Origin of the sequence: Dorea sp. AF24-7LB, assembly GCF_003478575.1 — a bacterium.
Taxonomy (GTDB): Bacteria; Bacillota; Clostridia; order Lachnospirales; family Lachnospiraceae; genus Dorea_D; species Dorea_D hominis.
In genome coordinates, this window is record NZ_QUFR01000002.1 from 68,664 (window position 1) to 126,334 (window position 57,671).

The 57,671-nt window shown below is 42.5% G+C and carries 61 protein-coding genes, 1 tRNA gene and 1 other RNA gene (1 of these 63 only partly in view); 11 read left to right on the forward strand and 52 right to left on the reverse strand.

All coding sequences use genetic code 11. The features are described from left to right. Positions 1-37: 37 nt before the first annotated feature. From DWY31_RS02745 to DWY31_RS02765, 5 genes are all read right to left on the reverse strand, one after another. Positions 38-718: a TIGR00266 family protein gene (locus tag DWY31_RS02745; RefSeq protein WP_021860858.1), complete on the reverse strand. Its 681-nt coding sequence runs from the start codon at positions 716-718 to the stop codon at positions 38-40. 50 nt (positions 719-768) lie between these two features. Continuing rightward, on the reverse strand, positions 769-2,238 hold the full coding sequence (locus tag DWY31_RS02750) for a sodium-dependent transporter (protein WP_117536781.1): 1,470 nt from the start codon (positions 2,236-2,238) through the stop codon (positions 769-771). Between the two features lie 119 nt (positions 2,239-2,357). Further along, complete coding sequence (greA, locus tag DWY31_RS02755; protein ID WP_117536782.1) at positions 2,358-2,861, reverse strand: transcription elongation factor GreA; 504 nt, start codon at positions 2,859-2,861, stop codon at positions 2,358-2,360. Positions 2,862-2,900: 39 nt separating this feature from the next. Further along, a complete protein-coding gene (locus DWY31_RS02760) occupies positions 2,901-3,695 on the reverse strand; it encodes an HAD family hydrolase (protein WP_117536783.1) in 795 nt (264 codons plus the stop codon). 112 nt (positions 3,696-3,807) lie between these two features. Next, positions 3,808-4,686, reverse strand: a complete 879-nt coding sequence (locus tag DWY31_RS02765) for an N-acetylmuramoyl-L-alanine amidase family protein (RefSeq protein WP_330411760.1) — start codon at positions 4,684-4,686, stop codon at positions 3,808-3,810. Positions 4,687-4,978: 292 nt separating this feature from the next. Between DWY31_RS02765 and DWY31_RS02770 the strand changes: the two genes are divergently transcribed. Beyond that, positions 4,979-6,319, forward strand: a complete 1,341-nt coding sequence (locus DWY31_RS02770; RefSeq protein ID WP_117536784.1) for an MATE family efflux transporter — start codon at positions 4,979-4,981, stop codon at positions 6,317-6,319. Here DWY31_RS02770 and crcB read toward each other — a convergent pair. The 6 genes from crcB to glnA form a co-directional block, all read right to left on the reverse strand. Further along, positions 6,275-6,640, reverse strand: coding sequence for a fluoride efflux transporter CrcB (gene crcB / locus DWY31_RS02775; protein ID WP_117536785.1), 366 nt, complete (start codon positions 6,638-6,640; stop codon positions 6,275-6,277). The two genes, DWY31_RS02770 and crcB, sit on opposite strands and share 45 nt — an antisense overlap. A gap of 30 nt (positions 6,641-6,670) precedes the next feature. Continuing rightward, complete coding sequence (gene fliB, locus DWY31_RS02780) at positions 6,671-7,834, reverse strand: flagellin lysine-N-methylase (RefSeq protein WP_117536786.1); 1,164 nt, start codon at positions 7,832-7,834, stop codon at positions 6,671-6,673. Positions 7,835-7,840: 6 nt separating this feature from the next. Then, positions 7,841-9,058, reverse strand: a complete 1,218-nt coding sequence (locus tag DWY31_RS02785; protein ID WP_117536787.1) for an LL-diaminopimelate aminotransferase — start codon at positions 9,056-9,058, stop codon at positions 7,841-7,843. 66 nt (positions 9,059-9,124) lie between these two features. Beyond that, positions 9,125-9,982 (reverse strand): diaminopimelate epimerase, encoded by an 858-nt coding sequence (dapF, locus tag DWY31_RS02790; RefSeq protein WP_117536788.1) that lies wholly within the window; start codon positions 9,980-9,982, stop codon positions 9,125-9,127. Between the two features lie 14 nt (positions 9,983-9,996). Further along, positions 9,997-10,545 carry an ANTAR domain-containing response regulator gene (locus tag DWY31_RS02795; RefSeq protein WP_021860868.1) on the reverse strand — a complete coding sequence of 183 codons (549 nt, stop codon included), beginning with the start codon at positions 10,543-10,545 and terminating at the stop codon, positions 9,997-9,999. A 47-nt stretch (positions 10,546-10,592) separates the two neighbouring features. Beyond that, entirely contained in the window at positions 10,593-11,924 is a 1,332-nt protein-coding gene (gene glnA, locus DWY31_RS02800) for a type I glutamate--ammonia ligase (protein ID WP_117536789.1), read from the reverse strand. Positions 11,925-12,171: 247 nt separating this feature from the next. On the opposite strand from glnA, the gene DWY31_RS02805 reads away from it, so the two are divergent. Beyond that, on the forward strand, positions 12,172-12,816 hold the full coding sequence (locus DWY31_RS02805) for a PduL/EutD family phosphate acyltransferase (RefSeq protein ID WP_021860870.1): 645 nt from the start codon (positions 12,172-12,174) through the stop codon (positions 12,814-12,816). A gap of 70 nt (positions 12,817-12,886) precedes the next feature. Here the strand turns inward: DWY31_RS02805 and DWY31_RS02810 are convergent, their stop codons facing one another. The 7 genes from DWY31_RS02810 to arcC form a co-directional block, all read right to left on the reverse strand. Next, positions 12,887-13,132 (reverse strand): TM1266 family iron-only hydrogenase system putative regulator, encoded by a 246-nt coding sequence (locus tag DWY31_RS02810; protein ID WP_021860871.1) that lies wholly within the window; start codon positions 13,130-13,132, stop codon positions 12,887-12,889. Between the two features lie 19 nt (positions 13,133-13,151). Beyond that, positions 13,152-13,907 carry an exodeoxyribonuclease III gene (locus DWY31_RS02815; RefSeq protein WP_117536790.1) on the reverse strand — a complete coding sequence of 252 codons (756 nt, stop codon included), beginning with the start codon at positions 13,905-13,907 and terminating at the stop codon, positions 13,152-13,154. Between the two features lie 15 nt (positions 13,908-13,922). Further along, a complete protein-coding gene (gene truA / locus DWY31_RS02820) occupies positions 13,923-14,657 on the reverse strand; it encodes a tRNA pseudouridine(38-40) synthase TruA (protein WP_021860873.1) in 735 nt (244 codons plus the stop codon). Between the two features lie 68 nt (positions 14,658-14,725). Beyond that, entirely contained in the window at positions 14,726-15,187 is a 462-nt protein-coding gene (gene nrdR, locus DWY31_RS02825) for a transcriptional regulator NrdR (protein ID WP_021860874.1), read from the reverse strand. A 79-nt stretch (positions 15,188-15,266) separates the two neighbouring features. Continuing rightward, a complete protein-coding gene (locus DWY31_RS02830) occupies positions 15,267-15,506 on the reverse strand; it encodes a PRC-barrel domain-containing protein (protein ID WP_117537098.1) in 240 nt (79 codons plus the stop codon). Between the two features lie 169 nt (positions 15,507-15,675). Then, positions 15,676-15,861, reverse strand: coding sequence for a ferredoxin (locus tag DWY31_RS02835; RefSeq protein ID WP_021860876.1), 186 nt, complete (start codon positions 15,859-15,861; stop codon positions 15,676-15,678). A gap of 61 nt (positions 15,862-15,922) precedes the next feature. Continuing rightward, entirely contained in the window at positions 15,923-16,852 is a 930-nt protein-coding gene (gene arcC, locus DWY31_RS02840; RefSeq protein WP_118519471.1) for a carbamate kinase, read from the reverse strand. Between the two features lie 167 nt (positions 16,853-17,019). Here arcC and dapB point away from each other — a divergent pair, with 167 nt between their 5' ends. Together dapB and DWY31_RS02850 are read left to right on the forward strand one after the other, a co-directional pair. After that, positions 17,020-17,820, forward strand: a complete 801-nt coding sequence (gene dapB, locus DWY31_RS02845) for a 4-hydroxy-tetrahydrodipicolinate reductase (RefSeq protein ID WP_117536791.1) — start codon at positions 17,020-17,022, stop codon at positions 17,818-17,820. Positions 17,821-17,957: 137 nt separating this feature from the next. Next, positions 17,958-18,275, forward strand: a complete 318-nt coding sequence (locus tag DWY31_RS02850; protein ID WP_021860879.1) for a YbjQ family protein — start codon at positions 17,958-17,960, stop codon at positions 18,273-18,275. A gap of 165 nt (positions 18,276-18,440) precedes the next feature. On the opposite strand, the gene DWY31_RS02855 is transcribed toward DWY31_RS02850, so the two are convergent. The 11 genes from DWY31_RS02855 to DWY31_RS02895 form a co-directional block, all read right to left on the reverse strand. Further along, complete coding sequence (locus tag DWY31_RS02855) at positions 18,441-19,022, reverse strand: hypothetical protein (protein ID WP_021860880.1); 582 nt, start codon at positions 19,020-19,022, stop codon at positions 18,441-18,443. 48 nt (positions 19,023-19,070) lie between these two features. Continuing rightward, positions 19,071-20,624 (reverse strand): PH domain-containing protein, encoded by a 1,554-nt coding sequence (locus tag DWY31_RS02860; RefSeq protein ID WP_158549870.1) that lies wholly within the window; start codon positions 20,622-20,624, stop codon positions 19,071-19,073. Next, complete coding sequence (locus DWY31_RS02865) at positions 20,599-21,108, reverse strand: PH domain-containing protein (RefSeq protein WP_021860882.1); 510 nt, start codon at positions 21,106-21,108, stop codon at positions 20,599-20,601. The genes DWY31_RS02860 and DWY31_RS02865 overlap by 26 nt, the downstream gene beginning before the upstream one ends. A 127-nt stretch (positions 21,109-21,235) precedes the next feature. Further along, entirely contained in the window at positions 21,236-21,391 is a 156-nt protein-coding gene (locus DWY31_RS13875; protein WP_021860883.1) for a hypothetical protein, read from the reverse strand. 14 nt (positions 21,392-21,405) lie between these two features. Next, a complete protein-coding gene (locus DWY31_RS14100; RefSeq protein WP_021860884.1) occupies positions 21,406-21,561 on the reverse strand; it encodes a hypothetical protein in 156 nt (51 codons plus the stop codon). Between the two features lie 8 nt (positions 21,562-21,569). Further along, complete coding sequence (locus DWY31_RS02870) at positions 21,570-22,058, reverse strand: oxidoreductase (RefSeq protein WP_226976594.1); 489 nt, start codon at positions 22,056-22,058, stop codon at positions 21,570-21,572. Positions 22,059-22,287: 229 nt separating this feature from the next. Then, the gene (trxA, locus tag DWY31_RS02875) at positions 22,288-22,593 is read right to left on the reverse strand and encodes a thioredoxin (protein WP_117536793.1); all 306 of its coding nucleotides are present in this window, start codon (positions 22,591-22,593) and stop codon (positions 22,288-22,290) included. Positions 22,594-22,737: 144 nt separating this feature from the next. Further along, positions 22,738-23,748 carry an aldo/keto reductase gene (locus tag DWY31_RS02880; RefSeq protein WP_186855820.1) on the reverse strand — a complete coding sequence of 337 codons (1,011 nt, stop codon included), beginning with the start codon at positions 23,746-23,748 and terminating at the stop codon, positions 22,738-22,740. A gap of 69 nt (positions 23,749-23,817) precedes the next feature. Continuing rightward, positions 23,818-24,345 carry a nitroreductase gene (locus DWY31_RS02885; protein WP_117536794.1) on the reverse strand — a complete coding sequence of 176 codons (528 nt, stop codon included), beginning with the start codon at positions 24,343-24,345 and terminating at the stop codon, positions 23,818-23,820. A gap of 157 nt (positions 24,346-24,502) precedes the next feature. Then, positions 24,503-24,850: a transfer-messenger RNA gene (gene ssrA / locus DWY31_RS02890) on the reverse strand. A gap of 150 nt (positions 24,851-25,000) precedes the next feature. Continuing rightward, positions 25,001-26,032 carry an NUDIX domain-containing protein gene (locus DWY31_RS02895; protein ID WP_118519472.1) on the reverse strand — a complete coding sequence of 344 codons (1,032 nt, stop codon included), beginning with the start codon at positions 26,030-26,032 and terminating at the stop codon, positions 25,001-25,003. 90 nt (positions 26,033-26,122) lie between these two features. Here DWY31_RS02895 and DWY31_RS02900 point away from each other — a divergent pair, with 90 nt between their 5' ends. Continuing rightward, positions 26,123-27,010, forward strand: a complete 888-nt coding sequence (locus DWY31_RS02900; RefSeq protein WP_118519473.1) for an RluA family pseudouridine synthase — start codon at positions 26,123-26,125, stop codon at positions 27,008-27,010. Between the two features lie 21 nt (positions 27,011-27,031). On the opposite strand, the gene DWY31_RS02905 is transcribed toward DWY31_RS02900, so the two are convergent. The 5 genes from DWY31_RS02905 to DWY31_RS02925 all read right to left on the reverse strand — a co-directional run bounded on the left by DWY31_RS02905 (position 27,032) and on the right by DWY31_RS02925 (position 34,801). After that, a complete protein-coding gene (locus DWY31_RS02905) occupies positions 27,032-27,730 on the reverse strand; it encodes a GTP pyrophosphokinase (protein WP_021860891.1) in 699 nt (232 codons plus the stop codon). 91 nt (positions 27,731-27,821) lie between these two features. Beyond that, a complete protein-coding gene (locus DWY31_RS02910) occupies positions 27,822-30,977 on the reverse strand; it encodes a response regulator (RefSeq protein ID WP_243060371.1) in 3,156 nt (1,051 codons plus the stop codon). A 187-nt stretch (positions 30,978-31,164) separates the two neighbouring features. Then, on the reverse strand, positions 31,165-32,913 hold the full coding sequence (locus DWY31_RS02915) for a S8 family peptidase (RefSeq protein ID WP_118519475.1): 1,749 nt from the start codon (positions 32,911-32,913) through the stop codon (positions 31,165-31,167). Positions 32,914-33,133: 220 nt separating this feature from the next. Beyond that, the gene (locus DWY31_RS02920) at positions 33,134-33,715 is read right to left on the reverse strand and encodes a manganese efflux pump MntP (RefSeq protein WP_118519476.1); all 582 of its coding nucleotides are present in this window, start codon (positions 33,713-33,715) and stop codon (positions 33,134-33,136) included. Positions 33,716-33,784: 69 nt separating this feature from the next. Next, positions 33,785-34,801 (reverse strand): glycosyltransferase family 2 protein, encoded by a 1,017-nt coding sequence (locus tag DWY31_RS02925; protein WP_117536801.1) that lies wholly within the window; start codon positions 34,799-34,801, stop codon positions 33,785-33,787. Positions 34,802-35,008: 207 nt separating this feature from the next. Here DWY31_RS02925 and DWY31_RS02930 point away from each other — a divergent pair, with 207 nt between their 5' ends. Further along, positions 35,009-36,229, forward strand: a complete 1,221-nt coding sequence (locus DWY31_RS02930) for a 6-phosphofructokinase (protein WP_117536802.1) — start codon at positions 35,009-35,011, stop codon at positions 36,227-36,229. A gap of 341 nt (positions 36,230-36,570) precedes the next feature. On the opposite strand, the gene DWY31_RS02935 is transcribed toward DWY31_RS02930, so the two are convergent. The 13 genes from DWY31_RS02935 to DWY31_RS02995 form a co-directional block, all read right to left on the reverse strand. Next, a tRNA-Gly gene (locus tag DWY31_RS02935) sits at positions 36,571-36,641 on the reverse strand. An 81-nt stretch (positions 36,642-36,722) separates the two neighbouring features. Beyond that, a complete protein-coding gene (locus DWY31_RS02940; protein ID WP_118519477.1) occupies positions 36,723-38,072 on the reverse strand; it encodes a D-serine ammonia-lyase in 1,350 nt (449 codons plus the stop codon). Positions 38,073-38,179: 107 nt separating this feature from the next. Further along, positions 38,180-39,340: a hypothetical protein gene (locus tag DWY31_RS02945; RefSeq protein WP_118519478.1), complete on the reverse strand. Its 1,161-nt coding sequence runs from the start codon at positions 39,338-39,340 to the stop codon at positions 38,180-38,182. Next, positions 39,337-40,458, reverse strand: coding sequence for a hypothetical protein (locus DWY31_RS02950; protein WP_118519479.1), 1,122 nt, complete (start codon positions 40,456-40,458; stop codon positions 39,337-39,339). The genes DWY31_RS02945 and DWY31_RS02950 overlap by 4 nt, the downstream gene beginning before the upstream one ends. Then, a complete protein-coding gene (locus DWY31_RS02955) occupies positions 40,455-41,360 on the reverse strand; it encodes an ABC transporter ATP-binding protein (RefSeq protein ID WP_118519480.1) in 906 nt (301 codons plus the stop codon). Before DWY31_RS02955 ends, DWY31_RS02950 begins: the two co-directional genes overlap by 4 nt. After that, positions 41,335-42,132: a hypothetical protein gene (locus DWY31_RS02960; RefSeq protein WP_118519481.1), complete on the reverse strand. Its 798-nt coding sequence runs from the start codon at positions 42,130-42,132 to the stop codon at positions 41,335-41,337. The genes DWY31_RS02955 and DWY31_RS02960 overlap by 26 nt, the downstream gene beginning before the upstream one ends. Next, positions 42,125-42,679 (reverse strand): RNA polymerase sigma factor, encoded by a 555-nt coding sequence (locus DWY31_RS02965; RefSeq protein WP_118519482.1) that lies wholly within the window; start codon positions 42,677-42,679, stop codon positions 42,125-42,127. Before DWY31_RS02965 ends, DWY31_RS02960 begins: the two co-directional genes overlap by 8 nt. A 174-nt stretch (positions 42,680-42,853) precedes the next feature. After that, positions 42,854-44,215: a selenium-dependent molybdenum cofactor biosynthesis protein YqeB gene (gene yqeB, locus DWY31_RS02970; protein WP_118519483.1), complete on the reverse strand. Its 1,362-nt coding sequence runs from the start codon at positions 44,213-44,215 to the stop codon at positions 42,854-42,856. A gap of 105 nt (positions 44,216-44,320) precedes the next feature. Further along, positions 44,321-45,163: a selenium cofactor biosynthesis protein YqeC gene (gene yqeC / locus DWY31_RS02975; RefSeq protein ID WP_118519484.1), complete on the reverse strand. Its 843-nt coding sequence runs from the start codon at positions 45,161-45,163 to the stop codon at positions 44,321-44,323. 3 nt (positions 45,164-45,166) lie between these two features. Continuing rightward, positions 45,167-47,449 (reverse strand): xanthine dehydrogenase family protein molybdopterin-binding subunit, encoded by a 2,283-nt coding sequence (locus DWY31_RS02980; protein ID WP_118519485.1) that lies wholly within the window; start codon positions 47,447-47,449, stop codon positions 45,167-45,169. Next, positions 47,437-47,913 (reverse strand): (2Fe-2S)-binding protein, encoded by a 477-nt coding sequence (locus DWY31_RS02985; RefSeq protein WP_021860128.1) that lies wholly within the window; start codon positions 47,911-47,913, stop codon positions 47,437-47,439. The genes DWY31_RS02980 and DWY31_RS02985 overlap by 13 nt, the downstream gene beginning before the upstream one ends. 1 nt (position 47,914) lies before the next feature. Further along, complete coding sequence (locus DWY31_RS02990) at positions 47,915-48,688, reverse strand: FAD binding domain-containing protein (protein WP_118519486.1); 774 nt, start codon at positions 48,686-48,688, stop codon at positions 47,915-47,917. Between the two features lie 180 nt (positions 48,689-48,868). Next, positions 48,869-50,266 (reverse strand): uracil-xanthine permease family protein, encoded by a 1,398-nt coding sequence (locus tag DWY31_RS02995; protein WP_118519487.1) that lies wholly within the window; start codon positions 50,264-50,266, stop codon positions 48,869-48,871. A 304-nt stretch (positions 50,267-50,570) separates the two neighbouring features. Between DWY31_RS02995 and DWY31_RS03000 the strand changes: the two genes are divergently transcribed. The 3 genes from DWY31_RS03000 to DWY31_RS03010 are packed head-to-tail and all read left to right on the forward strand — an operon-like array spanning position 50,571 to position 52,471. Beyond that, complete coding sequence (locus DWY31_RS03000; protein ID WP_118519488.1) at positions 50,571-50,891, forward strand: PadR family transcriptional regulator; 321 nt, start codon at positions 50,571-50,573, stop codon at positions 50,889-50,891. Beyond that, the gene (locus DWY31_RS03005; protein WP_243060373.1) at positions 50,888-51,571 is read left to right on the forward strand and encodes a DUF1700 domain-containing protein; all 684 of its coding nucleotides are present in this window, start codon (positions 50,888-50,890) and stop codon (positions 51,569-51,571) included. Before DWY31_RS03000 ends, DWY31_RS03005 begins: the two co-directional genes overlap by 4 nt. Before the next feature lie 3 nt (positions 51,572-51,574). Then, positions 51,575-52,471: a DUF4097 family beta strand repeat-containing protein gene (locus tag DWY31_RS03010; protein WP_118519489.1), complete on the forward strand. Its 897-nt coding sequence runs from the start codon at positions 51,575-51,577 to the stop codon at positions 52,469-52,471. An 87-nt stretch (positions 52,472-52,558) separates the two neighbouring features. On the opposite strand, the gene DWY31_RS03015 is transcribed toward DWY31_RS03010, so the two are convergent. The 5 genes from DWY31_RS03015 to rplM form a co-directional block, all read right to left on the reverse strand. Beyond that, positions 52,559-53,938 carry an FtsW/RodA/SpoVE family cell cycle protein gene (locus DWY31_RS03015; RefSeq protein ID WP_021860122.1) on the reverse strand — a complete coding sequence of 460 codons (1,380 nt, stop codon included), beginning with the start codon at positions 53,936-53,938 and terminating at the stop codon, positions 52,559-52,561. A gap of 3 nt (positions 53,939-53,941) precedes the next feature. Beyond that, positions 53,942-54,271 (reverse strand): PadR family transcriptional regulator, encoded by a 330-nt coding sequence (locus tag DWY31_RS03020; RefSeq protein ID WP_021860121.1) that lies wholly within the window; start codon positions 54,269-54,271, stop codon positions 53,942-53,944. Between the two features lie 190 nt (positions 54,272-54,461). Then, positions 54,462-54,710 carry a transporter associated domain-containing protein gene (locus tag DWY31_RS14425; protein ID WP_243060375.1) on the reverse strand — a complete coding sequence of 83 codons (249 nt, stop codon included), beginning with the start codon at positions 54,708-54,710 and terminating at the stop codon, positions 54,462-54,464. A gap of 163 nt (positions 54,711-54,873) precedes the next feature. Then, a complete protein-coding gene (rpsI, locus tag DWY31_RS03030; protein WP_021860120.1) occupies positions 54,874-55,266 on the reverse strand; it encodes a 30S ribosomal protein S9 in 393 nt (130 codons plus the stop codon). Between the two features lie 26 nt (positions 55,267-55,292). After that, on the reverse strand, positions 55,293-55,721 hold the full coding sequence (rplM, locus tag DWY31_RS03035) for a 50S ribosomal protein L13 (protein ID WP_021860119.1): 429 nt from the start codon (positions 55,719-55,721) through the stop codon (positions 55,293-55,295). Between the two features lie 378 nt (positions 55,722-56,099). Between rplM and DWY31_RS03040 the strand changes: the two genes are divergently transcribed. Next, positions 56,100-57,455 carry an MATE family efflux transporter gene (locus DWY31_RS03040; RefSeq protein WP_118519490.1) on the forward strand — a complete coding sequence of 452 codons (1,356 nt, stop codon included), beginning with the start codon at positions 56,100-56,102 and terminating at the stop codon, positions 57,453-57,455. 110 nt (positions 57,456-57,565) lie between these two features. Beyond that, a protein-coding gene (locus DWY31_RS03045) for an alpha-amylase family glycosyl hydrolase (protein ID WP_118519491.1) crosses the window boundary here: on the forward strand, positions 57,566-57,671 show its beginning. The gene runs 1,253 nt beyond the window's last position; 106 of the gene's 1,359 nt are visible here — the first part of the coding sequence; the start codon lies at positions 57,566-57,568; its stop codon lies beyond the right edge, outside the window.

Sequence of the window (57,671 nt, forward strand, 5' to 3'; positions counted from 1 at the left end):
CCCCGTCCCCCGTAACAGAAAAGTTTCTTCATTCACTTTAATCTCCGCTCGGCATATACGGTCTCAATACACCTGCCACATTACTAATCGGCATAGTCTGTAACCATACACGTCCCGGTCCGGTAATAATTGTATTAAATATGCCCTCGCCTCCAAACAGCATATTCTTAACGCCCGGCACACTTCGAATGTCCATCTGGCAGCTTGCTGTCATTGCAGCCAGATGGCCGGTATCTACAACAATCTGCTGTCCCGGTGCAAGTTCATACTCCACGACATGTCCGTCAAATTCTGCAAATACGGTTCCCTGTCCGCTGATCCTCTGCATGATAAAGCCTTCACCACCGAAAAAGCCGGTTCCCAGTTTTTTGTTGAAGAATACCGACATTTCAATACCGACTTCGCCTGCCAAAAATGCACTTTTCTGTAAAATCATTTCCTGTCCCGGTGCGATTTCAAATGCACGAATCGATCCCGGGAAGCAGGATGCAAATGCGATCATTCCTTCTCCTCCCTGTGCGGTATAAACATTCTGAAATGCCTTCTCGCCGGAAAACATTCTTCCTATCATACTCCCAATACCGCCATTCGACGTTGTCTCCATAAGCATATTCGGAGACATCCAGGACATTCCGCCGCCTTCCGTGATCATCTTCTCGCCAGGTTCTAACTGACAGATAACTGCCGGCAAGGTATCGCCTACAATCTGGTATTTCATATGTTGCCCTCCTTTTATGTAAAATTATTTCATTAGAAACCTTTTAATTTCTATTTATTCTTTTCTTTCTTTTTCCCACCTGCACAGTAAAGCACGAATCCAAGAAGCAGAACAGCTACTGCCATCCAGATTACAAGTGTTGTTGTACCAAGCGGGCTGAATTTATCATAATATCCTTTCAGATAAATAATGATGATAAGAAGTGGAATCACGTAGCCTACATAGCCTTTTAATCCCTTCGGGAAGCCGATTCCTTCTCCGGTATTCGCTTCTTCCAGGAATTTCTCCCAGCCCCATCCATTCTCTCTCGTACAGAAGAGAAGATAGCCAAGACTTCCAAGTGGCAGGAAGTTATTGGAAACAATAAAATCTTCCAGATCCATAATTGTACTTCCTTCGCCTAGCGGCTGGATACCAGAAAGAATATTGAAGCCAAGAACACATGGCATACTCAGTATAATAATCAAAATTGCACTGACAATTACGCTTTTCTTTCTGGACCAGTGGAACAGATCCATATCAAAAGAAATAATATTTTCAAATACTGCTACCAGCGTTGTAAATGCTGCAAACGTCAAAAACAGGAAGAATAACGCTCCCCATACCTGTCCACCCAGCATCTGCGAAAAAATATTCGGAATGGTAATAAATATCAGACTCGGACCTGCACCCGGTTCAATGCCAAATGCAAAACATGCAGGGATAATAATGAATCCTGCCATCAGTGCAACGAATGTATCCAGTCCTGTAATGCTGAGTGCTTCTCCTGCAAGGCTCCGGTTACGTTCCAGATAACTTCCGAAAATCATCATAGCACCAATACCAATTGATAATGTAAAGAACGCCTGACTCATCGCCCCGAAAATAACATTTCCAATTCCAATTTCTGCCATTTTCCGGAAATCCGGAATCAGATAAAAACGGATTCCGGCTCCGGCTCCTTTTAAGAAAACAGAATGTACTGCAAGAATGATCATCAGTACCATCAATACCGACATCATAACTTTTGATACTTTTTCAATTCCATTCTGAATACCAAACCAGCAGATTGCAAATCCGATCACACAGATCAGTATCGTCCAGAATGCCATATTGGGCGCATCAGCAAGCATCTTTGTGAATTTTGCACCGACTTCCTCTGCACTGTTTCCGACAAAATCACCACGTATGCTGCGGAAGCAGTAATACATCATCCATCCGCCTACACTCGTATAAAACATCATCAACAGATAGCTTCCCAGAATGCCGATCCATTTGGAAATATGCCATCTTGTTCCTTCCGGCTCCAGTTTTTCAAATGCTGCGGCGACACTGAAATGACTGCCGCGGCCGATGGCGAACTCGCAGATCATAACCGGCACTCCCATGATCAACAGGAATACCAGATAAATCAGAATAAATGCTGCTCCTCCCATCTGTCCACACAAGTATGGAAACTTCCATACATTGCCAATACCGATCGCACATCCTGCAGATACAAGAATGAATCCCAGACGCGATCCGAATTTTTCTCGTTTCATATTTTGCCCTCTCTTTTCCTTTATATGTTAAGGTGCCAGGATCAAAAGCCTAAAACTACGAAGTACGGAACAATTCGTATAGCATCTTTTAACCCCAACATCATGTTAAATGGCTTATATTAATATTTTCTCAGCGAATCCTGCGAATCATCTGTTGTATTCTCAATCTTCTGGATCTTGACATAATAACCGGCATTACCGTTCGTATTTACAAACACACGGTCACCAACTTTATGTCCCTGAATCGCTTTTCCAAGTGGTGATTCAATACTGATCAGTCCCTGCAGCGAATTGCCACGCACACTTGTCACAAGCCGGTAAGTCTCTGTCTCATCATCCTCTTCAAAATATACTTCTACTGTATTATTAATGCCAACTTCATCCGCTTTCGACTCATCAGAAACAATCTGCGCATGTTTGAGCATACGTTCCAGATAACGGATACGACTTTCATTCCGGTTCTTGTCCTGCTTTGCTGCCTTGTATTCAAAATTCTCACTCAGATCGCCCTGTGCTCTTGCCTCTTTTACCGCTTCCAGTTCTTTCTTACGCACAACCAGTTTGCGGTATTCAATCTCTTCTTTGATCTTGGATACATCACTTTCTGTCAAACGCTCACCCACGTTTTCAACCTTCTTTCTACTATCTGCTTCTTTATTTCTTTAGATCAGACCATAATGCTGCATTGCTTTGTATACACCATCATTTTCAACGGTATCTGTCACATACTCTGTATATGGATCTAACACCGGATCGTGCTTCTTCATTGCAATGGAATGTTTTGCATATTCAAACATAGACTGATCGTTGCTGCTGTCGCCGAACACATACACCTCGTCCTTCGTAAGTCCCAGATGCTGTCTCATAAATTCAATCGCTGTTGCTTTGGAATATCCTTTCTGCACCAGTTCATACATCCCATTTAATCGATCAATGATATCTATGCCATCTTCAATCGATGCAAAAAATTCCTGATATCTGCAGTTCGGATCTTTCTTATTAATATGGATCAATAATTTATCGTATTCAAAATTCTTCTTCTCCATGCTTGTCTCTCTGCCAAGCCCCATGGACGCCATATATCTCCGTGTACTTTCCACGGGTTCACACTGACTTACCCGTTCTGAGAAATACATGTCATCCGTTCCTTCCAGAAATCCTTCAATGTGATACTTTTTCATCAGATCTATATAACGATTTCCTTCTTCAATAGATATATGGCTCTCAAAAAGCACCTCATTCCTATAAATCAGATAGGTTCCGCATCCACATAAAAATCCATCTACATCAAGCTTTTTAATAATCGGCGGAACGCTGCATATCGTCCGCCCTGTATTAATCAGTACTTTATGCCCATTCTCTTTGACTTTCCGGATTCCCTCCAGTGCACTCTCCGGAACTTTCTTCGTAACACCACTTAAGAGCGTATCATCTATATCGAAAAATAATGCTCCCATTTTTCCGCTTCCTCCTGCCTGTTCTTCCCTTATTTTTACTCAGTAATGACTGTATTCACAATCTTTCCCATTATACCCATCTTACAGAGATTTTGCAAATTTATCTCTGCAGTTATTTTCCGAAATAATGATCCACCCCATCTGCAATCCCGGATGCAATCTTCTTCTGATAGTCTGCCTGAGACATCTTCTGATCTTCCGCCGGATTCGTCATATATCCAATCTCAACAATCGTCACAGGCACTTTTGCCCAGTTCACACCGCTCATGGAATCTGTCTCCCATACTCGTTCTCTCTTTGCTCCGGTTGTTTTCACTGCACCGTCCAGAATTGCCTCTGACAATGCCTTGCTCTGCTTATACAGGCTGCCATTATATTGATTAGATGCCGTCTGACAGATCGTCATCATTCCATTCGCACTGCTGTTCTCTGCTCCGTTTGCATGAACACGGATAAATGCATCTGCATTCGCATTGTTCGCCACCTCTGCACGCTCCGCATTGGAAATATTTACATCATTCGTTGTGCGCACCATCTTCACATTATACCCACGCACTTCCAGTATATTTTTTAGTTTCTTTGAAACTTCTAAAGTTAACTGATACTCTGGTTTTCCTGTGGAAACACCACTTGTTCCCGATGCAACTTTAGCTTTTGTCTGAGATGCTCCCGGTCCCACCGGCTCCTGTTCATTGTTGCCACGCGCCTGATGCCCTGCATCGATCACTACAAGTTTACCATTCATCTGGCGCTTTTTTTCCTGCTTTTTCTTTGCACGTTCCTTCTTCGCCTGTTCCTCTTTTGCTTTCTTTGCAGCTTCTGCGGCTTTTGCTTCTTTGTCACTGTAATCTTTTTTCTTATCTTTTGTATTGATCACCAGTGGTTCTGGCGCTTTTTTTGGTTTCGCTTTTTCTTCTTTTATCGCGCATCCTGCCAGCGCAATTACGAGAAGCACTGCCAGTACAGATATTATCCATTTTCTCATTTTCATAAGCTGACTCCTCACTTTCCGGGAGATCCTGTCCCGCTTATATATAAGCTCACATGGGTTCAGATCTTTTAACTCTGATATCATTATAATTTACTGTTGTTTCATTTACAAGTTCTTCTCCGTGTAATCTTCTGGACAACAGATTTTTGTTCTGTTATACTCTTGTGGATTGTAAACGTATAGAATACGAGCAATCCGCAGGAACATATACACATATAATATAAGCATTATAAACATTCACAAAAATGAACGATATACATACTTCCGTAATTTAACCAGAAAGGACATTACTATGCAGGTAACTAAAACTTCACCTACTATCTTCGGACAGTTTATCCGCTATGCCAGTCTGAATGTGCTTGGCATGTTCGGAATTTCACTCTATATACTGGCTGACACTTTCTTTATCGCAAATGGTGTCGGCGCTGATGGTCTGACTGCTTTGAACCTTGCAGTTCCTGCCTATAATTTTCTCCACGGCTGCGCACTCATGCTCGGTCTTGGCGGAGCAACACGCTATACGGTAAGCAAAAGTCAGGGAAAGACAGCCCATGCAAATAAATTTTTTACACATACAATTCTTCTTGCCACTTTATTTTCCACATTTTTCTTCTGTGTGGGACTTGTTTTTGCTGCTCCCCTGGCAAGAATCCTTGGAGCCAATGCAGAAGTCTTTGATATGACGTATACCTACCTGCGTATCATTCTTCTCTTTGCTCCGGCATTTATATTTAATGAAGTATTTCTGGCATTCGTCCGCAATGACGGTGCTCCACATCTCGCCATGTATGCAATGGTCGGTGGCAGCCTTGCCAACATCCTGTTTGATTATATTTTTATTTTTCTGCTTCATATGGGAATCTTCGGAGCGGTACTTGCAACCGGATGTTCTCCACTCTTCGGTATGCTCATCCAGTCCATTTACCGTATCCGCAGGAAAAATCAATTTCATTTTGTCCGTACCGGACTGTCCGCTTCACTTACAGGTTCGACACTTGCACTTGGTTTTTCTTCCCTCGTAACCGAAGTTTCATCCGGTGTTGTTATGATCGTATTTAATATGTTAATGCTGCGCCTTGAAGGAAATACGGCTGTTGCAGCCTATGGTGTGATTGCGAATCTCATTCTCGTTGTCATCGCCATTTTCACTGGTATCGGACAGGGAACCCAGCCACTTATCAGTCATGCCTATGGACGCGGCGAACGGCAGCATGCATTACAATACAGACGCTACGGACTCTTTCTGATGGCGGCACTTTCTGTTACTATTTATGCAGGAATTTTATTTGGCGCAGATGGTATCACCACTGCATTTAACAGTGAACAGAACCCGCTTCTGCAGCAGATCGCCGTAAAAGGACTTCGCATTTATTTTGCCGGCATCCTGTTTGCCGGATTCAATATCGTGCTTTCCTTTTACTTTACATCCATTGAAAAAGCAGTCCCGGCGCAGGTCATTTCCCTGGCTCGCGGACTGCTCATTATCGTTCCGTTATCTATATTACTTGCAAATATTCTCGGTATGACCGGTGTCTGGATGTCATTTCCGATCTCCGAACTGCTTGTATCTTTCCTCGGTCTCTTCTTCCTAGTGAAGCAGAAGCTGGGAGGCAAACACAGCCAGAACGCCTGATACTACACTCAGCACGGCATATACAAGTGCTGTCACTGTGTGTCCGCTCTGAAACAGATCCGTTGTTTCAAAAGCAAACGTAGAAAATGTCGTAAATCCTCCGCAGATTCCAACTTTCAGAAATAACACAAGCTGAGGATTCACTGACGGATGCTTTCCTGCACAAGTTGCAATGCAGCCGATCAGGAAAGCTCCTGCCACATTAATCAAAAACGTCTTATATGGAAATCCGCTCTCACTTTGAACCGGAAGCAGACCGATCAGATAACGGCAGACTGCTCCGATAAATCCACCTAAACCTACAAATAAACAATTTATCAATTTACTTATCTTCCTAACTTTATTTATACTCTATTCTTCTGCAGCTTTCTTTGCAAACCACGGCACCGGTCTTTCACTCATCAAACGCTCCATCAGGTTGAGATTCGGATCGGAATGTTCCAGTTCTCTTGAAAAGCGGTATACCGTATCAACAAGATCTTCAAAATACAACTCTTTTTCATTCTTTATCCACTGCGCCATCAGAATTTCCTGCATAAGCAGTACACTTACAACCGCCATCTGCGCCTTGGAATATGCATGTCCATCATAAACCGCACCACACAGATAAGTACTTAAGAAATACACAAGAAGCTGTTCTTTCTGTATCTCAAATTCCGGCATCTTCTCTGCCATCCATCCTTCAAACGCATTCCTAAGCTCATAGTAGTGAGCCTCACCTTTTCCATACAGCCACTGTTCTGCTTCCAAAAGATGTGGTTCCCAGTTATCTCGAAGTCTCTCTAACCGGTACTGATCCCGGAAAGTTTCTGTCATAAATTCATAGAACCTATGCTTCTCTTCTTCTGTATAAAGCTTAGCGATCTGTCCTTTTATATAATCCATTGCTTTTTCTGTCCGGTATTTTTCCAGTACCATTTCTCCGTCAAATATTTCCTGCTTCTGAATCCGGATCTGCAGGTCATGGGCGATTGCAAGCACAAGTCCGGTGCGCAGATTTAATGACAGTTCACGGTTCTGCAGGATCCGTATCATCATTGTTCTTGCATCTGCCAGAAGGGAATATAAAAATGGATCAAATGCATCATCCCAGCACTCTTCTTTCTCATCTTCATGAATCAGAAACTGCACCGGTTCTTTTCTTTGTAGCAGGATTTTTGCCACTTCCGGGCATGACACAGAGAGCGTCATTTCCCTGACACCCTCAAATTCTTCAATATGCCTTGGATAACGCTTACACGTCTTACACAATGCCTTTTCACCAAGTGCTGTGTACATATTGCAGAGATTATCCTCATTCAGGAAATAACACCTTTTCTCCTCATCCTGCCGGAAAGCGCCTTCTTTCCAGTCCACACCGGCACGAATCTCCTTTCGGTATTCTCCTGTTACTTTTTTATATTGCCTGAGCGCCGACTTATCCGCTACGATCTGCCATCCTGCGCAGCATGTATCTTCACAGGCTCCGGCAACGCAGTGAAACTGCCGGTAATAATCCGGTATTGTATATAACATAATAAATTAGCCCATCTTCTTAATTCTTTCAATGGCTGCCACTGTATTTTCATAAGAGCCAAATGCTGTCAGACGGAAATATCCTTCTCCGCTTGGTCCGAATCCTGATCCCGGAGTTCCTACAACACCGGCATCCTTTAACAGATGATCAAAGAAATCCCAGGATGTCATTCCCTTTGGAACTTCCAGCCAGATATACGGTGCATTTACGCCACCGGATACGTTATATCCGGCATCTCTGAGGCCTTCTTTAATCGTTTTTGCATTCTTCATGTAGTAGGCAATCTGCTCTTTTAACTGTGCTTTACCAGCCTCAGAATATACAGCTTCTCCGGCCCTCTGTACGATATACGGTGCTCCGTTGTACTTCGTTCCATGTCTTCTTGCCCAAAGAGAATGCAACATTACATCTCCGGATTTCAGATCTTTTGGAATCACCGTTGCGCCAAGTCTGACACCTGTAAATCCTGCATTCTTTGAGAAACTTCTAAGCTCGATCGCGCAGGTTCTTGCACCTTCGCACTCATAAATGCTGTGCGGTACATCATCCTCAGAAATATATGCTTCATAAGCCGCATCATAGATAATGACTGCTCCGACTTTATTGGCATAATCTACCCATTCCTGTAACTGTGCTTTTGTAATGGTAGATCCTGTCGGGTTATTCGGGAAACACAGATAAATAATATCCGGTGTTTCTTTCGGCAGTTCCGGTGCAAAATTCGTCTCTTTTGTACATGGCATGTAAATGACATCGCTCCATGTCTCTGTCTTCGCATCGTAAGTTCCTGTACGTCCTGCCATAACGTTTGTATCTACATAAACCGGATATACCGGATCACATACGGCGATCTTATTGTCTTTGGCAAAGATTTCCTGAATGTTACCAGAGTCACATTTTGCTCCGTCAGAAATGAAGATCTCGTCTGCTTTGATATCACATCCTTTATCCTGATAATCGTTCTTTGCCATTGCACTTCTCAAAAATTCATATCCCAGATCCGGTGCATACCCGTGGAATGTCTCCGCATGTGCCATCTCGTCTACTGCACTGTGCAGGCTGTCAATGATTGCCGGTGCCAGTGGCTGTGTAACATCACCGATTCCAAGACGGATAATGCTCTTGTCCGGATTCTCTTCCTGATAAGCACGTACTTTCTTTCCAATTGTGGAAAATAAATAGCTTCCCGGCAGTTTTAAATAATCTTCATTTACTTTAAACATCTTTCTTCCTCCTGTTTATGACTTTACTGATTGTTTTATTGTTTCTGGAATTCAATGTGTGACGCATTATACATCAATATCTGTAAGATCGATCTCTCCGTCAAATACAACCTTTGCAGGTCCGGTCATATAGACTTTATCTGCTTCTTTATCCCATTCAATGAGCAGATCGCCTCCCAGTAGTTTTACGGTTACCCGATTCTCTGTCAACCCGTTTAAAATGCTGGCTACTGCAACAGCGCAAGCACCTGTTCCACAGGCAAGTGTTTCACCGGAACCACGCTCCCACACACGCATCTCTACCGTTTTACGGTCCAGTACATGTGCAAATTCTGTATTGATACGCTCCGGGAACCGTTTATGATTTTCAAAAGACGGACCTATTTTCACAAGATCCAATCCTTTTACATCGTCTACATAAACCACTGTATGCGGATTGCCCATGGAAACTCCTGTCATATAATATGTCTTTCCCTCTACTTCAAGCGGGGCATCAATGATTCTTGTATCTTCCGGATTCTCCGGCACAATCGGAATCTGGGATGGCGCAAGGCGCGGACTTCCCATATCAACTTTCACAAGGTTTACTTTGCCATCTTCCACAGTCAGATCCAGATATTTGATCCCACCAAGTGTCTCCACGGAAATGCTCGTCTTATCGGTAAGACCGTAATCATATACATATTTAGCAACACAGCGGATGCCATTTCCGCACATTTCACCTCTGGAACCATCTGCATTATACATCTGCATTTCAAAATCTGCCACCTTGGACGGACAGATCATAATCAACCCGTCCGAACCGATTCCAAAATGTCTGTCACTGACAAACTTCGATACTTCCGCCGGATTCTTAATTGTTTCTCTCAAGCAGTTTACATAGACATAATCATTGCCCAACCCCTGCATTTTTGTAAATTCCATCTTCTATATCTCCTCTACTCTGACATAATGCTCAATACCATCTCTGCTGTCTCTACCATGTTTGTTCCACTGTCCATACTGCTTTTCTGCAAATATCTATGTGCCTCTTCTTCCGTCATATTGTTACGTGCCATCAGCAGTTCTTTTGCCTTTCTAACTGTCTCTTGCTGCTTCGGATCACGGTTTTTTAACTGCTTCTTGCGTTTCCGTCTGCGCCTGTCAATATCGGTCAGCATCATCTCGATCGTATTCATCAGATCATACACTTTAATCGGCATCGACAATCCCATCACGCCCCGCACCAGTCCGTCACTCCATTTATCCTGCGACGCGACAAGCAGCATATCAAAATTTTCCGGAAGATATTCTCTGAGATCCGTATACATCATATCTTTTAATTTGTAACCACACACGACAATTCCTTCATCCACAGTATCCGCATAATGCATTGCCTGTGCCCCCGTTGTCGCCACTCCGGTAACATTTACTCCATTTCGCACCAGCAGATTCCGGATATTAATTGCATTTTCCTTCTTTGGAAATACTACAATAATACCTATCATGCTGACACCTCCTTTAGTCGTCTCATTTTTATTCTTACTAAGGGTGCCTAAATGACATGCAGGTACTTTGCGATTTCCCAGTCTGTCACCTGATTACGATAATTCATGTACTCTTCCGTCTTCACTTTGATATATTTTTCCGTCAGATCATCGCCAAGCACATTTTTAATATAAGTGTCCTCTTCAAATGCCTGTGCTGCTTCCAGAAGCGTTCTCGGCAGAAGTTCTGCACCAGCTGCCGCCCGCTCTTCTTCCGTCATCTCAAAAATATTGCAGTCAATGCTTTTTGGCGGCATGATCTTGTTGCGGATTCCGTCCAGTCCAGCGGCAAGGCATACTGCAAATGCCAGATATGGATTGGCTGACGGATCAGGACTGCGAAGCTCGATTCTCTCCTCACCCTCCGGCGCCGTCGGGATCCGGATCAATGGCGTTCTGTTCTTGGCTGACCATGCAATATATACCGGTGCTTCAAATCCCGGCACAAGACGCTTATATGAATTCACGATCGGATTCGTAATAAAGGTCAGCGCTTTGATATGTTTCATAATTCCACCGATGAAATAATAAGCTTCTTTACTCAGCCCTTTCTCATCTGAACTGTCTGAAAATACATTCACACCATCCCGGCTTAATGACATGTTCGTATGCATGCCGGAACCATTCTCTCCGTACTTCGGTTTTGGCATAAAGGATGCATGCAGACCGTGTCTCTTGGCAATCGTCTTGACAACCAGTTTGAATGTCATGATATTGTCTGCCGCAGACAACGCCTCGTCATATTGGAAATCAATCTCATGCTGTGCCGGCGACATCTCGTGGTGAGATGCCTCGATGACAAATCCCATATCCTCCATTGTCAATACCATGTCACGTCTCGCATTTTCGCCGAAATCTAATGGTCCAAGGTCAAAATATGTGGCTCGCTCATGGGAAATCGTTGTCGGTACACTGTCATCATCCATATGGAATAAGAAAAATTCACATTCCGGCCCGACGTTAAACTGATATCCCATCTCTTTTGCCTCTTCGATCACTTTCTTCAGTACATATCTCGGATCGCTCTCAAATGGTGTTCCGTCTGCTTTATGCACCTCGCAGATCAGTCTTGCAACTTTACCCTGCTGTGGCCTCCACGGAAAAATCTCAAATGTATTCAGATCCGGATAAAGATACATATCCGAATCTTCCACCCTTGCAAAGCCTTCAATGGAAGAGCCGTCAAACATGCACTGGTTATTCAGCGCTTTCTCCAACTGGCTGGTAGTGATCGCTACATTTTTCAATGTTCCGAAAATATCGGTAAACTGCAGCCGGATGAATCCCACATCCTCTTCTTCTACCATCTGTAAAATATCTTCACGCGTATAATTATTCATTATATGCACCTCCTGCATTTACTGCTGTATGTAAAAATGGGCGTTCTCATGCCTTAGATGAAAACGCCATTGCTTTACCTCGTTAAAAATTATAGAAAAAAAAGCCCTCTTTGTCAACGAAAAATGTCGTTGTTGATACTTTTGATTGAAAAACCGAACGCACTCTGTTACAATATTTCTAATAAGGTTTTCAGAAAATGGCTATGAATAAAAATTAATGCAGATAATAGAAGGAGGCTCAGATACTATGGGACTTGCAATACCAATCGAAACAAGCGCAAGACACATCCATATGTGCCAGGAAGATTTTGAACACTTATTTGGGAAAGGGAAAACGATCACCCACCGGGTAGATCTGAGCCAGCCTGGTCAGTATGCCTGTGAAGAACGCGTTACGATCAAAGGTCCGAAAGGAACATTTGAAAATGTTGCTCTGCTTGGACCTTTCCGTAATGAGACACAGGTGGAGATTTCCATGACTGATTCACGAAAGCTCGGCATTCCGGGCATCATCCGTCAATCCGGCGATACGAAGGGCACACCCGGCTGCACGCTGCTCGGTCCTGCCGGTGAGATTGAACTCGATCACGGTGTGATTGTTGCAAAGCGCCATATCCACATGACTCCAGTGCAGGCAGTCCAGTTAAATGTCAAAGACAAAGATGAAGTGTTCGTCATTATGGAGAGTTTTGAACGCTCTCTGATCTTTGCTGATGTTGTTGTCCGTGTACACCCGGACTTTGCACTCGCCATGCACGTCGATACAGACGAAGCAAATGCATTTGCCGGACATGAACACCCAACCGGTGTCATCTTAAAATTATTTGGCGGACGTACATACAATCTTCAGAAATGGGCAGACGAATTACAAAGCGGAATCAACCGGCTGTAGCCGGTGATTCCGCTCTTTTTATTATTCCATCACTGCATTCTAAATATTTCTAATTTTCAAATCGTCGTGTTTACAACTTTGCAGTCAGTGTCTTTGCACTGACTCCTTTTAACATTCCAAGTTTTCCGGAAAGAGAGCTTGTCACATCTCCCGGCGCGTCCAGCACCACACTGATGATCGACACTTCTCTCTGCCGGTACGGAATGCCCATTCTTCCGACAATATAATTTCTAAATTCGTGAAGCAGTTCATTCACCGTTACTGCTGCCTCTTCATCTTTTATAATAATGCTGATTACAGATACACGACTATCCATCCGTCTCTTCCTCTCTTCACTATAATGCAATGTCCAGTTCGATTGGGCAATGATCCGATCCCATAACGTCGGTCAGGATCTTCGCATCTTCAATCTTATCCTTCAGGCAGTCCGATACACAAAAATAGTCAATTCTCCATCCTGCATTCTTTGCCCTTGCGCTGAAACGGTAAGACCACCAAGAATAAATTCCTTCCACATCCGGATACAGATAACGGAATGTATCTGTAAATCCTGCTGCAAGAAGGTCTGTGAATTTTCCACGTTCTTCATCTGTAAATCCGGCATTCTTACGGTTCGTCTTCGGATTCTTCAAGTCGATCTCTTTGTGTGCAACATTCAGATCCCCACAGAAAACCACTGGTTTCTTCTCTTCCAGCCCTTTCAGATAAGCGAGAAAATCATCTTCCCATGTCATTCTGTAATCCAGTCTTGCCAGTTCGCTCTGTGAATTCGGCGTATACACTGTCACAAAATAAAAATCCTCATACTCCAGTGTGATTACACGGCCTTCCTGATCGTGTTCTTCAATTGCCATGCCATAAGTAACAGCAAGGGGCCTTTCTTTTGTAAATACCGCCGTTCCGGAATAACCTTTCTTCACGGCATAATTCCAGTACTGTTCGTATCCATCCAGCTCCAGATCTAATTGTCCTTCCTGCATCTTCGTTTCCTGAATACAGAAAATATCTGCATCCGCTTCTTTGAAGAAATCAAGAAATCCTTTCTTTACGCAGGCACGAATTCCATTTACATTCCATGATATACATTTCATCTGTTCGTTTTCCTTCTAATAATACACTTTTCTTAAAAACAGACCTCTGGCTGGCGCGAGAAATCCGGCAAGGCTTCTGTCTTCTGCCGCAATCACAACCGGAAGCATCGATGCCTCACGCTTGCCGGTACCGATTTCCAGCAAAGTACCTGTCAAGATACGTGCCATATGATATAAGAATCCAGTTCCATAGAAAGTGATACGCACCTTCTCACCGGAACTTACAATCTTGATATTGGTGATCTTGCGGATCGGATCTTTGCAATCCTTATCATCCGTAAAACTTGTAAAGTTCTTCGGTCCCAGCAGATATGGCACGGCCTCACGCATCGCTTCTATATCTAATTTTTCCGGATAATGATAGCAGTATCTTCTGGAAAATACATCCGGTTTTTCTCTGCAGTCAATATAATATTCATATTTCTTGCCTTTGGCACTTTTTCTGGCATGAAATCCATTTCGCACCAGTTCCACCTTCACGATACGGATATCCTCCGGGAGATAACGGTTCAACGAATCCTTCATCTCCTGTGGATCATACAATTTGGAAAGCTTCACACTTGCCACCTGACCTCTTGCATGTACTCCGGCGTCTGTTCTCCCCGAACCGTCTACACGCACGCGGTATCCGACTAATTTGCCAATGCTCCATTCCAGTACAAACTGGATCGTATTGTCTGTCGTCGCCTGCCGCTGCCATCCCTGATACCTGCTTCCATCATAGGAAATCGTTAATTTATATGTTCTCATAGTCTAATCACCCTGTCTATTTGTACTCATCTCACTATATTATATCCTGTACAGAATATTGTAAAACTTTATTGTTCCTGTCCATCCAGAATCTTCTTCAATTCATCCATAAATGTATTCACATCCTTAAACTCCCTATATACAGATGCGAATCTTACATATGCAACTTCGTCCAGATCTTTCAGCGCATCCATAACGATCTCACCGATCGTACTGCTTGCAATCTCTTTCTCTTCCAGACTGAACACCTGTGTCTCCACAGCTTCCACTGTCTTCTGGATCCTTGCCGCCGATACCGGACGTTTATAACAAGCTCTTAAAATTCCTCTTTCAATCTTGCCTCGGTCATACTGTTCTCTGTTATCATCCTTTTTAATAATGATCAGCGGAATCGTCTCTATCTTTTCATAAGTCGTGAAACGTTTCCCGCATGCATCACAGGATCTGCGTCTGCGGATAGAATTGCCTTCTTCCGCCGGTCTTGAATCTATAACTCTTGTATCTGAATTACCACAATATGGACATTTCATCACACTAAATTCCTTTCATACATTCTATCTTTTAGTATATCGGTTGCTCTTAGAGAAGTCAAACATCAAAAGAAACATTTTACTTTTCTTCATGCATTTCAATCAGAATAATATCCGGTCCAATCCGTTTAATACAGGCAAATGGAATGATGTATTCTCCATCCTCACAGAAAAAATTACAGATCCCCCGCCCTTTTGGTATAATGATTGCTTCAATTTTTCCTTTTTTCTCATCTATGACCAGATCTTCTACATATCCAAGTTTGCAACAGTCACACGCATTGATCACTTCTTTTTCCTGAAATTCACTGAAACGCACACTGACACTTCCACTCGTATTATTCTTATATTTATTATATGCAGCACGCTGCTTATTCGTACAGGTGCACATCTGGTGGAGCGTTTTTATATATAAGGAAAGTTCTTTCCCGATAAACAAAAACAGGAGTACAGTTCTTCACCATACCCCAGTTTATCTTCGCATTTTATTACTCCACAATATCAATCACAGATACCGGACAGTCATCTCTTGCTTCTTTTGCTGCTTCTTCATATTCCGATGCAACTTCTCCACATGCTTCCGCAAGTCCATCTTCATCAAACGAGAATACTTCCGGGCACGTTGTCACACATGCACCGCAGGAAATGCAGCCATCCATCACTCTTGCCTTCATCGGTTACCTCCTTCATTTTTCCGGTAGTATAACCAGATTGCAGACATTTTAAACGAATTTCTTAAGAAATCTTAGTTCCTGTCTTTCCTTTTAAAGCTTCGCCAAGCTTATCAAAAGAAGTAATGAGTGCGCTTCTTGCTTCTCCTTTTTCAATGAAAGAAACAGAAGCACTTAACTTCGGAAGCATATTATACTCTCCGAAATGTCCCTCTTCCATATATTTCTTCGCATTTTCTACGGAAATCTCGCCCAGTGCTTCTTCATTGTCACGTCCGAGATTAATTTTCACCTGATCTACACTCGTCAGAATGATCAGCTCGTCTGCCTGTGTATCCTCTGCCATCTTTCCGGCAGTCAGATCCTTCTCAATGACAGCGCTTGCACCTTTCAAATGGTTATCCTGTTCCAGAACCGGAATACCACCACCACCGCACGCAATAACAATCTGATCTGCATCCAGAAGAGCCTTGATCGCATCAATCTCTACAATGCGTACCGGATTCGGTGCAGACACGATGCGGCGGAACCCTTTGCCTGGTTCCTCTACTACATAATTACCCTTCTTACGCTCCTCATTTGCTTCTTCCACATTCATATAACGTCCAAGGATCTTGGTCGGTGTATAGAATGCTTCATCATATGGATCCACAACTACCTGTGTCAGGATCGTGCTGACTGTTCTGTAAATGCCTCTGTTTAAAAGTTCCTCGCGAATCGCATTCTGAAGGTCATATCCGATATAGCCCTGGCTCATGGCAGAACATACAGACATTGGCGCCGCTGTATAGTTCTCGTGTACTTTTCCAAATTCGTTCATCGCTGTATGGATCATACCTACCTGCGGTGCGTTGCTGTGTGTAATGGCAACCTGATATCCGTCCTCGATCAGATCCGCGATTACTTTTGATGTTTTCTTAACTGCTTCCTGCTGCTCCGGCAAGGTCGTACCAAGGGCACGATGTCCCAGCGCAACGACTACTCTTTTCTTCATGCTCTATACCTCTTATTTTCTGTAAATTTCCTCTCAAGATTATAAAAAGAATTATAGCCTCTTTCTGAAAAAAATGCAACTCCTGCTCGTCTTTTGTGGTAAACTGAAATTATTAAAAGGGATTTCCCGGTACGTGTTGAAAACGTATACGAAAGGAGTTTACATTTATGAAAGTTATCGTAACAGCCCCAAGAGGGAAAATGGGCAAATTGATCACACAGGTTGCAGCCTCCCGTGATGACATGGAACTGGTTGCCGGTATCGGTCCAAAAGGGCGCGATTACATCGGAACAGATCTCGGAACTGTCGCAATGGTCGGAAAAGAACTGCACGTTCCGGTTGTAGATGATCTCGAATCCGTTATTGACAAATGCGATGTGATCATCGATTTTTCTACTAAAGAGATGGCTATGGAAGTTCTGGATCTTGCCATCAGACATAAAAAAGGTCTGGTCTGCGGTTCTACCGGTTTCTCCGACGAAGAGATGAAACGTTTTGAAGATGCTGCTTCTTCTATTCCAATGCTCTATGCAGCCAACACTTCCAAACTCGTCAATGTCATGAATAAAGTTCTGGAATTTATCACAAAGACAGTTGGGGAAGAACTGGACATTGAGATTCTTGAGATGCATGATCAGTGGAAGAAAGATGCACCGAGCGGTACTTCCAAAGAAATGGGTGAGACCATGGCACATGCACTTGGCAAAGAATTATCCGATATCGCTGTATACGGCAGGGAAGGAGTTTCTCCGCGAGAACCTGGAACAATCGGTTATCATTCTCTGCGCGCCGGCAATATTCCAAGTAGCCACACTGTATTCTTTGGTGGCATGGGAGAACGTCTGGAAATCACTCACCACTGCTACAACTGGGAATGTTTCGCAAGAGGCGCCTGCGACTGCGCAGCGTATCTTGCTAATAAAGGTCCTGGATATTATACCATTAAGGATGTCCTGCATCTGAGCTAGTCCGGCTCGGGTCAGTCTGGCGGTTTATCTGTAATAACGACTGCCATAGGTCATCCGTAACTACTTTGACAATTTAATTAACAAGATGTCAGGATTTTCCCCTAACATCTTAACATTAATCAGAAAGGATTTTATTTATGATATTAGTAAACACAGATTATATAACCGGAAAGAAATTTGAAATGATCGGACTTGTAAAAGGAAATATGATCCAGTCTGTACATTTTGGAAAAGACCTTGTAAACAGCTTTAAGACACTTGTAGGCGGTGAACTTACTTCTTATACAGAAATGATGAATGAAGCCCGTGCCATCGCCACAAAGCGCATGAGCGAAGAAGCCGAAAAATGCGGTGCCGACGCCGTCATTAATATCCGCTATGCATCCAGTACTGTCGTACAGGGTGCTGCTGAAATCATGGCTTACGGAACTGCAGTAAAATTCGTAGAAGAGTAGTTGCAAAAAGCGCCTGCCATCCTGTTATATTGATATATCCACAAATGGTCTGAATGTTCGGTGCCAGTGAAATATATTGCAAATGGCAGGCGTTTTTTAACTATTAATGCTTTTTCACTATCTACCAATATTGTTTCTATTTTTTAATACTTTTTTCTGCTATTTTTACAGCACCATTTTCTCTTCGATCCGGATTTTCTCCAGATGCTTGATCCTGTCCACGAGATGTGTTTCCGTCAGATACTTATACACGCTCTTCGGGACAAGATGCGCCCATTCTTCATCCATGGCAATACAGCTTCGCACCCATGAAGCACTGACTCCGCGGTCTTTTTCTTCTCTTCGCCAGAGAACTTCTACATCCAGCTTCAAGCTTCGCAGGATCTTATATTTTTCTTCATCCCACGCATCACTGAGTCCCATAAAATACGTCGCATCTTCCGGCATATAATTTGCAATATATTCCGGAAAATTAATCGGAAACGGCAGAATATCATATTCCTGCTCAGGGACTTTAAATTCCTGCATGGCACCTTTTATCATCTCATAACGTTCAAAATACGTCAGCGGATTTGCCGCTTTTGTGGATCGGTTCTGATCATTTACCGAATCGCCGGTCATTCTCCCGTCCGGATTCGTAAGCCCGATATACAGTTTCCGGCACCGCATCTTTGCCGCCAGAATATATTCCATATGCTTTAAATGCAATACCTGGAATCTTCCATTTACAACACCTGTCTCTATCATACTTTCCCCTCATCTTTCGCAGTTATTTATGTTACAAGACCATCTTTTTCAAAAATATTCTTTCAATTCTTCCACAGCCTCTTCTGGCATATACGGAAGATCATGTCTGGAATCCGATGCCGACGCAAGAAGATATGCATTTCCCTTCACAACACGCAGTTTCTTTGCCACTATATTCTGATTAAATGAAAAATACTGGATCTGCGGATAATGCATGTATGTGGTTTCTCGACCAAATACACCGCTTGATACGGCCAGACTCTTCTTATCACAGGCAAATGCATCCGTAACATAGCCGCCCGCAAGCATCACCAATACAACCAGCCATCCACAGACACACGCCAGATTAATCCACAGAAAATGGGATCCTATGATTTCTTTCGCAAACCGATCTGCCACAAATAATGCAACTGCCCAGATCACTGCCGGGATTGCCTTAAGAAAGATAACCGACTTCTTCTGTCTCTGCAGCGGAAGTTTCATTGCTTCTGCAAATTCCGGCAGAAGTTTCTGCATTTTTTCAATCACGTCTGCATGACTCTGATACAAAAGGAAAAAGGCGTCCTTTTCTTCATCGTCATCTCCCATTCCGACATTGATAAGTTCCACCCGGTATCTCTTAAAAATCCTTGCAATCCATGTCTGTCTCACCGTTACACCATGAATCCGCTTTACCGGAATTACATAGCTTACTTTCTTTAAAAGTCCGTAAGAAATATAGATCTTATCACTTTTTCGTGTAACCTGATACTGATAATACTTAATAAAATCCTTCACCGTATCCCAGACTGCTGTTGCGCCGATAAAAAATGCTACCGCCCAACCTGATATTATTTCCAGAATATTTTGTCCTGAAATTCCTTCCTGTATGCCAGAAAGCAATTTTGATACGGAGCCTCCGATTCCTCCAACTGCAAGCAAAACAGCAAATAAATTAATCGCAAACACTCCATGCCAGATCATATCATTTACATTTGCTGTCACCGTTGTCTCTGTGATGTTTTTACCGTTTTCCTCATCTGTTATCCCGGCAGTTTCTTTGTACGCGCCACTTTCTGTCTGATGATTCGCATCCTGCGCATAAACTTCTGCCCCGGAACGGTTACCTTCCGACTCCATAATCGCAAAAACCGTCTGACGGAACCACTCTGCTTTTTCTTTTTTCAGCACTAGTTTTACGTCTGTATCATCTGCCGTTGAGAAACTGTCTGTATCCAGTTTCACAGTGCATGTGCCAAGCATCATTTCCAGAATATTCTGTGAGAGATTGACATTGGAAATATGCTTGATGCCGATCGTCTGCACCTTGCGGTTCCATGTATTTTTCTCAATCACGATTGCCTGCCCCTGGATAGAAATATAAGTTTTCGCCCAACGGCGGAGCTGCCAGAATAAAGCAATCAGGAACAATACAAGAAACAGACTGGCTCCCGCAAACTCATCTGCCAGATATTCTTTCAGATTATCCATATGCTTTACAATTTCTTTCAGGTCATCCAGTGCCGATCCTGCAAGTACAATCACGATTCCTATAAATATAGTTCCAAATCGTTCAATCACAATGGAGATATGGTTTCTAAATTTCGTTTCTGTCGTTTCCATGTTTTTCCTCCGCTGCGATCTGATTGATCCGCTTCTGTAAATTCTCTGCGATCTGTTCCGCTTTTTCATCTTCCAGAAGATTGATCTCTACATCTCCACCTGCTGTTGTCACAACTACATTTGCCACGCCGAAAGCTCTGGCAACCGGGCCTCTCTCCACCTGCAGTTTATGTAACCGTTCCATCGGAACAATATTGCGCTCTATGAAAAGATACCCTTCGACCGTATCTATACATTCTTCATCTATGTGATAACCATATCTCCGGTATCGGAAATACGGGCTGATCACACAGTTCAGAATGATCAGAACAACGAGCACCAAGGATATTATCTCGCCAATCCGGATATCTTTTGGACTGAGCCAGAATGCATTTACGCAGATGATCGCTGCCAGCAGAATAACACTTAAGATCACGGTCGACACATACATGCACCCCAGCGCACGTTTACTGAGCCGTTCGTATTTCATCTTCTCTTCTCTCATTGATTTTCTCCTTGTAACTAGTCGTTTCTATTCTAGCACAAATAAACCATCATTACAAAAAAAGAAGATACTGTTCTGCACTGATATACAGCACACCACGGTATCTTCTCCTTTATAATCTTCTTTTTTAATGAATGGAAACATTTAGTCCATACTCTTCCATAATACCTTTCAACTTCTGCATGTATTCTTCACTCGGCGGAGTCGCCTCAGCCACCGGTTTATCACTGATGCGAAGATATTTCATTACTCCAAGATTATGGTACGGCAATAATTGAATCATTGTAACTGCATCTCCTAATTCTTTACAAAATTCTGCATTGCATGCAGGCCTCTCGATACATGCAGCAAATCAATTTTATCTTCAATTTCCCGGGCAAATGCAATCTCATCATCCAATGACGGTGAACCTTCTACCATATCACTTGCATTGATTCGATATTCAATTGCCATTGTATTTCCTATTTTTTTCGAATTGCTGCTAAAAGTTCTTTTGTAAATCTTGATGCATTTTCTATCCGCACTATATTCATCTGTTCTTTTGTTAAATCTGTAGGATCCAGCTCTACCGCAACATTCTTTCCTTTATCACGCTTTTCAAAAGATCCTGCATAAAAATTAATTGCAAACAACTCTATCCCGATTTTTGCCTGATACATATGTGCAAGATCTGTCAGTGACATCATCTCATTAACCACCGTTTCTTCAGACATTCGCAGTAAATGTGTAACTAAAGGCGGAATATTTCTATTTACACATCCGCACCCAATATTAATACAGGCAACTCCCCCTTTTACAATATCTCTTACCCATTCCATTAATTCGCGATTTACATGTCCGTCTCCCGTCGCAAAACTAGGCCAGACCGGAGTAAAAGATACTCTGTTTTTTAACTTCATTGGTCCGATCTGAATCGGTTGCAATACATGTTCATACATTGTGTGATTCATTTTTTTGCTCCTTTCGTATAAAGTCTGTTTTTAGTATAGAAAGTGCGCAAAAAACCAACAATATTCATATCTGACAAATTCTTAACACATTTTTGCAAAATATTACAGCTCTACTATTTAAATACAAAACCCGGAAAATTCTTGAATGAAATAAAATAAGAGACAGGAAATATTATGCACCTTTGAGGAATCACCCACTACATATTTCCTGCCTCTTTTTTTTATTATTCTAAAGCATCTCTAAAATAGCTTCTTTTGACTGTGCGCCTACGGTTCTGGCTGCCACTTCTCCATTCTTGAATACAAACAGCATCGGAATGGAAAATACTTTGTACTGTCTTGCAATCTCTGGGTTCTCATCCACATCAATCTTGCACACTTTGATATCTGTTTTTTCCTCTGCAATCTCTTCTATGATCGGTCCCACCATCTGGCACGGTCCACACCAGGTTGCCCAGAAATCAACCAGTACCGGTTCTTTTGCCTGTAATACTTCCTGTTCAAAAGTATCATTTGTCACATGAATCACTGCCATATCTATCGTCCTTTCTTTTATTCTTCTTAAAGTTAGTTTTTCTGTTTTTCAGTTATTATTATACTATATTTTGAAAATATTTTTGTAACATTTGTTACATATTTTTAACTTTTAATGGCTCTTTCCTTTTCCTCCGCATCATCTTTATGCTTTGCTGATCCGATCAATCGCATCCAGTTCTTCTTTTGTAAATGATATATTTTGCAATGCTGCAATATTATCCAGGATCTGTTCCGGTCTGGATGCTCCGATCAATACGGAACATACGTCTCCATCTTTTAAAATCCACGCAAGCGCCATTTGCGCCAGTGACTGTCCACGAAGCTTTGCGATTTCATTCAACGCTGTTGTTTTCTTTACCAGTTCCGCTGTAATATCGGATTTGTGTAAAAATCGCGGATCTCTCGCTGCGCGGCTGTCTTCTGGAATTCCATGCAAGTATTTATCTGTCAGACACCCCTGCGCCAGTGGACTGAACGCAATAATTCCAACACCGTTTTCCCTGCAACAGTCTTTTACACCATCCTCTTCAATCGTCCGGTCATAAATTGAATAGCGGCGCTGATTTACGATAAACGGACAATGTCTTTCACGCAGCAACTCTACCGCCCGTTTTGTATATTCTTCGTTATAATTTGATACGCCTGCATACAGTGCTTTTCCACTGCGCACAATATCGGTAAGAGCATCCATCGTCTCTTCCAGTGGTGTATTCGGATCCATTCTGTGATGATAAAATACATCTACATAATCCAATCCTAACCGCTTCAGACTCTGATCGAGACTTGCCATCAGATATTTTCTGCTGCCGCCGTCCCCATAAGGACCATCCCACATATCATATCCTGCTTTCGTTGCAATGACCAGCTCGTCCCGGTATGGCATAAAATCGTCTTTTAAAATCCTTCCAAGACTCTTCTCGGCACTTCCATACACCGGGCCATAATTATTTGCCACATCAAACTGTGTAATTCCATTGTCAAATGCGGTTCTGCACATTGCTTTCATATTATCATAGTTATCTTTTGAGCCGAAATTATGCCACAATCCGAGTGACACAGCCGGGAACTTAAGTCCGCTTCTCCCAACACGGTTATATGTCATCTTCTCATAGCGGTCTGCTGCCGCTGTATAAATATCTGCTATATCTGCCATTCTTCTGTCCTTCCTTTCAACTGTCTGATTTGCATATTGTTTTCTCTGATTGTGTAACACTGTTCCTTTTTACTCAATCCAGAATACTCTTCCTTCTTTTCTGTCGGCTGCCTGCGGCAGTTCTCCATCCGCATATCCGACAGCACAGTGGGCAATTCCTTCCCATTCGCCTTCGATTCCTAATTTCTTCAATAACTGCTTGTATTCCGGCATCTCAAATTCTTCTTTTGCACGGTGGATCCAGATGCTTCCAAGTCCCAGTGTATGTGCGGCAAGCATCATATTTCCCATAACAAGGCTTCCATCATAAACACAAGTGGATCTCTCCTTATTTGCTAACACTAGCAAAATCGCCGGTGCACCGTAAAATGGATCAAAGCCTTCATCCCAGCCACCAATCTTGCGGTTGATCTCTGATAACTCATCGCGAAGTTCTTTATTTGTCACAGCGATTGTAATAGTTGCCTGCTGTCCCCTGCCATTTGCTGCATACAGACCTGCTTCAATGATCTGCTCCAGATCCTGCTTTGCCGGCATGTCCGGTTTGAATTTGCGGATACTGCGGCGTTCTTCCATTGCTTTTATTATTTCATTCATATTCATGACCTCCAATCAATCTTTCAAACTACTGTCTATTATATATGCTTTTATTTGATTTGGAATACTTAATGGAAGCAAAGTTTTTTATTACCTAAAAAATAACGGCACTGTATAATGATTCATCACTACACAATGCCGTTATCCTGTTCCGTTAAAATGGACCTGGCGGGAGTTGAACCCGCGTCCGAAAGCCCATCCATCAGAGCATCTCCCATCACAGTCATTATTCTGACATTCCCTCCGCGAATCACCTAATGACAGGTTATCCGTTTTAGTAGCTTCATAAGTTCTTCCATCTCCGCAAAGCTTTGGAAACGAAGTGCTCCGCCTGTTTGAAGCCGGTTACCGGAACAGCGGATGATTCCGGGCCGACTGCCGCCTAATTAGGCTGCGTACGCTAAATTTTCGTCTGCGTTTATATTTAGTTGGAACTTTTAACGTAGTGTCCCGCTACGGATGGCTTCTCCAACTTCCAGACCCCCGTCGAAACCAGTACAAGCCCTTGCGTATAGACTACTGGTGTGCAGACGTCTTTCGTCTGGATATCATTATAGGGAGATGCCGCTGAAAAGTCAAGGGGTGCTCATTAAACTTGTAGTTTAAAATATCATCACTTCCTGCAATCCCCAGCAGTCACCGATTCCTTCAACTTCTACATATACTTCTCCAGGTACTCCCGCACCATCCGAAACTCATCTTCATAAATACAGTTCGGCAGGCTTCCGTCCTGCACACCCTTCAGGCATTCTTCATAGTCCATCCATTTTACCGATTCAACTTCTGACTCCTGTAATTTAAGATCCGCGATATCTACCGGCTTTGTATAGACATACACACTGCTGAATTCTTTATCGCGAAACATCCGACCATGGAACTCTGCTTCGAATGCCGCGTTATGAACACCGACATAATGAAGATCTTCTGCAGTAACAGCAAGACCTAGTTCTTCACCTATTTCGCGGATTGCAGATTCCAAAAGCCCTGCGCCCGCTTCCACATGCCCTGCGGAAGATATATCATAGCAGCCCGGATTGGAATCTTTGCAGGCACTTCGTTTTTGGAGCAACACATCATAATCTCTGCCATGTTCTGTCTCTTTTTCACGGACAATCCACATATGGACCGTTGCATGCGGACTTCCTTCTCTATGCACCACACCGCGCTCTTTTGTTATGCCGGTTTTATTTCCATTTTCATCCAGTACATCGAAAAGCTCCATAGGCTTTCCATTCAATGCTGCTGCAACTAGCTTGTCTCCGCCATCATAGGTCAATTTCAAAGAGAAAAATTCTTTCTGTTCATCCAACAGACGGAAGAAGATCTTATCTCCCTCCCAGATATTCAGATGCCATACTTCTTCGATATCCACCCATTCCAGTTCGCCTTCATCGCATGGAATCGGTTCTCCTTCAAATCCATCTGCAGTAAATAAAGACATATATTCTGTCACACCGCCACCGGATACAAAGGTCACGATTCCGCGGTACTGATAAGATGTCAGCGTATAGCCGGTCTCTTCTTTTACTTCGCGAAGAAGACACTCTTCCGGACTTTCATCCACTTCAAAATGTCCTCCGACTCCGATCCATTTATCTTTATTTACATCATTTTTCTTCACCGTTCTGTGAAGCATCAGATATTTTCCGTCTTTTTCTATATAACATAGTGTACTTAATCCTGTCATTTTCGTCCTCTCCTCTTGAGTGTCCGTTTTATCTTATGGTATGATACCAATGTTCCGTTATTATGATAATGAATTTTCAGGAGAAATGCAATGAATCGAACGATTGAATATAAAATAACAGAAGAGCAAAACGGACTCCGCGTGGAGCAGTTTTTACGCCGCAAAGGTTATTCCGGTCAGAATCTTGCCGAGATCAAGCGTATGCCCAAAAGCGTACTTGTAAACGGAAAACATTATTATATGCGCCAGACATTAAAAACCGGTGATGATCTCGTTATCAAGATCTGCGAAACTGCCTGTTCGGAAAAGATCCCACCGGTTTATCATCCACTTGATATTGTCTATGAAGATGAAGATATCGTTGTTATAAATAAAGCCGCCGGTATGCCGATCCATCCGTCTTTGAATCATTACACCGAATCGATGGCAAATGCGCTTGCATGGTACTATCAGGAACAGGGAAAACCTTTTATTTTCCGTTGCTGCAACCGCTTAGACCGGGATACTTCCGGGCTGACAGTTGTCGCCAAGCATCTGGTGAGCGGAAGCATTTTATCCACTATGGTAAAGGAGCGGCGTATCCACCGGGAATACCTCGCTATTTGCAAAGGTTCTGTCACACCGTCCGAAGGCACGATCAATGCGCCTCTTGGCCGCAAGCCCGGAACAATCATTGAACGGACGGTAGATTTTGAAAATGGAGAAAAAGCGATCACACACTACCATGTCATGGATGAAAAAAACGGGCACAGCCTTGTCTCCCTCCGTCTGGAGACAGGCCGCACCCATCAGATCCGGATCCACATGCGCTACCTTGGTTTTCCACTCATTGGCGATTATCTGTATAATCCCGACATGGAACATATTACAAGACAGGCTCTTCATTCTCACAAATTGTCTTTTACACATCCGATCACCGGTGAGACAATGGAATTTACCGCACCGCTTCCTGATGATATGGCACAGATACTTCAGTAAACTCCTGTGCCATTTATAACTTTATATCTTCTCAATCTTGTCTCGGAGTTTTAACATCCGGGCGTCCAGTTTTGCAATATCCTCTGCATATTTCTTTAATTCTGCTGCCACTTCATCGCTGCCGTCCAGCTGCTTCTTATAAAACAACTGATAATCCAACACAGACCAGTAATCCATCGCAACTGTCCGAAACTGCACTTCTACTTTCTGCTTCTGAGAACCTTTTGCAAAATAAATCGGGATTTCCAACGTAATATGCAGACTCTTATAACCATTCTTTTTCGGTACCTTGATGTAGTCCTTCTCCTTAAGAACTTCTACATCTCCCTGCGCTTTTAATATATTTGCGACTTCATATACTTCATCTTCAAACGGGCAGACCACGCGAACGCCTACAAGATCATTCAATTTCTCCGCTGCCGTCTGGAAATCTGTCTTATAGCCTTTTCGTACCAGTTTTGCGTAAATACTTTCTGCACTCTTCTTCCGGCTGCTGATCTGATTCACAACCGTTCTTCCTTTTTGTTTGGATAATTCTGTATTAATCATCTGTAGTTTCGCTATAAGAATGTCTATCGCACACTGGCATTTAATTTGATATTCTGTTTCAGCCAGGCATTCCGCAATATCATCTATCTTCTGTTGTTCTTTTTCAGACAGGCATTGCAATCTTTTTTCCTGCCTGTCTTTTTTTACACTTTTTTTCTTCTTTTTTGTCATGATTTTACTCCTTTATAAAGCAAAATAGTACCTTATTTTTCCGATTCTATCTATCGATATATTCGTAAATCCAGGAAAATTTTATGTAAAATCAGCACTGCATTGCCTTTCTGATTTCTATTGTCAATAGCTTTGCAGCCACCGGCTTCGCCACATATCCGTTCATTCCCGCATCCTTACACATCTGTTCGCTGTCTGAGGCACTTTGTGCAGTCATTGCCAGAATTGGGACATTTTTTGCATGGTCAGTTTCCAGCTTCCTGATTCTTCTCGCTGCTTCCATACCGTCCATCACCGGCATCATCAGATCCATTAAGATCACATCATAATTACAGTTTTTACTCACCATATCAACTGCTTCCTGTCCGTTCCATGCTTTTTCTACCGTTGCCCCGGCATCTTCCAGATAGAACTGTGCAACTTCCATGTTGATATCATTATCTTCTACCAGTAAAACATGCAATCCTTTAAGTGATTTATCCGTTTTTTCTTTTTCTGATATGTCTGTCTCATATTCGGCAGTATCCAGTTCAAATGGAATCTGTACAATAAATACAGAGCCTTCACCAAGCACACTTTTTACTTTAATACTTCCATGCATCTTATCAATCAGTCCCCGCACGATCGACATTCCAAGGCCTGTTCCTTTGTACTGTGTACGCGCATCTGTATTTTCCTGTGTAAATGGCTTATAAATCTGATTTGCAATAAATTCTTTACTCATACCGATACCGGTATCGACAATCTTAAATTCATACAATGCATGTGTATCATTATATTTCACTTCTTGTACATACGTGTCAATATGTCCGTTTTCTTTATTATATTTGATTGAATTACTCAAAAGATTAATTAAAATCTGACGTAAATGCAGCGGACTTCCAATCAACTTTACATGCCTGAGATCAATTCTGTGCTTTTCATGCGTAATTCCGTTTTCTTTAATCTGGATATCCAGAAGTGCACTTACTTCATCCATCAGTTCTTTCAGATTAAATGGTTCTTTACCAAGTTTCATTTTTCCCGATGAGATTTTATTCACTTCAAGTACATCATTTACCAACGCCTGTAAATGATCTGTAGAAAGTCGAAGCTTTCTTAAGCAATCGTCCAGTTTCTCTTTGTCATCCCAGTTTTTCTGGATAATATCTATCATTCCGGCAATTCCATTAATCGGTGTGCGAATATCATGACTCATACGGTTCATAAATTCTGTTTTGGCTTTGTTCTCTGAATCTGCAGTTTCATAAGCGACCTGCAGACGTTCTCTCTCCTGCTGTTCTTTTGCATGAAACAGCGAAGTATTTTTGAACAGGATCATTCCCTGGATCACTGTACTTCTTTTTCCTGTTTTACTGTCAAATAACGTGTCCAGTGACATAAGAACTGTTTTCTGCATCCAGACATATTTCCCTGTATGATTCCGTTCCTGATATTCTACTGTAACCTGTTTTTCGCCATTCAGATAACGTTCCAGCAGCTTGGAAGACGAATCTACGATCCGATAATTCTCCAGTGTCTCTTCTGCAACATACTGCTGTCGTTCCTGACAATAGAGGTCATAGGAACACGGTGTCTTTGCATCTACCGCAAATTCGTGTCTTCCGGTATGGTAGAAAATACTCTTCAGGCAGTCATTGGTCAGATCTACCGTATAAATTGCCTGTGCGGTTTCCATCAGTGCTTCTACATAATTGCCGTTCTCCAGAATGGACTGTTTCATCTGCTCATAATATCTCGTCAGTTGAAATTTTTCATCTGTACCCATCTTCTCACTGTCGTGAAATTCATCAAATCCAAGGATGAAATGATGCAGTCTTCCATCTGCCGCATCATTTACAAAAAGTGCCGTCATTCTTCCATACCGATATCCCGCTCCCACTTTACGTTGATAAGAAAACTCTGTCTTCTCCATCGCAGGGCCAAGTGACTGTTCCATTGAAGCAATCTCAAGCCATTTCCGCATTTTCTTTCTTGTATCATCTGCTGCAAATTCCCGCAGCACCTGTTCTGCCGCTCCCGTATAACTTCCATCTTCTGCAAGGAAAAATCCTTCTTCGGATCTTAACATACGATAAGTATCCATCCTTGCGTCACAGTACAGACAGTTTGCAAATACATAGTGCTTTTCCCGAATCCTGTCCAACAATTGAAGGCTTTCTTTCCTTTTTCTTTCATTCTCCTGAACCTTGGCATGGTTTTTGTCTACATACATATTCTTATCCGCCTGTTTAAACAGCATGCGCATTGTACATGGCTCATAATCATCTGACAAAGCATATCCTGCCGCATAACTGATCGGCATTTCCGGATGCTGCCGCGAATACAGTTTTACACTTTTTCTCACACCTGCCAGGCACTCCTGCACTTCGGTATGATTTTTCCCTGTCAGCACTGCAAGGAATTCATCTCCACCATCACGGCCTACAAAGGCATCCTCCGGCATGGCTGCGCGAAGCTGTCCGGCAAAAGACCGGATATACGCATCCCCTTTGTCATGTCCGAGATTGTTATTGATCATACGCAAATTATTCAGATCAAACACACAGACTGCGATCTGTGCTCCCGCTTCAAGTTCTTTGTCATTTTCCAGAATCTCTTCGCATTTATTTTTATTCGGAAGTCCGGTTGCCTCATCCAGATAAATCTTTTTCTGTAAAAGACGGTTCTGCGCTGCATAACGCAGCATCTTCAAAATTTCCAGTCCAAGGAGCAGTACCAGACCACATATATCAAGAATTACAATTTTTTCCAATACATCCAGTGTTGATGTTCTTTTATCTGAATATACTTCCGCAAATCCGGTTGCTTCATCACATATTTTGAAAAACTCTTCACTCTTTTCAACAATCTGTGTATGCTCGTATCCTTTCTCCCGGACAATCAGGATTTCTTTTTTTAACTGCTGGAAATAATCGTCCAGTTCTTTCATCTTACTCTGAAACTTCTTATCTTCCAGACGTACAAGTTGTAACTTATCACTTCCGCCCCGAAGACCATCAATATAATCCTGCACATCCTGCAGCATCTGATCCTGCGGTTTTCCGGCATCTTCCAGCTTAATGATCCGCTGTGTTTTTCCTCTGACCAGACCGGCATAATTGACAACACGCCCGGTTCCCTGAATCCTGGATACGAGTGCCATCATTAAAACAAATAATACAATCAGAACGAGCGTTAATATCATCATCCCGATACGCAACAGATATGTTCTTTTCTTCTTTTTATTGCTTATTTCTTTATCCATTTCCATGCTCCAAAATCGTATGTTAGACTACACTCATTTTAGCCGATTTTCTGAGAATAAGCAACAAAAGCTTCTGATGGAATCTTCCGCAAAAAAGGAAAAACAGGCTGATGACAATTGCACATACCAGACCAGTAAGTCCTATTTCCAATTCCGGACGTCCATTCGGGAAAAAGAAGAAGTATATCTATGGCAAGCTCTCTGTCACACATAACCTTCCATATCCGCTCTCCGCATTCGGTCTCTCCTCATACCCCGGCAGTGGTTTTGCTCCCCTTCTCAAATAAGCCTTCACCTTCTCCCCATACAAATATGGATCATTCCCTTTCACAATCCCCCATTCCATCAGAAGTGCTGCTGCTCCTGTCACAAAAGGAGTTGCAAAAGATGTCCCGGTAAACGCTGCATATCCGCCGCCTGTTGTCACCGTCGTCACATCGACTCCCGGTGCGACCAGATCCGGCTTCTCCACAATGCCTCCCCCTCTCCTCAGTGGACCTCTTCCTGAAAAATCAGCATAGGAAAATGTTGTTCCGTTATATGCACCGACAGATATTACCCGTCCTGCCGTAGAAGGAATCGTAAGCGTCGTCGTTGCTTCTGGCTTTAAAAACCCGGTTCCGCGGTTCAGCGCGATGTCTCCCGAAAGCCATAATTCATATAAACCATTCACAACCTTTACAGGCTGTATTATAATTTTCCACACACCACTGCCGACAAAACGGTTTACCGGCAGAAAATCAATATAGATTTCCTGTGCAGTACTGTATGGACTCGGTTTTCCATAATAAATAAGCAGTTCTGTCTGTCCCAGTGTAAATCTTTGTGTTCCAAGTATTTCTGCAATCTGCGTACTTCGAAGACCGGATGGCGCAATTACAGAAATCTCCACAACATCCGTATATTCTTTCCAGATCTGCACATTCAGCGCCGGCTGATTTTCCTGTACCGCAAGTTCAATGACTGTTTCCGTATTTTCCTGCAGCATACCGGATGTATGCCCGGCACTTGCCGCCTCATTTCCGGTTCCGACACAAATAACACTTTTCCACATATTTGACATATCATCAATATAACGTTCCACCAGTGATGTTCCATCATGTGAACCGTAGGTATTTCCAAAACTTAAATTCACAGCTGCCGGCATGCGAAGCTCCAACGCTTTCCGGATAACATAATCCAGTGCCAGCATAAGCTCCGTTGTCCGCGGGAATCCCTCCACATCAGGTGTTCCAAGTTTGACAACCAGCAGTTCACTTTCCGTCGCCACGCCCGCATACCTTCCATTACTGTTTCGTCCATTCCCTGCTGCCACACCAGTCACCGCTGTTCCATGCCCGGAAACATCCCGGCTTCTCACTCTTTCCATCCGCTCTGTCACAGAATTTTCCTGTAAAGCTTCATTGATCTGCTCACTTGTATATTCCACGCCGATTTCATATCCTTTCGGCGCGCTCTCCCCCGGTTCTGGATTTAAAGACTGATCCCACAGAAAACGGATTCTTGTATTTCCATCTGCATCTCTGAAATCCGCATTTGCATAATCAATCCCGGAATCTATGATCCCGATCAGAATTCCCTGTCCAAATAAAGAAAAACGCGTATCCTGTACTTCGTTAATACAAGATACCCGCTTTCCATTCGCTACCTGAAAAAATAATCTTTTCGGCTTTTCCACATATTCAACTTCTGTAATCTCCGTCAGCTCTTCTATTTTTGATTCCGCGATTCTGATGACTGCATATTCATTCTGAAGTTCCGTTACACGTACTGCAATATTTCTTACACGTCCCAGGTCCCCGGAATATTTAACGATCAGGTCCCACTCTCTTTCCAGCCGGTCATACCCAACATCCAGATTCCGTGATCTTTTTCTCTCTTCTTCCGTAGAATCCAGTGCCAGATTTAAAAGATTCTCCAATTTCTGACTGGTCATATAAACACCTTAAATACTTTCTTATTTACTGAAAGTATATTCCGCGTACACGCTTCATTTTCCTGAAATAATACATACTCATGATAAATGCCAGCACTTCTTCCCGTTTTATTTTTCCGGAACTACATTTACAACAATATCTGTTATGAGTAAAAATACCGTAACATGGAGCAGAATGATACAGCGCTTTTTCTGTGACCATTGTGACTTGATTTTTCTCTTAAAATACACCGGCAATAAAGATCTCCAGACCGATCACGATCAGAATAATTCCCCCAAGAATCGTTGCTTTTCCGGCAAATCTTGTTCCGAACCGTTTACCGATCGCAAGTCCTGAAATGCAAAAAAAGAACGTTACGGTAGCAATGACCAGGGAACAGACAAGCGCCATAAAAAAGTCATATTCTGCAATTGTAAATCCAACGGACAGCGCATCAATCGATGTTGCCACTCCCTGTACAAATAAAGCCCATGCGCCTACACCCGGCTTCTCTTCTTCCTCATCATTCCTAAATCCGTCCCACAGCATCTTTCCACCGATATAAAGAAGTAATATTAACGCAATCCATGGGATAAACTTTTCAAACGCCCGGAAATACTGCACGATCGTATGTACACATATCCACCCGGTCATTGGCATCAATGCCTGAAAAAATGCATATACACCTGCTACTCCGCACATTTTTTTCTTCCGCATCTTTGGCTCATTAAGCCCATTCGCCAGCGACACGGAAAACGCATCCATTGTAAGACCAACACCCAGCAACACACTGTTTACAAAAAATAATACATTCCATTCCATCTTTCTTCCTCCGATATTAAATAGCAAAAAAGAACCAGATACAGTTCCAAACTATACCTGGTTTCTATTTTAATTAAATCCAATCAGACGTCTTGCAACGCTGTATGCAAGAGAAGAAATCTTTCTTCCTGATCTTCCCGGAATGTTCATTGTCTGTCCAAGAATTCCATAGCGGATTTTTACAAAGCTACGGAAATCCTTTCTTCGCAGATACTGCCAGAGTTCCTTTTTCTTCGCCAGATTCTCTTTATCTTTGGAACGAATACATAAAATAGAAGAAACTGTCATCATAATTGCAAGATAATTCAACATATAAGATCTTAGTTTCTTACAGCCGATATCCTTTAACTGGTACATATCGATCATTGTCTTTGTAACAAAAATCTGCTGATCCAGACGTTTGATCATTACTTTCTCATTGACTGACTGATCGTCTCTTCCAATAAAGTAACGGTAGAAATCCACATCCAGATAATATATTTTACGCACATGCGGAAGTGGATAATACACATAAATATTATCTACATAGAATGTATGCTTCGGAAGATGTAACTGAATCAGCTTCAGCATATCTGTACGATAGATAACCGAATGCATTAGGATATACTGATCCAGATGGAAATGCCCGATATCCTCCCAGTGGAAGATCTCATCCTGTGGCAGTACATTTCTGTAATGAATCACTTTCTTATGCGTTGCTCCAACCTTCTCGTAAACATAGTTGGAAATAAGCATATCAATCTCTTCACCGTCTTCTTCCAGATTTCTTAAAAGTGCAAGAATCTTATGCAGTGCTTCTTCATCTACCCAGTCATCGCTGTCTACTACTTTAAAATACTTTCCGGTTGCGTGACTTAAACCTGCATTCACCGCGTCTCCGTGTCCGCCATTCTCTTTGTCTACCACCTTTACAATATCCGGATACTTTTCCATATATTCATGTGCGATCTCAGATGTTCTGTCCTTAGATCCGTCATTAACAATAATAATCTCTACTTCTTCTTTCCCCGGCAAAATGCTCTCAATTGCTTTTGCCATATATTCCTGTGAATTATAACTTGGAATTGCAAATGAAATATACTTCATTGTATTCTCCTTTCTTTCGTTTCCCGAATCAGTATACCTTATTTTTCCCAATTTTCCAATAAAGAACAGTTAAATTTATTCTTAAGATTCTCTTTGGGATTGTAAATATTTTTATTTTCCGTTATAGTGAACCTGTAGTATGCATTATTGTCATACAGGGTTTTTTGTTCAAACCGAAATAAAATATTTTAATATGGAGGATTAAATATGAAAAATATAATCGTTGGACAGTCCGGCGGACCAACCGCCGTTATCAACGGAAGTCTCTACGGAGTTGTCACCGAAGGACTTGCACATCCGGACAAGATCAGTCACGTCTATGGCATGATAAATGGAATCGAAGGTTTCTTAAACGACCGCATCATGGATATGAATGCACTTGCCGAAAACAGAGAACTTGAATTTGTAAGGACAACACCCGGAGCTTATCTTGGCTCCTGCCGCTACAAACTGCCGGAGGATTTAACTGATCCTGTTTATCCGGAACTGTTCCGCAGATTCGAAGAAAAAAACATCGGATATTTCTTCTACATTGGCGGAAATGATTCGATGGATACCGTAAGCAAGCTTTCCCGCTATGCTGCCGGAACAAACAGCAAGATCCGTTTTATCGGTGTTCCGAAGACAATTGATAACGATCTCGTAGAAACTGACCACACTCCCGGATATGGAAGTGCCGCTAAATACGTTGCTTCTGTTGTCCGCGAAGTTACAGCAGATGCTTCTGTTTACGACAATAAACAGTCTGTTACCATCGTAGAAATCATGGGACGTCATGCCGGATGGCTGACCGCTGCCAGCGTTCTCGCCCGCAAATTTAAAGGCGATAACCCGGTTCTCATTTATCTGCCGGAAGTTGCTTTTGATCCGGATGCTTTCATTGCAAAAGTAAAAGAAGCTTTAAAAACAACACCGAACCTTGTTGTTTGCATTTCAGAAGGAATTAACGATGGAAAAGGTACTTTTATCTGTGAATATGCAAGCGATGTCGGAGTAGATACCTTTGGACACAAGATGCTCACCGGTTCCGGTAAATACCTAGAAAATCTTGTCAAAGAAAAAGTCGGTGTAAAAGTCCGTTCCATCGAACTGAATGTCTGCCAACGCTGTTCCAGCTCCATGCTTTCTGCTGCCGATCTTACAGAAGCAATCGGTGCAGGTACTTACGGCGTTCAGGCTGCACTTGCCGGCAAAACCGGTAAGATGATTACTTTCATTCGCCGTCAGGATCATCCTTATGAGTTATCATACGGCACTGCCGATGTAAATCATATCTGTAATAAAGAAAAAGCAGTTCCAACCGAATGGATCACCGGTGACGGATCAGATATCAGTTCTGCATTTATTACTTATGCACGCCCGCTGATCCAGGGAGATGTAACGGTTCCAACCAAAGATGGGCTCCCTGTTTTTGCTTATCGCAAATAGCTCTGGAACGTTCATATTTTGTTCACTTTTCTTTAAAAATTCTTTCACTGATACAACACGTTTTCTTCACAGGTGTTGCATATAATGTAAACATACAAAGAAAAGACAACAACTAAACTTTTGAATAAACTTTTTCATAATACATGCCGGGTATCGCAAAAGCGATCACCCGGCATCCTCCCTTTTTAAAGAACTTTTTTACTCTGCCACCGGCAGCTTTTTTATTTATAAGTCAGGATCCTCGTAGCTATAACATAAAAGCCGCATAACCGCGCTTTAACAAGCGCAGCTATACGGCTTTCTAAAATCCCCTCTTGTATCTTATTACTAACATACAAAAAAGCGGGTGATGGGAATCGAACCCACGTATCCAGCTTGGAAGGCTGGTGTTCTACCATTGAACTACACCCGCATTATCCGCATCACTCTCCGTGACACGAATAATATTATATTATGCGAATTTTAAAATGTCAACACTTTTTTACAAATGTTTCTATAAATGTTTCTCTAAATATTCTTTCCGTATCTCATCCGGTACAAGTCTGCCACCGGTTGCCCACACGATCTGTGTCGCATTTTTAAGTATTTTCTCCGTTAAAGCATGCTTCTTACAATATGCCTTTGTCTCCTCTTCTTCAAGCAAACGGACAGGTCCGATAAAAGTTGCACAGCTGGATGGCTCAATCTGCTCCTCTTCTGTCTTGTAGAGAAGTCTTAGAAAATCATACAGTTTGCTGTCATTGACTGTGAATCCCCCCGATAGCAAGTTCGTCATAATTCTTGTCACAAAGCTGGACGGACTGGCACATGCAAGACCATCCGCCTCTGTTTTGCCTGTCATTCCATAATCCCGCACATTGGCATGCTCAAATTTCTGCGTTGCAATTCCAAGCATTACAGACGGACATTCTACCGGCTCTACAAAGAAACAATGTACCAGATCTCCATAGAGACGTTTCAGCCCGTAAGACACACCACCCGGAGCGCCGCCAACACCTGCCGGTATATATACAATCAGCGGATGTTCTTCATCTACAACAACTCCCTGCTCTTCAAACTGTTTCTTAAGCCGCCCTGCTGCCACTGCATATCCCAGAAACAGATTCACCGATTTCTCATCATCTACAAAATAACTCTTTGGATCAGCATCTGAATTTTTCCGGCCTTCCTCAACTGCTCTGGAATAATCCTGCTCATATTCAATAACTTCCACTCCTTTGCTGCGAAGGAGGTCCTTCTTCCATTGTTTTGCGTCAGCCGACATATGCACGATCACATGAAAGCCAAGCGCCGCACTCATAATTCCAATAGACATGCCAAGGTTACCGGTAGAGCCGACCTGAACCGTGTATCCGGACAGAAACTCCTTCATCTTCTCATCTGCGAAGACTTCATAAGAATCCTGTTCTTTCAACATTCCGTTTTTCAGTGCCAGATCTTCTGCATGTTTTAATACTTCATAAATACCGCCTCTTGCTTTCACAGAGCCAGCGATTGCGAGATGGCTGTCTTTTTTCAGGAACAGTCTTCCCGGTATCTCACATGTATATTCCTTCTTTAAGCCTTCCTGCATCTTGTCGATCTCAACTAACGGAGATTCGATCAGTCCTCCCGTTTCCCTTGTTTCCGGGAATTCTTTCATAATAAATGGTGCAAATCTCTCCAGACGTTTTTTCGCATCTTCGATGTCTGCGTCCGATACTACCAGTTCGCAGACACCATTCACAAAATCAAATGGTAAATATGCCGGATTGCTCCACCCGACTTCCTGCTTGTCACGCATCTGTTCGATCATCTGTGCATTGCGCTCTTCCAATATATTCTTATATGTTCCGTTCGCCATTGTCTGTCTCCTTTCCAGTCATTTTCCTGTCACTCTTCTATCCTATGAAAACATTATAGACATTTCCAGGCACGGAGACAATCTTTTTCACAATTTCTTTTTCCGAACTACTTCAGTTCCCATTTCCGAAATCTTTTTTTCCCAATAAAATACGGCAGTAAAATCAGAATACCACATCCGAAAAGGCAGCAAAATTCACTTCCCGCAAACGAAAGCGTAAGATCATTTTCCATGAACCAGGCACCGCAGGTAATCCACAGTATTCCCGGATTACATATGGCAAGTACGATATCCAGAAATGTTGTCGTATGAACCAGAGCAGCCTGCACCGAACCCATCAGCAGTACACTTAAAACCAAAAATACAAGATAACTGTTTTTCAGGCAATACCATCCCGCACCTGCCAGTACACCCGCCAGAAGTGCAATTGCCAGGAACATTACAAGCGTCAGAAGCAGATAAGAACGCAGATTCACATTCCAGAATGTCACAAATGGATTAAGCATTCCAGACCTTGGTTCTGCCATCATGCTTGCAGAGACCGGCACCTTCCACAGCCCCTTAAGCGGCAGTTTTGCTAAAAACCATCCATAGCTTGCAAGCAATAACAAAGCACTGTATATCAGCCCGCTAAGAATACCACCGATCATTTTTAAATGCAATGTATCTTTTCCACATCTTGTTACGAATACCTGATCTTCTGTTTTCTGCACCCGTTCGTAATCCATCAGATACAACACCGAAAGAAAGACAAGTACTACAATTTCAAGTAGCAGTTTCTTTCCAAGTTTTCCAAATAATGTGCCATGTACAAAATAAACAATTCCCGGATAAAAATCCGCCTGGTCTGCGCCGCTTGCTTTAATTTCATCAGCTCTCTTCTGCAGTTTTTTATAATTATTCTCAATGAACTTCTGATATTTTCCAGTCGGTTCGTAACGGCTCATCTTTTCTTTCATTTTCATAATTTTAAGCATATCCAGATTATCATACAGCTTCCCGTAAACTTTCTTATATTCATTATAGACTTCTACGTCACTGTTTTTTTTTCCCCGTTCCTTCGCCTGTAATACACGATGCATTCGCTGCACCGATTTCTGGTCGTCCTGCGAGCCATATGCATTCTGCACGACAACTATATTTATAAGAAGGAAAGTAAGAAATACAAGCAGGATAAGCGGATTACGGAATATTTTCTGACATTCCAGAAATATGATCCGGAAGGTCAGTCTGGTGTTTTTTTGACCTATCTTATCTCTGTTTATCATAAGATATCCCTCTTTTCATCCCATCTGAGCCTGAAGTATACGACTAACACTGCAAGCACGGCACACCCTATCAGAGCATATAACTCCCACATTTTCATGGAAAACATGTTGAACGAACTGCACAAACCTTCAAATATAACAGAACCTGCCGCGCCTGTTATTACACAGCCGGGGATAGACAATACCACTCCGGTAATATACCCCTGTGCAAGTCTTGCAAGTCCATAAATTAATGCCATTGCTGCGATGCAGAACAATAATACAAGGATCTCATATATTCCCATATACTGTCCGAATGAGATACCTTTAATCCAGCATTCTATACCTCTTGTCTCCCATGCCGGACACTGCCAGAAGATTCCCATGCCTTTTGCATACCACACAATCGTATATGCCAGAAGCTGCAGCACTCCAATGATCAGACAACAGATGAATCCGCCAAGATACTGGATCGGATAAATCTCCCTTCCCGTTTTTGTTGTGCTATAGAGCGGCATCACACCGCGAATCCGTTCCCTCACATGATAAGCTACCAGAAGAACGGCATAACAGATCAATATCATTACCGGCATTTTGCTCATATCCGTCTGCAAAATATAAAATGCGCCACTTCTTAACAGATTGACCTCCGGGCGGTCAGTTAAGGCAAAATCATCCAGCAGACTATTCGCATACTGGATCTGGAACATGATCTTTTCTCCTTCTGTCTCGAATGACGTGAAATCCATGATTGCTTCCTTTTCTTTCTGTTCTTTTTCTGACATCTGTTCATCCGTATAATCCGCAAGTCGGCCACGCTCTTTCATCATCGTATCAAAATCAGAAATTCCTGCCTTTACCAGGGCGGAATCTTCCCGGATCAGCTCTGTTGACTGTTTTTTCAAATCTTCAACTTCTTTTTCAATCTTTCCTTTCTCTGTGACCGGAAGTGTCGATCCATATTTACGGATCAGTTTAGCGGCATAGGGCATGTCATACGGCGAATCTGTACACTGACCACCTGCCGGATACAGATTCAGTTCAAAAAACATGTTATAAAATAACACGGTAAATAACGCAAGTAATAACAACAAACGGACAGACAACATCTTTTTACATTCCTGTATTAAAATTCTCACAGTATCACCTCCGTCTTCTCATCGCCATAACTTACGAGGAATACATCCTCCAGATTAGCGGCACATAAGACCGGTTTCCATTCTTCCTTAAGCTTTCCTGCCCTGGCAAACGAGCCGTCCGGATCATAATAGCGGACTTTCAGATAGCCATGCTCCTGTCTTGCTCCCAGCACCAGATACTGCTTTTCAAATAATGGAAATTCCTTCTCCGGAACTGCACATTCAAATATCTCGCCGTCCAGCTCGCTGCAGATATTTGCTACAGTGTCTTTCCGGTACAGCTTTTTATCCTTGATCATGATCACCTGATTGGCAATCGATTCAATATCCGACACAATATGTGTAGACAGAATCACAATCCGATCCCTTGACAGAGACGAAATCAGATTACGGAATCTTGCCCGTTCTTTCGGATCAAGCCCGGCAGTCGGCTCATCCAGAATAAGAATCTTCGGATCATTTAACAATGCCTGTGCGATTCCGACACGTTGGATCATTCCACCGGAGAATTTTTTCATTTTCTTATCTGCGCTTTCACTAAGCCCGACCAGCTCCAGAAGCGCCTTTATTTTCTCTTTTAATCCTTCTTTCGGCACAGCTTTTAATGCTGCCAGATAATTTAAATACTGCACAGGTGACTGATTTTTGTAATAACCGAACTGCTGTGGCAGATAACCGATTAGATCCCGGTAATTTTCTCCCATTTTCTGGATTTCTATTCCATCATATGTGATTGTACCTTCCGTTGGGTATAAGAGTGTAACGATCATCTTGATAAGTGTTGTCTTTCCGGCTCCGTTCGGTGCAAGCATTCCGTAGAGACCATCCTCCAGTTCGAGAGAAATATCGCGGACTGCACAGAATTTTCCATAATTTTTACTGATATGCGACAACTGTAACATTTTCTTTCTCCACCTTTCCTGTTAAGACCACAAAACATATAAAGAAGCCTGCTGCCACTGCAAAATGAATTGCCAGCGGAAGCTCTGTCAGCAGAATTTTGATCCATGCATATCTGCTCCACGCACTGAATACAGCTAAGATTCCCCACAGCACAAGCAAGACTCCAATTCCATAGCTCGATGAAAAGCAATGGTACAGATACAATGCAAAGACTGCAAAGAGGCACATGCTACTGACTCCGAGTGCGCTTAATTTCCAAAATATAGTATCTGCCTGTCCGCCAAGCACCAGAAGTGTTCCTAAATTAATCAAAGCACTGACAAGACTTGCATAGAACATCCTGAGTCCGACAATGTAATGCATGGAATAATGCATGGAATTTATAAGTTCTGTCACTGCTTCCTGCTCATCTACCCAGCAGGACAGAAACGAAAAGCCCAGATACATTGCCGGGAATGCAAATAGCACAACCGCCATCTGTGTCTGCCTTGCATCTCTTGTTCCAATACTTAGAACCAGGACACCTATATAAAGTAAAATCATCACTACCCAGATCAGAGTGCATCGATAAAAAATAATCCCCAGTCCAGGTCCATAATATATTTTCTTTAACCGCTCAAACAGACTGTCCTTCTCCGGAAGCGCGCTTTGCAAAATTCTGTTTTTCTGCTGTTCCATTTCTGCCATATCCGGATATTCAACCTGTATCCGGCAGTTTTCTTCCAGCCATTCATTCCATTTCTGATCTTCCGCTCTTTGTTTATCATTCATTATCCGCTACCTCCTTCCGAATCTGTGCAAGCATTTTATAATATCGTGTTTTCACTGTTCCTTCTGACAACTTCAGTTCTTCTGCGATCTCTGCAAACGTCTGCTCTTCAAAGCAGTGCTTCTGGAAGATCTGTATCCACGGTTCATCGTAACGGACAATAACTGCCATCACTTCTCTTATCGTTTCCTGCCGGAGCACCTGTGAACTGATATCCGGACTTACTCCGGTATGTTCATATTCCTGCCCATAGGGCCCTTCCAGCTGACTCTTCCTGTATGCAAGACTTCTGTAATAATCGGTAATCTTATTTGATGCGATCCGGTAAATCCATGTACGGAAAGAGCCTTTCTTTTCATCAAAAGCCCGTATTCCTTTCAGTACAAGAATAAAGATTTCCTGGGTCAGATCCATGGCAAGTTCCTTGCAAGCAACCTGACGATAGGTATAGGCATAGATTTCTCGGTAATATCTTTCAATCAGAAGTCCTGCTGCTTCTTTGTTCTGTTGTTTCTTTATTTTACGGATCAAATGGTTGTCCGACTGCATGCAATATCACTTCCTTCTTATCCGTTCACTTATAGATACGAAATCTCCGCTAAAATAGTTTGAAATTTTTATAATTATTTTTTGAAAATCATCTGGCAGTTTCCTGTTTATATAATAAAAAGCGTCAGAACCGGCATAACCTTTTACCGAAACTGACGTTTTATCTGCGACAGATTACTGTCCGCTTAAATCTATATCTGTTTTCTGATCGATATCATGAAGTTCTTTCTTCGTTGTTTCGCAGATTATAACTTCATCCGGATATTTTTTTATAATCTGCCTGCCACCTGTGTCTCCTTCTAATTTCAGAAGCTCCTGAAAATATTTCTGATCCCACAGCACCGGATTTCCCGGTCTTCCATGCGTGCCGGCGCAGATGATCTTTCCCGGATACTGTACAGATACACCCAGCAGTCTTCGCAGTGTTTCCGCTGTCAGATACGGCTGATCCCCTACCACGAATAGAATTTTCTTCACATCCGGCTTCTGCTCCAGACACTTCTTCAATCCACACTGCAGAGAGTAAGCGATTCCCCACTCCGGATGATTATTTTCCGCAACGGCAATTCCTTGCTCTTTGGCCTCTTTCATGATCTGTGGAAATCTTGTGGAAACAACCTTTTCACACATCGGAAATTCTTTCAACACCTCAAAAATGTGCCGGAATATCGGACTTCCTCCAACCTCTGCCAGGAGCTTGTTCTCTCCATATCTGCTGGATCTTCCTGCTGCCAGCACAACGATTCCTGTCTGACTGCAAAAATATTGTTCGGCTACTTTATATGCCTGCATTCCAAGCAGATTGGATTTGTCCGAGATCTTATATACAAGCGATATGTCTTTTCTTGGATCTACATCCCCAATCTTAAGTCCCGTCTTTACATTTATACCTGCCTGCAACATACCGCGGACAATGCCTGCCACTCCGGCGTACACCGGTTTTCCACCTGTGTATGCAACAATCTGCCCTTTTTCCACAATGTCACCGATCTTAGCCTTCGGTTCTATCTTTCCATCCCCGGATGCTTTTAAGAGACGCTCGATACTGTATCCACCGACAACTCCGGGTACACCGGTATTCGGAATCGGTGTGCTGTCATACAGAATCTTTCCCAATGTATCTCCACGCATAGTTTCAAGCGCCGCATAGCAGTCTTTTCCTCCGCAGAATCCCGGGCCAAGCCCGATCACGCAAGGGGCATCGCCCTTCTTCGTTCCTGTATTCCGTTTTGCAAGAATCGCATCCACTAACACATCCGGCTTATATACTTCCCGAATCTTCGCTTCCGGATCAACGATCACTGCGACTTTGCCGCTGCTGACTGCCTGCTGCATCTGACTTGCATCTTTTACAAGAACTGCTTCCATCTCTTCTACAACTGCACGTTTTTCATAGACAGTTCTGGAAAATGCCACCTGCCGCCGCACGGTAAGCGGGCATGCGATCTCTGTCATAACAACCTGATGCCCTTTTCTAAAAAAGGCGGCAGCTATACCTGTCGCCAGATCTCCCGCTCCTTTGATTAAAATTTTCATAGCTGCCTCCTCTCTTTATTTCTATTTTCAATCTTTATTTTCTGATCTATCTTTTATTTCCAGCATACCTTCTTTTGATTAGAAACTATTTTATTGCTATAGATTTTATTTACTATATAACCAGTCGGTGATATGAACTGATTTTACTACAGAATGTGCTTGATTCTCAGAACATTCTCTTTCCCGCTCAGACATTTGCGCCTGCTCTATGATTGCTTCTGCAATCTTCCTTGCCAGTTTTTTCTGTTCCTTAGTATCTGCTTTATTCAAAATAACATGATATTCCATCTCATTGGTCACAGATTTTCTTCCGCCACACGGACTTAATGCAAGTTTTACCAGATCCTTCCATTCAAGTATCTCATCTGTATTTTTATTAAGGATCTGCGCTACATGCTCCGGACGGCAGCAACATTCTTGAATCTGTTGCCCAATGCCATCCAGCCCATATACACTAATTACATGGGTTGTTCCCTTTAAAATGACCGGTTCGGTATCTCTCGGCGCTTTGACCGGCAGACATTTTGCTCCGTCTGCCTCCAGAAACATCCAAACATTTAAGTTTTCCACATTTATAAGAAAATCCAACGGAAAACTCCCCATTTTCTCTTTACTTATGGGGATTCCCATCCACACCGTACCTTTTTTTTCAAGTACACTTTTTATCTGCTCCAGATCCGGTGCTTTCACAAAACATTCTTCCGGTCCGGTCTGCATATGTGTTGTCGTAGACACAATATGCGGTATTTTTTCTGCAAGACACTCTTCCCGGAGTCTCCGGATAACAGTTGTCTTACCTCCGGCTCCTACAACACTGACTATGCCTGTCCTTTTTTTTCCCCACATCCTGGCCATCGGATTCGATACAGCTCCAGTCTCCAACGCTTTCCAGAGACTGTCTGTCCATTTCCATCCATTTTCATCTAAACTGTATATTTCGCCAGTCATTTTCTATTCTCCGTCCAAAAGTGCCATAGCAATTTTCTCACTGGTAATTGGAAGGTCTCTGTGCCAGCATCCGGTTGCGTTGTAAATCGCATGCGCAATTGCCGGTGCCGGAGTATTGATTACAATCTCTCCAATTGATTTTACACCAAATGGTCCAGTCGGTTCATAGCTTGGTCTGAATTCCACACGTAGCGGTCCATAATCTCTTCTTGTCGGGATCTTATACTGCATGAAGGAATTATTTATCATCTGACCTTTTTCTGTATACTGGATATTCTCATAAAGAGTCATTCCGATTCCCTGTCCAAGACCGCCTTCTGCCTGAACAGTCGCAAGGTTCGGATTCACAACCGTTCCACAGTCGATGACAGACGCATAGTCCAGAACTTCCACATGACCGGTTGCTTTATCCAGCTCGATCTCGACTGCTCCTGCCATATATGGCGGTGGAGATACCGGCGAGGTGTGGCTTTCTGTAACCTGTAAAGCAAAGTCATTGAAACTCTGTGCTTTAAACCCGACTTCTTCTGTCGTCACAGATCTTCCAGTCTTTATATTGCACACCTGATGACCTTCCAGTTCGACATCTTCTTCATCACATTCCATCATGAGCGCAGCCAGTTTACAGATTCTCCTCTCAAGCTCAGTACATGCCTTAACAACTGCCTGACCGGTAATATAAGTCGTACTGGATGCATAAGATCCGGAATCATATGGAGAATTGTCCGTATCCGCACCGGACACAAAAATCTCATCCGTCGATACATGCAGTACATCTGCTGCCATCTGTGAAAGAATGGTGTCACATCCAGTTCCCATATCTGCCGCTGCAATGGAAAGTTTGTAGCTGCCGTCTTCATTTAACATTACAGTTGCCGATCCAACATCGACAAAGGAAATACAGGATCCCTGCATTGCCATCGCAATTCCTACAGAACGGACTTTTCCATTTCCCATGTCCCGGCATGGATATTTATCTTTCCATCCGATCATATCTGCCGCTCTCACAAGACATTCATCCAGACGGCAGGACTCCGCAGTCTCATCAAAATAAGCCGGCATTTTCATGCCCTGTTTTAATATATTCTGCATACGCAGTTCTACCGGATCACGTTTCAGAATTCCTGCCAGTTCATTGACCATGGATTCGAGCGCAAAAATTCCCTGTGTTGCTCCGTATCCGCGGTATGCACCCGCGGCAAGCTGATTCGTATAAACTACATCAAACGTGTGGCGGAATGCCTCCAGATTTCCGGTATACATTGGAATGGACTTATGTCCGGTAAGCCCCGCTGTCGTTGGCCCGTGGTCACCGTAAGCTCCTGTATTCGACAGATTATAAATATCGATCACACGAATCTTCCCGTCATTGTCTGCTCCAAGTCTCACAGTGACATCCATCTCATGCCTCGGCGAGCCTGCGATTTGACTTTCCACTCTTGTGTAGATCATCTTGGATGGTTTCTTTGTCATCCACGTTACAAATGCCGGATAGACTTCCGATACTGATGTCTGTTTCGCACCAAATCCGCCGCCAATTCTTGGTTTTATAACACGTATCTTACTCTTCGGGATGCCCAGAGCATTTCCGAGAATACGACGCAGATGGAAAACAATCTGGGTTGAACTCAGTACAACCAGTCTGCCATATGTGTCCAGATAGCAGGCTGTCCGGAATGTCTCCATCATCGTCTGGTTCACTGCCGGAACATGATAAGTGTGTTCCAGTACGATATCACAGTCTTTAAACGTACCTTCCACATCTCCCTTTTCTTCCTCCATGTGGGCACATAAATTTCGCTTATTGTCTGCGCCAACCGGATACAGGGATTTCCAGCTGTCCTCCGGATGCACCAGTGTCTCGTTGTCCTTCGCAGTATGATAATCCAGCACTGCCGGAAGGACTTTGTATTTCACTTTTAACATCTTAAGTGCACGGTCTACGCATGCCTCGTCCTCACCAGCCACGATTGCAACCGGATCTCCGACAAAACGTACATGCTGATCCAAAATGAGCCGATCATACGGACTCCACTCCGGATACGTCTGCCCCGCCTGCGCAAAACGTTCTTTCGGGACATCCTCCCATGTATAAATAGCTTCAACACCCGGAACTTTCAGTGCGACCGTTTTATTGACTTCTTCTACGATTGCATTAGCGTGCGGACTTCTCAGAACTTTGACAATGAGACATTCCTTTGGCGCAAGATCATCGGTATATACCGGCTGACCGGTCACCAGCGCCATTGCATCTTTTTTGCGTACTCTTTTTCCTACTTCCCGCATGTCGCACCTCCATTTTTCCGATATTCCATAAATGCATGGATTCCCCGGAGCTGTCCTTCATATCCGGAACAGCGGCAGAGGTTTCCTGCCAGATACTGTTTGATTTCTTCGTCTGTCGGTTCTTCTTTCTCCCGGAACAGGGCGATTGCATTCATGATCATGCCCGGATTACAGAAACCACATTGTTCTGCTCCCTGATCGGCAATAAATCTTCCAAACTCTTCTGCCTCTTTCTGAAGTCCTTCCATTGTCTCCACTTTATGTCCGTCCGCTCTTGCAGCCAGAACAGCACAGGACAGTACCGGTTTCTCGTCTAAAAATACAGTACACAAGCCACAGTTCGTTGTCTCACAGCCACATTTGACACTGTAGCATCCATGCGCACGCAGAAATTTGAAAAGCGTCATATCCGGGCTGATATCATCAACCACTTTTTTTCCATTTAACATGATACTGATGAGCATCCTACTTTTCCTCCTTTTCTACGTCTTTTATCTTGTCAAAGCATCGTGTGATCAACACCTCTGCCAGATGCGAACGGAATTTCGCCGATGCACGCATATTGCTGTCTGTCTTCACCTGCGCTGCCAGTTTCTTTGCTGACTCTTCACTTAAATCTCCGGCTCCAAAAAGCTCGGCTTTCATCGGTCTTGCTCCGACCGCCACCCGGATCTCTTCCCCGGTCTTTGAAGCGGAAACTGCAAGAACCGGAAAATCAGTCTTCGTATTCCGATGTGTCAGATAAGCAAAATGTCCCGGCGTCTTTGCAATACGGACATTTACAAGAATATCATTATCACGTTTCATCTGTGCAAATTCTTCCAACGGAACAATCCCGCCTTTATAAAGCTCTACAGATGTATGCAGAGACAACAATACGGTCAATACATCAGAAAAACCAAATCTTCCAAATACGCTTCCTCCGACGGTTGCTAGATTCCGGAACTGTACTCCTACGATATCCTGCACTGCATCCCGGATCGCATTTTCAAAATAAGCATTCAACGCACTGTGAAGTTCCAGTTCACGGAGCGTCACCATCGCTCCAATAATAAATTCTGTATCTGTCTCTTCTATCGTATCCAGTCCGAGTCCGGACAGATCGATCGCTTTTTGCACCTGCACATCACTCATCCGCATCCAGAGCATTCCGCCAAGCACCCGGTTGCTGCGCTTCTGATTCAGTTCATACGCTTCTTCCAGACTGGCTGCTTTTACATATTCTTTTATTCGCAACATCTGTAAAACCTCCTGTTTAGTGGACATACTTTCTTTTTTCACTTAATTATACACTATCTTTTTCTGTTTTTACATAGAAAATCCCCTCGTTTCTTCTGTTATCCAGTGAACAAGGGGATTGCCCATTTCATTTTTTATTTGTCTGTCTGTTTTTATGTATAGTTATTCTTCTGCATCCGGCTATGCTTCTTCATCTTTCGGCAATGCAATATTTAAAATAATTGCAACAAGTGCTGCCGGCACAATACCGGAGCCTCCGAAAATAAGCTGGATTCCTTCCGGTAATCCGGATAAAACAGCGCTGTTCGCGCCAATACCATATCCAAGTCCAAGCGCTACGGATACGATTGTAATACTTCTCATCGTCATCTTTTCTTTTGTGATCAACTGTATACCACTGATTACAATAGAAGAGAACATCATAACCGCTGCTCCACCAAGAACGCTCTGTGGCATAATAGAAATCAGTGCAGCCAGTTTCGGGAACAATCCGCACAGGATCAGGAAAATCGCTCCTGTAGCGAGCGCGAAACGGTTCACGATCTTCGTCATCGTTACAAGTCCTACATTCTGGCTGAACGATGTATTCGGCAGTACACCGAATAATGCAGCAAGTGTAGATCCGATTCCGTCACAGACAACGCCACCGGAAAGTTCAGAATCTGTTGCCTCTCTGCTCATACCACCTTCGATTACACCGGAGATATCTCCTACTGTCTCTACAGCAGTTACAATAAACATGATCATAACAGGGACAATCGCTCTTGCGTCAAATACAATTTTTATCGGCATAATTTTCGGAACTGCAAACCAGCTTGCCTGTGCAACTTTATCCCAGTTTAATACCCATGCTTTTGTATACTCCACACCATCCGCATCGATACCTGTCGTCGGAAGTACCACGCCCATAATTGCTGCAATGATATAACCCACAATAATACCTATTAAAATAGAAGATGCACTGGTCATTCCTTTTGTACCATGTTTTAAAACAATAATCACAATCAGTACAACCAGACCAAGGAGCAGATTTTCTACAGAGCCAAAATCTTTTGCTGAATTTCCACCGCCAAACGAATTCACACCAACACCTATAAGCGAAAGTCCAATAGACAATACAACTGTACCGGTTACAACTGCCGGGAAAAACTTACGAAGCGGCTTTAATAAAAATCCAAGCACACTCTCAAAAAGTCCACCGATCACAGAAGCCCCCATAATGGCACCATATCCTAAGACACCTCCGCCCATCACACTGGCAACACTGCTGCAGACTCCGATAAATCCGGAACTGGTTCCCATGATGATCGGAACTTTTCCACCAATCGGTCCAATCGCATAAAGCTGAATCAACGTTACAACACCCGCGATCAACATCGCATTCTGTAAAAGCGCAATCTGAACGTCTGCAAATTCTGTTCCGGAGGCAATTCCACAGGCTCCTGTAATAATAAGAACCGGTGTCAAGTTACCTACAAACATTGCAAATACATGCTGCAGACCAAGGAGAATCGCTTTTCCCAGCGGAAGCTTCCCATAGAAGTCATACTCCGCTCCTTTGTTTTCTACTTCTTTCATTTCTTTAGTCTCCTTTTTGCTATATAATAGGCAGCCGACCACGACTGCCTTATTTTGACAACTTATTATAGCGCAATTTTTTTATCCTGTACAGATTTACATATTATTTTTCATCTGGAACAATATATATTTTTTTTATATATGCTATTGACATCCCATTTCTGTCGCTTTATGATATATATATAATTTATATATATAATTTTTATATATGATATCAGGTTACAAAAGTCTTACATTCATATGTGCCTGCACATAAGTAACTGGAAGACTTTTGTACCCCCCAATATTACAAGGAGGTATTGCAATGTATTACTTTCCAGTATCCGCTCTGCTGATCGAATATCTGATCCTTACAATCGTAGATTCCAGGGACTCTTACGGATACGAAATCAGCCAGACGATCAAACTGGTCGCTGATATTAAGGAATCAACCTTATATCCAATCCTGAAACGCCTGGAAAAAGCCGGTTACGTCACAACTTATTCACAGGAATTTCAAGGAAGAAAAAGAAAATATTACTCCATCACTCCTTCCGGCAAAGAACAGATGCATTATCTGCATACAGAATGGAACGCTTACCGGGACACCATTGATGGAATCATAGAAGGGAGAATCAGACATTGAGTATCACTACAAAGAAAGAATATCTAGATCAATTACATAAGTATCTGAAGAAACTTCCGCGCGAAGATTATGAAGATGCCATGGAATACTTTACCGAATATTTTGAAGAGACAGACGAGGAAGGCGCACAAAAATTAATGGAAGAACTCGGCACTCCAAAGCAGGCAGCAAGAGATCTGATCGGCAATCTCTTAGACAAGAAAACAAATGCTTATCACACTTCTGCGCCCTCACCAAATGCATATAACACAACATCAGAGTTACCAAAGAAACGAAAAAATTCACATATTATCTGGATTGCATGTCTTGCACTCCTTGCAGCACCAATCGGGGGACCATTGCTTTTAGCTGCCGCAGTTGTTATCTTCTGCATCTTCCTCTGCCTTGCACTTTTGCTTTTCTGTGGATTTCTGCTTGTATTCTGCGGAATTATTGCAGGTGTTGTCATTGCCATCCGGGGAATTCTGGCGATTCCATTTTCTTCTGCCGGATTTGCCGTCGTTGCCGGAAGTGGGCTGCTTATACTGGGTGTCAGCATCCTGTCTGCTTTATTTATCTACTGGCTGTGTCGCCTGGCAGCCAGACTTTTTGTAAAACTTGCCAGACATCTGACTAACAGAACCAGTCACCGTCAGAATCTTTCCAATACTATTGGAACTACAGGAAAGGAGAGTCGATAAATTATGAAAAACTGGAAAAAAATTACACTCATCACTGGCACAGTCTGCACTATACTTGGATTTTTTCTTCTAATCTTCGGTCTATTTGCAGGTGGTATCCAATATCTGACATCCACTGATCTTGGCAGTTTTAATAATTCCGATAAAAGTGCAGCAAAAGTTCAGAAATTAGTTACAGAAGAGCTTTCTCCATATAAAAACTTGGATGTATCTCTGGATTCCTTGAATCTGCAAGTGCGCTATTCAAAAGATAATACCTATGCTCTTTCATATAAAAATACTAAGACATCTAAAACGAAAAGCACCACTCCAATTACCTGGTCACAGTCCGGAAACACTTTAAAAATCCGTGAGCGTAATTTAAAAAAACATACCTGGTTTCATATTGACCTTAACTTTCTGATCTGCCTTTTCGGAAACGATGATGAAAAAGAAGCGGTATCCGATGAAGATATGGTAACTTTATATATTCCGAAAAATGCTGCTTTTGACCAGATTACACTGGAAAACAATGATGGTAATCTGCTCCTTAACAATCTTAGAACCAGCCAAGGTATTATCCATGTCGATGATGGCGATATTATTTTCAAGAACTGTGCACTACGCAATACACTACTAACTTCTAATGACGGAGATGTTCTTAGTACCGCTACTACCTATTCCGGAAATACGGCAATCACATGCAAAGATGGAGATGTACTTTTCTATCGTGCAGCAGATGTATTGAAGCCACTTTCCCTGAAACTTGAAACGAACGACGGTGAAATCATTGTTCCTTCTTCATTTTCCGGAAAAGTAAAGGAAAAAGATGATAAAAGCATCTACCAGCAGAATGGCAGGGATGGATACGGAACTTTATCCATTCAATCAGAAGACGGAGATATTGTCTTACATGCTTAAAATCATATATGAAACACATGCAGACAATTCTTATCCGCTATATCCATGCTGAGCTATAAGCAGGAAGTCAAAATCTGCGAAGTACTTTTACACTGTCATCTTCTCGTTTCCTATACATACATGCTTCGGGTAAATATTTTTGTTTTTATAGACACTTAAAACAATCCCAAGCATTGCATAGCATACGACAATATAGTTCCCTCCCGCCGACAGAAATGGCAGGAATGTCATAACTGTCGGAAATGCACCTACGTTGATCAGAACATTTAACAGAAAACTTGTGAGCAGAATCATACCGCATCCACATCCCATCACCATGCCTAACTGATTTTTCTGTTTTACTGCTGTTCTGAAAACTGCAAGGATCAATACAACGAGCATTGCACATGCAGCTATTCCGGCAATAATTCCATAAGTCGCTGACAGATATGTCAATATATAATCCGCATTATAATCCGGAAGTTTCTGACTGATATTCACGCCATTTGCTCCTATCATCTGATCCTGCTTTAACATGCCGTGTATCAGATTTGCAATGTAATTTGTCTCATTTCCACTACCAATCCATGCCGTAATTCTTGCCTTATAATAAGCAGATAAATAATCTCCAACGTACATAACTGCAAACACAACTGCCGGAGCAATGACACTGACTCCCCAGATGCCTGCTATTGCTTTTATCTTTGATACGTGAAACCAGTCATTTAAGATTGCCACTGTCAGCATAACCAGCATGCATATTGCTAAAGTTGACGCTGTCATAAATGCCGGAGCCTGCAGCATAATAAATACCGGAAGAAGCAACCACAAAAATGATTTTACCAATCCACTATATCCACTACCGTGATAGTGATAAATAATGCCGCCATATACCGGAACATACAATAAGATGAATGCTTTCATAAAAATATAATGTCCGCTGATATACAATGGCCAGTATATATTTCCATTTACAATATTGATCCCGAATACACTCGCAAGAATGCAGGCTGCCATCAAAGCAACGCCAATCTTCTTTGCATGTCTCGCAATCCATGTGTAATCCAGAAAATAAATGCCACACATCACTGCATTTCCGATGATTACATGTACTATATATTTTCTTGAGGATATGAAATTTGCCGCCCCTGTATTTTGGGCAATAATAGTATGTATGATAATTCCTGCAATACTTAAAAGTCCGACCAACAGCAATAATTTCCATGCAATCTGCGGTTTATGTATCCGGTCCAGTTCAACTCCAGTCTCTACCGGATCTCCCATGTCCCGCACAGCTTCCTTCTCTGCCTGCTCTTTATTCATTCCGGATTTGATATTATCTGCAATCTGATCTTCCAGATGCGATTCTAATTCCTTCGCAATATATGGTTTTGCTTTTTTACATCGAATCTGCTCCAGTACTTTTTCCAGATATTTATCCTGTAATTTTTCGTTTTCTATTTTTTTATCGTATATTTTTTTCCTCATCTACTACACCTCCAAAGCCAACACGTGTTCCACTGCTCTGGTATATTCTTTCCATTCTTCTGTCTTTTTCGCCAGCATCCCTCTGCCCTTTTTCGTAAGGCGGTAATATTTTCTTGTCTTTCCGCCCATCTCCTCTTCATAGACTACGACAAGTTCTTTATCCTCCAGTCCGTGTAAAAGTGGATACAATGTACCTGCTTTCAACTCAAATACATTCTCCGATTTCTGCCGTAATGTATCAATCATCTCATAACCATACATGTCTTTCTCAGATAATAATTTCAGGATCAACATCTGCATACTCCCCGAAACCAATGTTTTTTCTACTGCCATTAAAATAGCTCCCCTTTCTACTACAATATATCTATGAATAACATTCTTACATTCTGTAAGAAATTATCATTCTGTTACTTAAGATGCCTTATAAATACTACTATTCTGTCATAATCTGCTATGAGATTAAGCTACTATAAGATAAGCTACTTCTAAGTTTAAACTTTAAGATAAAACTCTGACTTTAATCTTAATGTATTTTGTGTCTATATAGGCCAACTATATATAGTCCACCTATATAATATTGGATTATTTTTATTTTGTCAATGATTATATGCATATTTTCTATTTCTAATTCTATTTTTGTATCCCCATCCTTTGGTACCATACCAAATTTTTGAAATACAAATCTAGTAAATGTGTCACACTCTTCTGTAAATGTAACGCCTATAGCGTCTTCAATATCACTTAATCGTATACTTCCTAAAAATCCTGACAACGTGATTGCAACCTGAATTGTCGCAAGAAATCGTGCCGGTTCTTGTGTTAACCATACTAATTATCTACCCTTTTTTGCAAAATTTTAAAAATTTCAAGTATAAAGAAACCCCCAAAGCACAAGGCTTTGAGGGTTTTTTGTAAATTCTTTGTTCTGTTTTGAATTATCTCTTTGAGAACTGTGGTGCTCTACGAGCTGCTTTGAGACCGTATTTCTTACGTTCTTTCATACGTGGATCACGTGTTAAATATCCGGCTTTCTTAAGTACCGGTCTGTAATCAGCATCAGCCTCAAGAAGTGCTCTTGCGATACCATGACGGATTGCTCCAGCCTGTCCTGTGTATCCGCCACCTTTAACATTAACGATAACGTCGAATTTTCCTTCAGTCTCTGTAGCAACCAACGGCTGACGTACAACAACCTTTAATGTTTCAAGTCCAAGATACTCGTCAATATCTCTTTTATTAATTGTAATGTTACCTGTTCCAGGTACTAAATATACTCTTGCGATAGATTTTTTTCTTCTTCCTGTTCCGTAGAATTTTGCCTTAGCCACTGTAATATCCTCCTTTCAACCTTTCCTTAGAATTTCAGTTCAACTGGTTTCTGAGCTTCCTGTTTGTGCTCCGGTCCAGCGTATACATGAAGTTTCTTGATCATTGCTCTTCCTAAAGGTCCTTTCGGAAGCATTCCTTTTACAGCCAGTTCGATAACTTTCTCAGGTTTCTTAGCCATCATCTCTTTTAATGTAGTCTCTTTCATTCCTCCTACATAATCAGAGTGATTATAATATACTTTCTGATCCAGTTTCTTTCCTGTTACTTTTACCTTCTCAGCATTTACAACTACTACGTAATCACCTGTGTCTACGTGTGGTGTAAATTCTGGTTTATTCTTACCTCTTAAAACTTTAGCTACTTCTGATGACAGACGTCCTAATGTACATCCAGCAGCGTCAACTACGTACCATTTTCTTTCAATCTTATCTGGATTAGCCATATAAGTTTTCATTGGTTTCCCTCCTGTGAATCATTAACTTTTTCATTAACACTTTCATGATAAATATATTGAAATCAATAAAGCTCCGGGGCTTTGGTGCTTTACTGTTTCTCCTTTTGTCATACTGCATTATTATATTACACAACCCCGTGTGTGTCAACCTTTTTTATAAACAATATGCTGTTTTCTTCATCTTTCTATCTCAATACTATCTTATGGTGTCAAGGTTAAAAAAACTCCACTCGTGTGCAAGCACATCGTGATTTTCAGTCTTTTGACCCTGGAAGCATCTTATAGTATAATATTCTCAGTATAATATTTTCTGTTGAGCTCTTATTTTAACATAAGATCAATAATTTATACAATTAATAATATTTGGGGGAAAACTAAATGAAAAAGAACATTGATATGCTCCATGGGCCTGTGCTGCCGGCACTTACGAAGCTGGCACTTCCGATCATGGCAACTTCACTTATCCAAATGGCGTACAACCTGACTGACATGATCTGGATAGGAAGGCTTGGGAGCAACGCTGTAGCCGCAGTCGGCGCAGCAGGTATGTATATGTGGCTTTCCAACGGGCTGGCTTCACTGTCTAAAATGGGCGGTCAGGTAAATACAGGCTACTCACTGGGGAGCGGTAGCCGCAAAGAAGCTGCCGGATATATCGCAAACACTTTACGTTTTGCAGCCATTTCGGGCATTATTTTTGGTATTGTCTGCATGTTGTCCGCAACACCATTAATCGGTTTTTTCAATCTGAACAGTCCACAGGTTATCGCCGATGCGAAAATCTATCTCCAGATCACTTGTGGTCTGGTTGTATTTTCCTTTGTGAATCAGAGCTTTACCGGAATCTTTACGGCACTTGGAAACAGCAAGGCTGCTTTTCTCGCTACCACATCCGGTCTGATCGTCAATATCATTCTGGATCCGGTTCTTATTTTCGGTCTCGGACCATTTCCGGCTATGCGGATCATGGGTGCTGCTGTCGCAACCGTAATCGCACAGGCGATTGTAACCCTGACATTTCTTATATTTACAAGGAAAGATACTCTGATTTTCCCGGAAGTACATTTCTTCGGAAAACCGAACATGCACTATCTTACTTCTATTATAAAGATTGGCCTTCCGACTTCCATCCAGAGTATGCTGTTTACCGGCATTTCCATGATTATCGCAAGACTGGTTGCAGGCTATGGAGATGCGGCTGTTGCTGTGCAGAAAGTTGGTTCACAGATTGAATCCATTTCCTGGATGACTGCTGATGGTTTTGCCGCTGCCGTCAATTCTTTTATTGCGCAGAATCACGGTGCCGGAAACCGCGACCGTATCCGCAAAGGCTATTCGCATGCCATGGGAATCGTGCTGGTCTGGGGAATCTTCTGCACACTGCTTCTGATTCTCTGCCCGGAACCAATCTTCCGGATCTTTATCACAGAACCGGATGTCATACCAATGGGCGTGGACTATTTGATGATCCTCGGCGTGTCACAACTCTTTATGAGCGTAGAGATCACTACAGCCGGTGCATTTTCCGGCTACGGCCGTACAGTACCGCCGTCTGTCATCAGTATTATATTTACCTCCGCGCGGATTCCTCTGGCGATGCTGCTGATCACAACGTCACTCGCCTTAAACGGTATCTGGTGGAGTATAACCATTTCCAGCATTTTCAAAGGGATTTTATTGCTGACCTGGTTTTTGATCTTTTTAAGGAAAGAAATGAAAAAAAGTGGAGCGTAAGCTTCATGATACGCGGATATTGGGGTGAATTGCAGGAACACGAAGTACGGAACAATTCGTATGGCATCTTTCTAAATACAATTATCATCAACAAGGAGGACTTAATTATTATGTGGGCTTATGAAGGCGTTTTTTATCAAATCTATCCGATTGGATTCTGCGGTGCACCTGTGCACAATGACGGCGTGACCGTTTCCAGAATTCTGAAATTAAAGG

What these genes read in the sequence shown, in the direction of transcription:
- DWY31_RS03010 (WP_118519489.1), top strand. Translation starts at nt 51,575, where the DNA reads ATGAAAAACTGGAAAAAAATTACACTCATCACTGGCACAGTCTGCACT.
- DWY31_RS02990 (WP_118519486.1), bottom strand. Translation starts at nt 48,688, where the DNA reads ATGTTGCGAATAAAAGAATATGTAAAAGCAGCCAGTCTGGAAGAAGCG.
- DWY31_RS02995 (WP_118519487.1), bottom strand. Translation starts at nt 50,266, where the DNA reads ATGAAAGAAGTAGAAAACAAAGGAGCGGAGTATGACTTCTATGGGAAG.
- DWY31_RS02900 (WP_118519473.1), top strand. Translation starts at nt 26,123, where the DNA reads ATGAATCGAACGATTGAATATAAAATAACAGAAGAGCAAAACGGACTC.
- dapB (WP_117536791.1), top strand. Translation starts at nt 17,020, where the DNA reads ATGAAAGTTATCGTAACAGCCCCAAGAGGGAAAATGGGCAAATTGATC.
- rplM (WP_021860119.1), bottom strand. Translation starts at nt 55,721, where the DNA reads ATGAAAACTTATATGGCTAATCCAGATAAGATTGAAAGAAAATGGTAC.
- DWY31_RS02965 (WP_118519482.1), bottom strand. Translation starts at nt 42,679, where the DNA reads ATGCAGTCGGACAACCATTTGATCCGTAAAATAAAGAAACAACAGAAC.
- DWY31_RS14100 (WP_021860884.1), bottom strand. Translation starts at nt 21,561, where the DNA reads ATGGCAATTGAATATCGAATCAATGCAAGTGATATGGTAGAAGGTTCA.
- DWY31_RS02855 (WP_021860880.1), bottom strand. Translation starts at nt 19,022, where the DNA reads ATGATAGAGACAGGTGTTGTAAATGGAAGATTCCAGGTATTGCATTTA.
- DWY31_RS02835 (WP_021860876.1), bottom strand. Translation starts at nt 15,861, where the DNA reads ATGAAGGCAAGAGTGATGGATGGCTGCATTTCCTGCGGTGCATGTGTG.
- DWY31_RS02805 (WP_021860870.1), top strand. Translation starts at nt 12,172, where the DNA reads ATGGGACTTGCAATACCAATCGAAACAAGCGCAAGACACATCCATATG.
- DWY31_RS03015 (WP_021860122.1), bottom strand. Translation starts at nt 53,938, where the DNA reads ATGAGGAAAAAAATATACGATAAAAAAATAGAAAACGAAAAATTACAG.
- DWY31_RS02860 (WP_158549870.1), bottom strand. Translation starts at nt 20,624, where the DNA reads ATGGAAACGACAGAAACGAAATTTAGAAACCATATCTCCATTGTGATT.
- DWY31_RS02905 (WP_021860891.1), bottom strand. Translation starts at nt 27,730, where the DNA reads ATGACAAAAAAGAAGAAAAAAAGTGTAAAAAAAGACAGGCAGGAAAAA.
- DWY31_RS02960 (WP_118519481.1), bottom strand. Translation starts at nt 42,132, where the DNA reads ATGAATGATAAACAAAGAGCGGAAGATCAGAAATGGAATGAATGGCTG.
- DWY31_RS02745 (WP_021860858.1), bottom strand. Translation starts at nt 718, where the DNA reads ATGAAATACCAGATTGTAGGCGATACCTTGCCGGCAGTTATCTGTCAG.
- DWY31_RS02885 (WP_117536794.1), bottom strand. Translation starts at nt 24,345, where the DNA reads ATGAATGAAATAATAAAAGCAATGGAAGAACGCCGCAGTATCCGCAAA.
- DWY31_RS02955 (WP_118519480.1), bottom strand. Translation starts at nt 41,360, where the DNA reads ATGTTACAGTTGTCGCATATCAGTAAAAATTATGGAAAATTCTGTGCA.
- DWY31_RS02915 (WP_118519475.1), bottom strand. Translation starts at nt 32,913, where the DNA reads ATGACCAGTCAGAAATTGGAGAATCTTTTAAATCTGGCACTGGATTCT.
- yqeB (WP_118519483.1), bottom strand. Translation starts at nt 44,215, where the DNA reads ATGAAAATTTTAATCAAAGGAGCGGGAGATCTGGCGACAGGTATAGCT.
- DWY31_RS02810 (WP_021860871.1), bottom strand. Translation starts at nt 13,132, where the DNA reads ATGGATAGTCGTGTATCTGTAATCAGCATTATTATAAAAGATGAAGAG.
- trxA (WP_117536793.1), bottom strand. Translation starts at nt 22,593, where the DNA reads ATGGCAGTGATTCATGTGACAAATGATACTTTTGAACAGGAAGTATTA.
- DWY31_RS02750 (WP_117536781.1), bottom strand. Translation starts at nt 2,238, where the DNA reads ATGAAACGAGAAAAATTCGGATCGCGTCTGGGATTCATTCTTGTATCT.
- DWY31_RS02785 (WP_117536787.1), bottom strand. Translation starts at nt 9,058, where the DNA reads ATGTTTAAAGTAAATGAAGATTATTTAAAACTGCCGGGAAGCTATTTA.
- glnA (WP_117536789.1), bottom strand. Translation starts at nt 11,924, where the DNA reads ATGAATAATTATACGCGTGAAGATATTTTACAGATGGTAGAAGAAGAG.
- dapF (WP_117536788.1), bottom strand. Translation starts at nt 9,982, where the DNA reads ATGGAATTTACAAAAATGCAGGGGTTGGGCAATGATTATGTCTATGTA.
- DWY31_RS02945 (WP_118519478.1), bottom strand. Translation starts at nt 39,340, where the DNA reads ATGATAAACAGAGATAAGATAGGTCAAAAAAACACCAGACTGACCTTC.
- DWY31_RS02765 (WP_330411760.1), bottom strand. Translation starts at nt 4,686, where the DNA reads ATGAAAATGAGAAAATGGATAATATCTGTACTGGCAGTGCTTCTCGTA.
- DWY31_RS03040 (WP_118519490.1), top strand. Translation starts at nt 56,100, where the DNA reads ATGAAAAAGAACATTGATATGCTCCATGGGCCTGTGCTGCCGGCACTT.
- DWY31_RS03000 (WP_118519488.1), top strand. Translation starts at nt 50,571, where the DNA reads ATGTATTACTTTCCAGTATCCGCTCTGCTGATCGAATATCTGATCCTT.
- DWY31_RS02940 (WP_118519477.1), bottom strand. Translation starts at nt 38,072, where the DNA reads ATGGCGAACGGAACATATAAGAATATATTGGAAGAGCGCAATGCACAG.
- DWY31_RS02985 (WP_021860128.1), bottom strand. Translation starts at nt 47,913, where the DNA reads ATGCTCATCAGTATCATGTTAAATGGAAAAAAAGTGGTTGATGATATC.
- DWY31_RS02760 (WP_117536783.1), bottom strand. Translation starts at nt 3,695, where the DNA reads ATGGGAGCATTATTTTTCGATATAGATGATACGCTCTTAAGTGGTGTT.
- DWY31_RS02795 (WP_021860868.1), bottom strand. Translation starts at nt 10,545, where the DNA reads ATGATAGGTATTATTGTAGTATTTCCAAAGAAGGAAAATGCAATTAAT.
- DWY31_RS02930 (WP_117536802.1), top strand. Translation starts at nt 35,009, where the DNA reads ATGAAAAATATAATCGTTGGACAGTCCGGCGGACCAACCGCCGTTATC.
- truA (WP_021860873.1), bottom strand. Translation starts at nt 14,657, where the DNA reads ATGAGAACATATAAATTAACGATTTCCTATGATGGAAGCAGGTATCAG.
- DWY31_RS13875 (WP_021860883.1), bottom strand. Translation starts at nt 21,391, where the DNA reads ATGATTCAATTATTGCCGTACCATAATCTTGGAGTAATGAAATATCTT.
- DWY31_RS02815 (WP_117536790.1), bottom strand. Translation starts at nt 13,907, where the DNA reads ATGAAATGTATATCATGGAATGTAAATGGAATTCGTGCCTGCGTAAAG.
- nrdR (WP_021860874.1), bottom strand. Translation starts at nt 15,187, where the DNA reads ATGAAATGTCCATATTGTGGTAATTCAGATACAAGAGTTATAGATTCA.
- fliB (WP_117536786.1), bottom strand. Translation starts at nt 7,834, where the DNA reads ATGTTATATACAATACCGGATTATTACCGGCAGTTTCACTGCGTTGCC.
- arcC (WP_118519471.1), bottom strand. Translation starts at nt 16,852, where the DNA reads ATGAAGAAAAGAGTAGTCGTTGCGCTGGGACATCGTGCCCTTGGTACG.
- DWY31_RS02925 (WP_117536801.1), bottom strand. Translation starts at nt 34,801, where the DNA reads ATGAAGTATATTTCATTTGCAATTCCAAGTTATAATTCACAGGAATAT.
- DWY31_RS02850 (WP_021860879.1), top strand. Translation starts at nt 17,958, where the DNA reads ATGATATTAGTAAACACAGATTATATAACCGGAAAGAAATTTGAAATG.
- DWY31_RS02920 (WP_118519476.1), bottom strand. Translation starts at nt 33,715, where the DNA reads ATGGAATGGAATGTATTATTTTTTGTAAACAGTGTGTTGCTGGGTGTT.
- DWY31_RS02865 (WP_021860882.1), bottom strand. Translation starts at nt 21,108, where the DNA reads ATGAGAGAAGAGAAGATGAAATACGAACGGCTCAGTAAACGTGCGCTG.
- yqeC (WP_118519484.1), bottom strand. Translation starts at nt 45,163, where the DNA reads ATGACTGGCGAAATATACAGTTTAGATGAAAATGGATGGAAATGGACA.
- DWY31_RS02870 (WP_226976594.1), bottom strand. Translation starts at nt 22,058, where the DNA reads ATGAATCACACAATGTATGAACATGTATTGCAACCGATTCAGATCGGA.
- DWY31_RS02895 (WP_118519472.1), bottom strand. Translation starts at nt 26,032, where the DNA reads ATGACAGGATTAAGTACACTATGTTATATAGAAAAAGACGGAAAATAT.
- DWY31_RS02980 (WP_118519485.1), bottom strand. Translation starts at nt 47,449, where the DNA reads ATGCGGGAAGTAGGAAAAAGAGTACGCAAAAAAGATGCAATGGCGCTG.
- DWY31_RS02910 (WP_243060371.1), bottom strand. Translation starts at nt 30,977, where the DNA reads ATGGATAAAGAAATAAGCAATAAAAAGAAGAAAAGAACATATCTGTTG.
- DWY31_RS02770 (WP_117536784.1), top strand. Translation starts at nt 4,979, where the DNA reads ATGCAGGTAACTAAAACTTCACCTACTATCTTCGGACAGTTTATCCGC.
- DWY31_RS03020 (WP_021860121.1), bottom strand. Translation starts at nt 54,271, where the DNA reads ATGGCAGTAGAAAAAACATTGGTTTCGGGGAGTATGCAGATGTTGATC.
- DWY31_RS02880 (WP_186855820.1), bottom strand. Translation starts at nt 23,748, where the DNA reads ATGGCAGATATAGCAGATATTTATACAGCGGCAGCAGACCGCTATGAG.